The organism is Kyrpidia sp., assembly GCF_023512215.1.
GTDB classification, from domain to species: domain Bacteria; phylum Bacillota; class Bacilli; order Kyrpidiales; family Kyrpidiaceae; genus Kyrpidia; species Kyrpidia spormannii.
Genome location: NZ_JAILZZ010000016.1, coordinates 1 through 56,440 on the forward strand (window position 1 = coordinate 1; position 56,440 = coordinate 56,440).

53 protein-coding genes and 2 riboswitches are annotated in these 56,440 nt (G+C 59.6%); of the genes, 38 read left to right on the forward strand and 15 right to left on the reverse strand.

Translation table 11 applies throughout. The annotated features are described in order from the left end of the window. Positions 1–244: 244 nt before the first annotated feature. Complete coding sequence (gene ftsW / locus K6T64_RS07860) at positions 245–1,399, reverse strand: putative lipid II flippase FtsW (RefSeq protein ID WP_288009420.1); 1,155 nt, start codon at positions 1,397–1,399, stop codon at positions 245–247. Positions 1,400–1,523: 124 nt separating this feature from the next. On the opposite strand from ftsW, the gene K6T64_RS07865 reads away from it, so the two are divergent. The 9 genes from K6T64_RS07865 (at position 1,524) to K6T64_RS07905 (ending at position 11,193) form a co-directional block, all read left to right on the forward strand. Further along, positions 1,524–2,168 (forward strand): DUF1802 family protein, encoded by a 645-nt coding sequence (locus tag K6T64_RS07865; protein ID WP_288009422.1) that lies wholly within the window; start codon positions 1,524–1,526, stop codon positions 2,166–2,168. A gap of 150 nt (positions 2,169–2,318) precedes the next feature. Further along, positions 2,319–3,743: a type I glutamate--ammonia ligase gene (gene glnA / locus K6T64_RS07870; protein ID WP_170085055.1), complete on the forward strand. Its 1,425-nt coding sequence runs from the start codon at positions 2,319–2,321 to the stop codon at positions 3,741–3,743. A 175-nt stretch (positions 3,744–3,918) separates the two neighbouring features. After that, a complete protein-coding gene (locus K6T64_RS07875; protein ID WP_288009425.1) occupies positions 3,919–4,485 on the forward strand; it encodes a YdcF family protein in 567 nt (188 codons plus the stop codon). Positions 4,486–4,563: 78 nt separating this feature from the next. Continuing rightward, positions 4,564–5,028: a YwhD family protein gene (locus K6T64_RS07880; protein WP_100667024.1), complete on the forward strand. Its 465-nt coding sequence runs from the start codon at positions 4,564–4,566 to the stop codon at positions 5,026–5,028. Positions 5,029–5,045: 17 nt separating this feature from the next. After that, positions 5,046–6,524, forward strand: coding sequence for an aminotransferase class I/II-fold pyridoxal phosphate-dependent enzyme (locus tag K6T64_RS07885; protein ID WP_288009489.1), 1,479 nt, complete (start codon positions 5,046–5,048; stop codon positions 6,522–6,524). Positions 6,525–6,621: 97 nt separating this feature from the next. Then, the gene (locus tag K6T64_RS07890) at positions 6,622–8,568 is read left to right on the forward strand and encodes a spore germination protein (protein ID WP_288009426.1); all 1,947 of its coding nucleotides are present in this window, start codon (positions 6,622–6,624) and stop codon (positions 8,566–8,568) included. Next, the gene (locus K6T64_RS07895) at positions 8,565–9,656 is read left to right on the forward strand and encodes a GerAB/ArcD/ProY family transporter (protein ID WP_100667026.1); all 1,092 of its coding nucleotides are present in this window, start codon (positions 8,565–8,567) and stop codon (positions 9,654–9,656) included. Before K6T64_RS07890 ends, K6T64_RS07895 begins: the two co-directional genes overlap by 4 nt. Before the next feature lie 2 nt (positions 9,657–9,658). After that, on the forward strand, positions 9,659–10,990 hold the full coding sequence (locus tag K6T64_RS07900; RefSeq protein WP_288009427.1) for a Ger(x)C family spore germination protein: 1,332 nt from the start codon (positions 9,659–9,661) through the stop codon (positions 10,988–10,990). Positions 10,991–11,016: 26 nt separating this feature from the next. Then, a complete protein-coding gene (locus K6T64_RS07905; protein WP_157935366.1) occupies positions 11,017–11,193 on the forward strand; it encodes a hypothetical protein in 177 nt (58 codons plus the stop codon). A 4-nt stretch (positions 11,194–11,197) separates the two neighbouring features. On the opposite strand, the gene K6T64_RS07910 is transcribed toward K6T64_RS07905, so the two are convergent. Next, entirely contained in the window at positions 11,198–11,923 is a 726-nt protein-coding gene (locus K6T64_RS07910) for a manganese efflux pump (protein ID WP_288009429.1), read from the reverse strand. Positions 11,924–12,112: 189 nt separating this feature from the next. Between K6T64_RS07910 and K6T64_RS07915 the strand changes: the two genes are divergently transcribed. Further along, entirely contained in the window at positions 12,113–13,384 is a 1,272-nt protein-coding gene (locus K6T64_RS07915; protein ID WP_288009431.1) for an HD domain-containing protein, read from the forward strand. A 219-nt stretch (positions 13,385–13,603) separates the two neighbouring features. Then, positions 13,604–14,833, forward strand: coding sequence for a glycosyltransferase family 2 protein (locus tag K6T64_RS07920; protein WP_100669158.1), 1,230 nt, complete (start codon positions 13,604–13,606; stop codon positions 14,831–14,833). A gap of 85 nt (positions 14,834–14,918) precedes the next feature. On the opposite strand, the gene K6T64_RS07925 is transcribed toward K6T64_RS07920, so the two are convergent. After that, positions 14,919–15,251, reverse strand: coding sequence for a YunC family protein (locus tag K6T64_RS07925; RefSeq protein ID WP_100667029.1), 333 nt, complete (start codon positions 15,249–15,251; stop codon positions 14,919–14,921). A 180-nt stretch (positions 15,252–15,431) separates the two neighbouring features. Between K6T64_RS07925 and K6T64_RS07930 the strand changes: the two genes are divergently transcribed. Further along, positions 15,432–16,505 carry a M42 family metallopeptidase gene (locus K6T64_RS07930; RefSeq protein WP_288009433.1) on the forward strand — a complete coding sequence of 358 codons (1,074 nt, stop codon included), beginning with the start codon at positions 15,432–15,434 and terminating at the stop codon, positions 16,503–16,505. Positions 16,506–16,576: 71 nt separating this feature from the next. Here the strand turns inward: K6T64_RS07930 and K6T64_RS07935 are convergent, their stop codons facing one another. Next, entirely contained in the window at positions 16,577–16,834 is a 258-nt protein-coding gene (locus K6T64_RS07935; protein WP_170085063.1) for a hypothetical protein, read from the reverse strand. 101 nt (positions 16,835–16,935) lie between these two features. Between K6T64_RS07935 and K6T64_RS07940 the strand changes: the two genes are divergently transcribed. Beyond that, complete coding sequence (locus K6T64_RS07940) at positions 16,936–18,105, forward strand: alanine racemase (protein ID WP_288009436.1); 1,170 nt, start codon at positions 16,936–16,938, stop codon at positions 18,103–18,105. Between the two features lie 530 nt (positions 18,106–18,635). Here the strand turns inward: K6T64_RS07940 and K6T64_RS07945 are convergent. The 3 genes from K6T64_RS07945 to K6T64_RS07955 form a co-directional block, all read right to left on the reverse strand. Beyond that, positions 18,636–19,499 carry a 2-oxoacid:ferredoxin oxidoreductase subunit beta gene (locus K6T64_RS07945; protein ID WP_288009438.1) on the reverse strand — a complete coding sequence of 288 codons (864 nt, stop codon included), beginning with the start codon at positions 19,497–19,499 and terminating at the stop codon, positions 18,636–18,638. Positions 19,500–19,501: 2 nt separating this feature from the next. Beyond that, positions 19,502–21,232: a 2-oxoacid:acceptor oxidoreductase subunit alpha gene (locus tag K6T64_RS07950; RefSeq protein ID WP_288009440.1), complete on the reverse strand. Its 1,731-nt coding sequence runs from the start codon at positions 21,230–21,232 to the stop codon at positions 19,502–19,504. 105 nt (positions 21,233–21,337) lie between these two features. Next, positions 21,338–22,300 carry a GntR family transcriptional regulator gene (locus K6T64_RS07955; protein WP_100667035.1) on the reverse strand — a complete coding sequence of 321 codons (963 nt, stop codon included), beginning with the start codon at positions 22,298–22,300 and terminating at the stop codon, positions 21,338–21,340. Between the two features lie 254 nt (positions 22,301–22,554). Between K6T64_RS07955 and serS the strand changes: the two genes are divergently transcribed. Then, positions 22,555–23,841 (forward strand): serine--tRNA ligase, encoded by a 1,287-nt coding sequence (gene serS / locus K6T64_RS07960; protein WP_100667036.1) that lies wholly within the window; start codon positions 22,555–22,557, stop codon positions 23,839–23,841. 92 nt (positions 23,842–23,933) lie between these two features. Here the strand turns inward: serS and thiO are convergent, their stop codons facing one another. Both thiO and thiE read right to left on the reverse strand, forming a co-directional pair. Further along, positions 23,934–25,052: a glycine oxidase ThiO gene (gene thiO / locus K6T64_RS07965; protein WP_288009442.1), complete on the reverse strand. Its 1,119-nt coding sequence runs from the start codon at positions 25,050–25,052 to the stop codon at positions 23,934–23,936. 108 nt (positions 25,053–25,160) lie between these two features. After that, positions 25,161–25,817, reverse strand: a complete 657-nt coding sequence (gene thiE, locus K6T64_RS07970; RefSeq protein WP_288009443.1) for a thiamine phosphate synthase — start codon at positions 25,815–25,817, stop codon at positions 25,161–25,163. Between the two features lie 173 nt (positions 25,818–25,990). Then, a riboswitch (TPP riboswitch) is annotated at positions 25,991–26,112 on the reverse strand. 150 nt (positions 26,113–26,262) lie between these two features. On the opposite strand from thiE, the gene hepT reads away from it, so the two are divergent. The 4 genes from hepT to K6T64_RS07990 all read left to right on the forward strand — a co-directional run bounded on the left by hepT (position 26,263) and on the right by K6T64_RS07990 (position 29,793). Then, positions 26,263–26,682 (forward strand): type VII toxin-antitoxin system HepT family RNase toxin, encoded by a 420-nt coding sequence (hepT, locus tag K6T64_RS07975; RefSeq protein WP_157935367.1) that lies wholly within the window; start codon positions 26,263–26,265, stop codon positions 26,680–26,682. Positions 26,683–26,864: 182 nt separating this feature from the next. After that, positions 26,865–28,169, forward strand: coding sequence for a polysaccharide deacetylase family protein (locus tag K6T64_RS07980; RefSeq protein ID WP_288009444.1), 1,305 nt, complete (start codon positions 26,865–26,867; stop codon positions 28,167–28,169). A 50-nt stretch (positions 28,170–28,219) separates the two neighbouring features. After that, on the forward strand, positions 28,220–29,335 hold the full coding sequence (locus K6T64_RS07985; protein WP_288009445.1) for an MGDG synthase family glycosyltransferase: 1,116 nt from the start codon (positions 28,220–28,222) through the stop codon (positions 29,333–29,335). After that, complete coding sequence (locus K6T64_RS07990; RefSeq protein ID WP_197945553.1) at positions 29,332–29,793, forward strand: divergent PAP2 family protein; 462 nt, start codon at positions 29,332–29,334, stop codon at positions 29,791–29,793. Before K6T64_RS07985 ends, K6T64_RS07990 begins: the two co-directional genes overlap by 4 nt. 186 nt (positions 29,794–29,979) lie before the next feature. On the opposite strand, the gene K6T64_RS07995 is transcribed toward K6T64_RS07990, so the two are convergent. Next, positions 29,980–30,876 (reverse strand): MBL fold metallo-hydrolase, encoded by an 897-nt coding sequence (locus K6T64_RS07995; protein WP_288009447.1) that lies wholly within the window; start codon positions 30,874–30,876, stop codon positions 29,980–29,982. Positions 30,877–30,956: 80 nt separating this feature from the next. Here K6T64_RS07995 and K6T64_RS08000 point away from each other — a divergent pair, with 80 nt between their 5' ends. After that, on the forward strand, positions 30,957–31,520 hold the full coding sequence (locus K6T64_RS08000; RefSeq protein WP_288009448.1) for a cob(I)yrinic acid a,c-diamide adenosyltransferase: 564 nt from the start codon (positions 30,957–30,959) through the stop codon (positions 31,518–31,520). A gap of 17 nt (positions 31,521–31,537) precedes the next feature. Further along, positions 31,538–32,329 carry an HAD-IIA family hydrolase gene (locus K6T64_RS08005; RefSeq protein WP_288009449.1) on the forward strand — a complete coding sequence of 264 codons (792 nt, stop codon included), beginning with the start codon at positions 31,538–31,540 and terminating at the stop codon, positions 32,327–32,329. Here the strand turns inward: K6T64_RS08005 and K6T64_RS08010 are convergent. After that, positions 32,314–32,859 carry a MarR family winged helix-turn-helix transcriptional regulator gene (locus K6T64_RS08010; RefSeq protein WP_100667045.1) on the reverse strand — a complete coding sequence of 182 codons (546 nt, stop codon included), beginning with the start codon at positions 32,857–32,859 and terminating at the stop codon, positions 32,314–32,316. The two genes, K6T64_RS08005 and K6T64_RS08010, sit on opposite strands and share 16 nt — an antisense overlap. A gap of 140 nt (positions 32,860–32,999) precedes the next feature. Between K6T64_RS08010 and K6T64_RS08015 the strand changes: the two genes are divergently transcribed. The 4 genes from K6T64_RS08015 (at position 33,000) to pruA (ending at position 37,870) form a co-directional block, all read left to right on the forward strand. Beyond that, the gene (locus K6T64_RS08015) at positions 33,000–33,539 is read left to right on the forward strand and encodes a D-glycero-alpha-D-manno-heptose-1,7-bisphosphate 7-phosphatase (RefSeq protein ID WP_288009454.1); all 540 of its coding nucleotides are present in this window, start codon (positions 33,000–33,002) and stop codon (positions 33,537–33,539) included. 47 nt (positions 33,540–33,586) lie between these two features. Beyond that, the gene (locus K6T64_RS08020) at positions 33,587–34,972 is read left to right on the forward strand and encodes a class II fumarate hydratase (RefSeq protein ID WP_288009456.1); all 1,386 of its coding nucleotides are present in this window, start codon (positions 33,587–33,589) and stop codon (positions 34,970–34,972) included. 154 nt (positions 34,973–35,126) lie between these two features. Then, on the forward strand, positions 35,127–36,158 hold the full coding sequence (locus K6T64_RS08025; protein ID WP_288009458.1) for a hypothetical protein: 1,032 nt from the start codon (positions 35,127–35,129) through the stop codon (positions 36,156–36,158). Between the two features lie 164 nt (positions 36,159–36,322). Then, positions 36,323–37,870, forward strand: coding sequence for an L-glutamate gamma-semialdehyde dehydrogenase (gene pruA / locus K6T64_RS08030; protein ID WP_288009493.1), 1,548 nt, complete (start codon positions 36,323–36,325; stop codon positions 37,868–37,870). 51 nt (positions 37,871–37,921) lie between these two features. Here the strand turns inward: pruA and K6T64_RS08035 are convergent, their stop codons facing one another. Together K6T64_RS08035 and mqnE are read right to left on the reverse strand one after the other, a co-directional pair. Then, on the reverse strand, positions 37,922–38,224 hold the full coding sequence (locus K6T64_RS08035) for a hypothetical protein (protein ID WP_170085078.1): 303 nt from the start codon (positions 38,222–38,224) through the stop codon (positions 37,922–37,924). A 135-nt stretch (positions 38,225–38,359) separates the two neighbouring features. After that, positions 38,360–39,466, reverse strand: a complete 1,107-nt coding sequence (gene mqnE, locus K6T64_RS08040; RefSeq protein WP_288009460.1) for an aminofutalosine synthase MqnE — start codon at positions 39,464–39,466, stop codon at positions 38,360–38,362. Positions 39,467–39,585: 119 nt separating this feature from the next. Here mqnE and K6T64_RS08045 point away from each other — a divergent pair, with 119 nt between their 5' ends. The 3 genes from K6T64_RS08045 to K6T64_RS08055 all read left to right on the forward strand — a co-directional run bounded on the left by K6T64_RS08045 (position 39,586) and on the right by K6T64_RS08055 (position 42,550). Then, positions 39,586–41,457 carry an ABC transporter ATP-binding protein gene (locus K6T64_RS08045; protein WP_288009461.1) on the forward strand — a complete coding sequence of 624 codons (1,872 nt, stop codon included), beginning with the start codon at positions 39,586–39,588 and terminating at the stop codon, positions 41,455–41,457. 66 nt (positions 41,458–41,523) lie between these two features. Then, on the forward strand, positions 41,524–42,165 hold the full coding sequence (locus tag K6T64_RS08050) for a sulfite oxidase-like oxidoreductase (protein ID WP_288009463.1): 642 nt from the start codon (positions 41,524–41,526) through the stop codon (positions 42,163–42,165). Between the two features lie 10 nt (positions 42,166–42,175). Further along, positions 42,176–42,550, forward strand: coding sequence for a gamma-glutamylcyclotransferase family protein (locus K6T64_RS08055; protein WP_288009464.1), 375 nt, complete (start codon positions 42,176–42,178; stop codon positions 42,548–42,550). A 520-nt stretch (positions 42,551–43,070) separates the two neighbouring features. Here K6T64_RS08055 and K6T64_RS08060 read toward each other — a convergent pair. Next, positions 43,071–43,634, reverse strand: a complete 564-nt coding sequence (locus tag K6T64_RS08060; protein ID WP_288009465.1) for a zinc ribbon domain-containing protein — start codon at positions 43,632–43,634, stop codon at positions 43,071–43,073. Positions 43,635–43,899: 265 nt separating this feature from the next. Here K6T64_RS08060 and K6T64_RS08065 point away from each other — a divergent pair, with 265 nt between their 5' ends. From K6T64_RS08065 to K6T64_RS08080, 4 genes are read left to right on the forward strand one after another with little or no spacing between them, the layout of a single operon-like run. Beyond that, positions 43,900–45,198, forward strand: a complete 1,299-nt coding sequence (locus K6T64_RS08065) for a right-handed parallel beta-helix repeat-containing protein (RefSeq protein ID WP_288009496.1) — start codon at positions 43,900–43,902, stop codon at positions 45,196–45,198. A 4-nt stretch (positions 45,199–45,202) separates the two neighbouring features. Further along, positions 45,203–45,763, forward strand: a complete 561-nt coding sequence (locus tag K6T64_RS08070; RefSeq protein ID WP_100667055.1) for a nitrous oxide reductase accessory protein NosL — start codon at positions 45,203–45,205, stop codon at positions 45,761–45,763. A gap of 5 nt (positions 45,764–45,768) precedes the next feature. Further along, the gene (locus K6T64_RS08075) at positions 45,769–46,596 is read left to right on the forward strand and encodes an ABC transporter permease (protein ID WP_288009467.1); all 828 of its coding nucleotides are present in this window, start codon (positions 45,769–45,771) and stop codon (positions 46,594–46,596) included. A 1-nt stretch (position 46,597) separates the two neighbouring features. Then, entirely contained in the window at positions 46,598–47,362 is a 765-nt protein-coding gene (locus K6T64_RS08080; protein WP_353737799.1) for an ABC transporter ATP-binding protein, read from the forward strand. A gap of 81 nt (positions 47,363–47,443) precedes the next feature. On the opposite strand, the gene K6T64_RS08085 is transcribed toward K6T64_RS08080, so the two are convergent. Then, positions 47,444–49,942 carry a bifunctional YncE family protein/alkaline phosphatase family protein gene (locus K6T64_RS08085; RefSeq protein ID WP_288009471.1) on the reverse strand — a complete coding sequence of 833 codons (2,499 nt, stop codon included), beginning with the start codon at positions 49,940–49,942 and terminating at the stop codon, positions 47,444–47,446. A gap of 276 nt (positions 49,943–50,218) precedes the next feature. Further along, positions 50,219–50,418: riboswitch (cobalamin riboswitch) on the forward strand. Positions 50,419–50,648: 230 nt separating this feature from the next. Here K6T64_RS08085 and K6T64_RS08090 point away from each other — a divergent pair. From K6T64_RS08090 to K6T64_RS08120, 7 genes are all read left to right on the forward strand, one after another. Continuing rightward, complete coding sequence (locus K6T64_RS08090; protein ID WP_170085093.1) at positions 50,649–51,392, forward strand: energy-coupling factor ABC transporter permease; 744 nt, start codon at positions 50,649–50,651, stop codon at positions 51,390–51,392. Further along, positions 51,382–51,690, forward strand: a complete 309-nt coding sequence (locus K6T64_RS08095) for an energy-coupling factor ABC transporter substrate-binding protein (protein WP_170085095.1) — start codon at positions 51,382–51,384, stop codon at positions 51,688–51,690. Before K6T64_RS08090 ends, K6T64_RS08095 begins: the two co-directional genes overlap by 11 nt. After that, positions 51,677–52,462 carry a cobalt ECF transporter T component CbiQ gene (gene cbiQ, locus K6T64_RS08100; protein WP_288009474.1) on the forward strand — a complete coding sequence of 262 codons (786 nt, stop codon included), beginning with the start codon at positions 51,677–51,679 and terminating at the stop codon, positions 52,460–52,462. Before K6T64_RS08095 ends, cbiQ begins: the two co-directional genes overlap by 14 nt. Further along, the gene (locus tag K6T64_RS08105; RefSeq protein WP_288009477.1) at positions 52,455–53,312 is read left to right on the forward strand and encodes an energy-coupling factor ABC transporter ATP-binding protein; all 858 of its coding nucleotides are present in this window, start codon (positions 52,455–52,457) and stop codon (positions 53,310–53,312) included. Before cbiQ ends, K6T64_RS08105 begins: the two co-directional genes overlap by 8 nt. 29 nt (positions 53,313–53,341) lie before the next feature. Beyond that, on the forward strand, positions 53,342–53,980 hold the full coding sequence (bluB, locus tag K6T64_RS08110; protein ID WP_100667063.1) for a 5,6-dimethylbenzimidazole synthase: 639 nt from the start codon (positions 53,342–53,344) through the stop codon (positions 53,978–53,980). A 318-nt stretch (positions 53,981–54,298) separates the two neighbouring features. Next, positions 54,299–55,486 (forward strand): thiolase family protein, encoded by a 1,188-nt coding sequence (locus tag K6T64_RS08115; RefSeq protein WP_100667064.1) that lies wholly within the window; start codon positions 54,299–54,301, stop codon positions 55,484–55,486. 316 nt (positions 55,487–55,802) lie between these two features. Further along, the coding region (locus K6T64_RS08120; RefSeq protein WP_288009480.1) for an AMP-binding protein at positions 55,803–56,440 on the forward strand (638 nt) is incomplete at its 3' end.

The following is a 56,440-nucleotide window of genomic DNA, read 5'->3' on the forward strand; positions in this document are numbered from 1 at the left end:
GTTTCAATGATGGCGTTTTTTTCTCCGGGAAGAATGTACGAACCCGTGCGGCCGGACAAGCCGCGTTCCATCAGATCCACCATCCAAATCCCGTCTCCGAGATCGAATAATGAGCGGTTCAACAGGCAAGACTCCCTTCCGTGGTAAAATCAGCGCGCAGGTCAAAGCGCGGCGACCGGGCTGGGCGTGCGGGGTCGCCCGCCGACAGGTTACCCTCATTGTACCACGGCCACCCCCCCGTCTTTTAACCCGAAGCGGGCCGCCGGTTGGGGCCTGGAGAAGTATAGGCGGCCTCCGGCACCTCCCCGGTGCGGGTATACCTCGAAATGTTTAACAGCATCCCCGAAGCGGCCAGCTTGATCAACAAGGAACTACCCCCATAACTGATGAAGGGAAGCGGGACTCCGGTGACGGGGAGGATTCCCGTCACCGCCCCGAGGTTAATGAAAGTGCTCAGTCCGATCATGGCCGTGATGCCCCCGGCGGTCAAAGACAAAAAGCGATCCGGAACATGCAGGGAAATCCACAACCCCCGCCAAACGTACAGGGCAAAGATCGTCACCAGGGCAATGGCCCCGATAGCACCCAGCTCCTCGGCGATGACGGCGAAGATAAAATCTGTGTGGGATTCGGGGAGCCACAGATATTTTCCAATTCCATAACCGAGCCCCCGCCCGAACCACCCGCCGGAGGCAAAGGCGTAAAAAGCTTGGATCATCTGGTAGCCGTCCCCGTGGGCGTCTTTCCACGGGTTGAGAAACACTGTGAGCCGGGCCAGGCGATACGGTTCGAGCAGGATCAACAGGCCGATCCCCAGGCCGCCGGCCGCGACCAGGGCGGCGAGGTACCGAAGCGGTGTGCCCGCCAGAAATAATAAGGAAAACACGGTGCCCACGATGATCATCCCCGTTCCGAGATCCGGTTCGAGCATGATCAGCATGAAAACCACAAACGCAATGACCAGGGGCGGCATCATGGACCGCCGGAATTCCATGAGATGATGCTGGCTCTTATCGAGAAGATAGGCGCTGTACAAGATGACCGCCAGGCTGGCCAACTCCGAAGGCTGGAGGTTGATCGGACCCAGATCCAGCCACCGCCGGGCGCCGTTGACCGAGGTTCCCACGTGGGGGATGGCCACCATCACCAACAGTAAAAGGCTCACGACGAAAAGCGGCTTAGTCAATCGCCGAAGCCCTTGGGCACTTTGTTTCATGAACAGAAACAGGAGGATGAACCCCAGCCCCGCCCAAATGCATTGGCGCACAAAAAAATACGACGCCTGCCCGTACAGGGTGACCGCTGTCACGCTACTCGCGCTGTAGACCATGGTCAGGCCTCCACCGACTAGACACAGGATGAGAAAAAACAACAGAAAATCCGGGCGGTGTCTCTGCATCCTCTGCTTCCCTCCCCGTTCCCTGTCTCTACATTCGACGTCGGGACGAACAGTTCCTGTTGTTTGCCCGGGATTTCTGCGCTGCCGTATAATGGGGCCAGAACGGGGAGGAGGTGGTGTTTGCGTGTTAAAGGTAAAGGAATATACTCCGATCTCGTCCTCGGACGGCGTTATGCATCGTGACGCCGGGGTGGCGGACGGATTGGCGTTAAAAGAGTGGGCGGCGGCGATTCGGGCTCTGGACGCAGGGGATCAAATCCTCCTTTTACGAAAAGGAGGGATCATCGAGGAAACGAAAGATTTTCGCGTCCGGGGGACGAGCTTTTTTCTATACCCCACCTATGAGCATCAGAAGAAAGAGTTGGTGAAACCGGGGTGGCACAGGCAATTGGAAGAGACCCTCCGGGGTAGGGAAATGCCACCCACAGAAGTGGAAATTACCCACGCCGCCCGGGTGGTGGAAGATATTGAGCTACAAGATGAGGCGGCCCTGGCCAACCTCGGCGATTTGCACATCTGGACCGAAGACTACGCCAGCCAGCGCCTGCACTGGCGCCCCTATAAGCCTTTGCACGTGTTGGCCGTGCGGGTTTATCGTTTGGATGAGCCGCGAATCCTGCCGGTGCGGGAGAATTATCTCGGGTGCACGTCTTGGATCCGGCTTGAAGATCAGGTGTCTTCCCGGGGAGTCCCGGTTCTCGGTGACCAGGAGTTTCGGGAGCGGCTGGAGGCCGTACATCGGCGGGTGGGGTGGGCCGGTACGCCGTGACCGGCTCCGACGCTCCTTTTGTCGGTGCTTCTCGGCAGGGCGGCAAAAAAATTTCTTAGCATATGTGTCAGATTATCTAACACAAACAGTTGACCTTTCTTTCACTCCCATCGTATAATAGCCACAACGTTGGGAATGGGAGAGAGGAAGATGACTGTACAAGACGTGTTGGATTTGATCCGCGACAAAGGGATCAAAATGGTCGATTTTCGCATTGTGGACGTCCCCGGTCGTCAGCATCATGTGACGGTCCCGGCGACCCACGTGGATGAGGAGACTCTGCGGCGGGGCCTGCCTTTTGACGGGTCCAGCATCCAAGGGTTTCGGGGGATCGAAGAAAGTGACATGGTCATGCGGCCGGACCTGGATACCGCGTTCGTGGATCCCTTCACCAAGGTCCCCACTCTGAACCTGATGTGCGACGTATACGAACCGAGCGGTATTCGGTACGATCGGGATCCCCGGTTTATCGCCCAGAAAGCCGAGGCGTATCTCGAACGAACGGGAGTGGCGGACAGGGCGTATTTTGGTCCGGAATTAGAGTTTTTCGTTTTTGACGACGTGCGGTTCGACACCGGACAAAACGGCGCGTTCTATGCGGTGGATTCCGAGGAGGGAATTTGGAACAGCGGAAAAAGCGGGGAAGCGAATCTGGGTTACAAGATCCGCAACAAAAGCGGATATTTTCCCGTGGCGCCTTCGGACACCCAGCAGGATCTGCGCTCGGAGATCGTTCTCGCATTGGAGGAAGCCGGGCTTCCGGTGGAGCGGCATCACCACGAAGTCGCCACCGCCGGGCAGGCAGAGATTAACTTCCGGTTCGATACACTCACCAAAACGGCGGATCATGTCCTGTTATACAAGTATATCGTCCGGAATGTCGCCCGGAAATACGGAAAGGTCGCCACTTTCATGCCCAAGCCTCTCTTTGGCGACAATGGGTCCGGGATGCACGTCCACCAGAGCCTCTTCCGGGGTGAGGTGCCGCTGTTCTACCAGGAAGGAGCCTACGCCAGCCTCAGTGAGACGGCACTGCAGTACATCGCCGGGATTCTTTATCACGCTCCGGCTATTCTCGCTTTCTCGAATGCGAGTACCAATTCGTACAAGCGATTGGTCCCCGGGTTTGAGGCTCCAGTGAACCTGGTGTTTTCTCAGGGCAACCGCAGTGCCGCTATCCGGGTCCCCGTGGCGGGGGTTACCCCGAAAGCCGCCCGCATCGAATTCCGGACGCCAGATTCGACTTCGAACCCTTATCTGGCCTTTGCCGCTATGTTGATGGCCGGGTTGGACGGCATCCAGAAAAGGATGGATCCCAAAGCTCTGGGTTACGGTCCTTTGGACAAGAATATCTATGAATTGTCTCCGGCGGAGAAGGAAGGGATCCGCAGTGTGCCCGGATCTTACAGCGAAGCTTTGGCGGCGCTTGAGGCGGATCACGAGTTTCTCCTGGCGGGAGACGTGTTCAGCGAAGATTTCATTCACAACTGGATCGAGCTGAAAAAGACCAGCGAAGTCGATCAGGTGGCCATCCGGCCGCATCCGTACGAGTTTTACCTTTACTTCGATCTATAAAACCCAAGTGGAACCGGTGTACAAACCGGCATCGTCTTGCGCAACGGCACCTGGGGTGGGAGAGGCAGAAGCGGCCTTTCTCGCCTTTTTTGTTTTCGGCTTTCCCGGGTCCCATTTCCCTTTCGGGTTCCATATCATAATTGCGTGAGCGCCAAGGGACTGGGGAGGGAGCGCCGTGTGGGCGGCGTTGGCAGCGGCCGTTTTCATCGGTTTTCCGCTTGGCCTGAACATGCGCGGAGTGCTTTATCGGCCGCGCCCGGCGGACGTCTTGCTGATCCTCGGGGCCAAAATAAAGGGGACAGAGCCGGGCGCCGCGCTCAGGGCCAGGTTGGAAGCCGGGTTGGATCTGTACCGCCGCGGTTATGCGCCCCGGATTCTGGTCAGCGGCGGGCAGAGGCGCCCTGGAGTCCCCAGTGAGGCCGATGTGATGGCAGACTACCTGCGGGTTCGTGGGGTTCCACCCAGAGGGGTGATTCTTGAGGATCTTTCGTCAGATACGGTGGAGAACCTCCTGTTCTCCAGCCGCCTGATGAAAATTCACGGATGGCGCCGGGCTGTGGTGGTGACCAGCGCCTATCATCTCCCCCGGGCGCTCTGGCTGGCCAGGCTCGCGGGCTTGGACGCCTCGGGGTACGCCCCGGCCACCGCCGACGTCCTCGGCATCTGGATGTATGCCCTCCGGGAGATTCCCGCCTTCTGGCGTTCCTATCAAAAGTGGAAATGGTTGCAGGGCCGGGAATGAGCCCGGTATAATACACTATACCGTACTTGGAATGCTACAGGTGCCGGCCGGAGCGGCGCGACAAAGGGGGGAGCCCGGGTGGAAGAGTTGGAGTTGACCGGACAGCCACGACACAAAACGCCTGACGAGCTCAGCGGTTTGACGGCCGTGATTATCGATGGCGAGAACGTTTATGTGGACAAGGGGGCACTGCACGCCAAGAGCCGGGTGGAGCGGGGCATCTCATTCTCCGACGATCCGGCCCGGCGCGGGCAGGGCCGGCGGGTGGCGGTGGCATGGGTGTCCCTGGGGCGCAACGAGGAACATCAACCGTGCATCCACGGGCTGGGCGCCTGTGAGATGTGGGTGAACGAAGGAGATCAAACCGGCTATAAGCGGCTGGCGGAACACGTGAATCAGATGGATCAGGCGGTCAAAGGACGGGTGAACGTGGATGTTCTCGGTTCAGAGGAACGGCGGCGATTGGCAGACTTTTTTGCCGAGAATCACCGGGATGTGTGGGAGGCTTCGCCGGCGTCCCTGCGGGATGCCTTGCTGAGATGAAAATGGAGCGGGACTCGTTGGACCAGGGGTCGACGCCTTTGTTCACCGCCTTGATGGAGCATGCCCGGCGTCGGCCTCTCCAATTTCATATACCCGGACATAAGGCGGGGACCGGGGCGGACCCGGAATTTCGGGAGTTCCTCGGGGATGCCGCCTTTTCCATTGATTTGATCAACATTGCCCCCCTGGACGATTTGCACCACCCCGAAGGGGCGATTCGAGATGCCCAGCGGTTGGCAGCCGAGGCTTTTGGGGCGGATCATACATTTTTTTCCGTCCAGGGAACCAGCGGCGCCATCATGACGATGATCATGGCGGTGTGCGGGCCGGGGGACAAGATTTTGGTCCCGCGCAACGTGCACAAATCGGTCATGTCCGCCATCATTTTGTCCGGGGCCCATCCGATTTTTATGCCGCCGGAGATCGACGAACGGATCGGCATCGCCCACGGCGTCAGCGTGTCCACCGTTAGAACGATGTTGAATTGGCATCCCGACGCCCGGGCGGTGTTGGTGATCAATCCGACCTACTACGGAGTTGCCGCCGATCTTCGCGCCATCGTGGCCCTCGCCCACGACCGGAACATACCCGTCTTAGTCGACGAGGCGCATGGGGCCCATATCCATTTTCATGAAGATCTTCCGATATCGGCCATGGACGCCGGGGCGGATATGGCGGCTACCAGCGTCCACAAGTTGGGCGGATCGCTGACGCAAAGTTCGGTGCTCAACATCCGGGAAGGGCGGGTGGATCCTCGACACGTACAGGCCGTCCTCAGCATGCTGACCACCACGTCGACGTCGTACCTGTTGCTGGCCTCCCTGGACACGGCCAGGCGACAGTTGGCGGTGCGAGGGCGGGAATTGATCGCCCGGGCGCTGGATCTGGCCAGGGAGGCCCGGGAGCGGATCAATCGGATCGAGGGCCTGTATTGTTTCGGGGAAGACGCCCTGAAAGGTTCGGCGGCCGTGGCCTACGACCCGCTAAAACTCACCGTGTGCGTCAAGGATTTGGGGATCACCGGATACGACGCGGAGCAGATCCTCCGGGAGCGGTTCGGCATCGAGGTGGAACTGAGCGACCTGTACAACATTCTCTGTATTGTCTCCCCGGGGGACGGGGAGGAGGAAATGAGAGCGCTTGTCGAAGCCCTGAAGGCCTTGGCGGCGGAGTTTCGCCCCCAGATCGGCCAATATCCCGTGGAAGTGAAAACCCCGGTGATGCCTTTGCTCGCCATGACGCCGAGGGAGGCGTTTTATGCCGAGACCGACACCGTCTCCCTCCAGGAGTCGGTGGGACGGATCTTCGCGGAGATGTTGATGGTTTATCCCCCGGGGATTCCAATCCTGGTACCCGGGGAGATCGTTACCGAGGCCAGTCTGGAGTACATTCGCGAGCATATGAATGCCGGTCTGCCGGTGCAGGGCACCGATGATCCCGAGGTGCGCCGGGTGAAAGTTGTCCGCCGCCCGGTGGAAGAACTCCTTCGCATATAAGAACACGGGTATCAAAAAAACTCTCCAGTCCATGGCTGGGGAGTTTTTTTGTCCCTTGGGGAATACTACCGGTGCTGTTGGAGGAGGTGTTCGGGCGTTGGATTTCCGGCGGTGGGTGAAGCGGCTGTTCACCGTGGATGATTCGATTCTGGATGCCACCTTTTCCCTGGGCGAACGCGAAGACGTCATGAAGGGACCGGGTGGGAATTCCGGGGGCGACGAGGACAAAAGCGAAGGCAAACCGGACAAACCCATGAAGGTTCGGGGAGATGACCGGGACAACGAACAGAAGCCGGTGAGTCCGCAAAAACCGATCCCCCTGTCGGAATGGGCCAAAAAGGAAGGAAAAGGGGAATCCTCCCGAGGGGGATCCGAGCCGGACGCCGGGGACGACCCGATCCCCGCGTCCCTCGACTCACTAGAAGAAATGCTGAACAAGACCTTTACCCTCCCGCAGAACAAGGATATCATCGTCCGCCATCTTATCATCGGTCTTCCCGAGCCTCGGCGGGCCCTGCTTGTCTTTGTCGACGGCTTGGTGGATAAAGTCGTCATCAACAATTTTATCCTCGAACCTCTTATGCTTCTGGCCTCGGTCCGGCCGGATACCGATCCCGGGACGGGGGATATGGAGCGAGTTTTGCGCACCTTGGTGCCCGGCAACCAAGTGGAGCGGGTCACCAAATTCCGCAATGCTGTCAAGCAGTTGCTCATGGGCAACAGCGTCCTGTTTATCGAAGGCCTCGGCGAAGGACTGGCGGTGGAAACCAAAGGCTGGGACACCCGCAGTGTCTCCGACCCGAAGTCCGAGCAGGTGATTCGGGGTCCCCATGAAGCGTTCACCGAGAATTTTCGCACGAACACCGGCCTGATCCGAGCGCGGCTGCGCTCCCCCCGACTGGTGACCGAAATCATCCAGGTCGGGCAAACCACCAAGAACGACGTGGCCGTGATGTATTTGAAGGGCGTGGCCAACCCCAAGCTGGTGGAAGAGGTCAAGCGCCGGGTCAACGGGCTGAGTTTGGATGCGTTGATCGACAGTGGGCTTTTAGAGCAGTACTTGGAAGACCCGCCTAGCACCCTGTTCCCGAAAATCCTCTCCACCGAACGGCCGGACCGGGTGGTGGCGTTTCTCGTGGAGGGGCACGTGGCACTCCTGGTGTCCGGGAGTCCCTATGCTCTCGTCGTGCCTCTCAGTTTTTGGTCTTTGCTCCATACGCCAGAGGACGCTTATCTTCGCTGGCCTTTCGGGTCTTTCATCCGGGTGATTCGGTTTGCGTCCCTGCTCATCGCCGTCCTCCTCCCAGGGTTATACATCGGCGTGGTGAATTACCATCCGGAAATGATCCCTACGGACTTGATGATGGCCATCGCCGCCTCAAGAGAAACGGTCCCCTTTCCGGTCATCGGCGAGGTACTCCTCATGGAGTTGGCCATTGAGCTGATTCGGGAGGCGGGCATTCGGATTCCTTCGGTGATCGGCCCGACCATCGGCATCGTCGGGGCATTGATTCTGGGGCAAGCGGCCGTCCAGGCGGGCATCATCAGCCCCCTGCTGGTCATCGTCGTGGCCGTCACGGCCTTGGCCTCTTTTACTACGCCTAACTACAACCTTTCCTTCGCCGTGCGGGTGATGCGGTTTTTCTTCATCGCCCTGGCGGCGGGCTTCGGTTTTTACGGGGTCACCCTGGGGCTGGCCGCAGTTCTGGGGAACTTGGTCAGCGCCAAATCCTTCGGCGTGCCACTCATGTCGCCGGTGGCGCCTTATCGCCATTCCAATCCCGACATTGTCCTGCGCGGTCAAGCCTATGAACAGGAGCTGCGCCCCGAGTATCTGCGCACGGGCGATTCGCGAATGCAGGAACCCGTCAACCGCCGGTGGGATGCGTGGAGCCGGGCCATTCGACCGCAGCCTACCAAGGAGGGACCGCGGATGGAAGATACCGGGGCCAAGCGGCGAAAGGACGATTCCGGCGCAAGGGGGCAGGGCAAGGATGGCGGAAATGGCGAATCCGGTGGAGAAGGCGGGGGGAAAGACTCATGATGCACACCGGGTATGTCGGCTCCAAGGAAGCCAGGAGCTTTTTGGCTATTGTTTTTTGTGCGTCGATTGCCTTGACACTCCCTCAGGATCTGGCATTGTCGGCCGGCCGGGCCGGGTGGCTGTCCATGGTGATCGCCCTTCTCGTGGCCCTTTTGGCTTGTACGCTATTCTCCCGCATCGTCGAGTTCGCCCCGGGGGATTCGGTGATCACCATGGCCGGACAGTGGTGGGGGAGTGCAGGCCGGTGGATTGTGGGCGTGATTTTGTGGGGATATTTCGTCCTCATCACCGCTTTGGTGACCCGGGCTTTTGTCGAGGCGGTGATCGGCACGATTCTGCCCAGGACCCCGGCTCACGTGGTGATGTTTCTTTTCATGGCCGTCACCGTGTATATCGCTTACTACGGGATCGAGACTCTCAGCCGGCTGTCCCAGCTGGTGGCCGTCGTACTTTTGGTGGGATTTTTACTTCTGTTGGTCGCGGATCTGGGCTGGATGGATCATCGTTATTTGTATCCCGTGCTCGGTCCAGGTCTCGGCACGGTGGTGGCCGCGGGTGTGGCAAAGTCCTCGTATTTTTCCGAGCTTGTCCTTTTGGGGCTTATGTTCCCCAGCATTCGGGTCGTTCGGGATAGCGGCCGCATTGCCCGGGGCGCCGTATGGATTGCCGGAGTGTTGATGATCCTCATGGTTTTGGGGTACACCCTGTCCTTCCCTCCGCCGTCCGGGGCGGACAACCCGTTTCCTTTTTATCAATTGGCCCGCTTGGTGTACCTCGGCCGTTTTATTCAACGCATGGAAGCCATCTTTGATGTTCTCTGGGTACTGTCCGCCGTCATCTATATTGCCGCCGGGTTGTGGGCTGCGACGCAAAGTTTGGCGCAAGCGGGCGATTTGCCGGTGTACCGGCCTCTGGTGTTTGCGACGGCCGCCCTGGTGTACGGAGTGGCTTCTCTGCCCGCTGATTATGTGCAGACCGCCGACCTGACCAATCGTTATCTGCGTACCTGGGGATGGGTCATGTTGCTGGGCCTTCCGGCGGTGCTATGGGTCGGGGCGGTCATCAGCCGGCGCCGAAGGGAGGGGTAGAGGTGCGGCGGTGGTGGTGTTTGGCGATGATGGCCGTGGCTTGTCTATTTGTCAGTGGTTGCTGGGACCGCACGGAATTGGAGGAAGAGGGGTTCGTCCCGAGTTTTGCCATCGATACGGGGCCTGCTCCGGGGGTGTACGTTTACACGTTTCGCATTGCCGTTCCCCGGGAAATGAGCGGCCCTTCGAGTTCCCCGGGAGGAGGGGGTGGTGGGGGAGGAGGCGGGGAGACGGAAAAAGGCAGCAAATCGGTGAGCGTTGTGGCCAGAAGCCTCGGGGAGGCTATCAATTTGGCGAACAGTACGGTAGAGCGGCGGTTGGATTTTGTTCAGTGCCAATATGTCCTGTTCGGCGAGGGCCTCGCCAGGGAGGGAGTTTCTCCCCACGTGCTCGATCTCCTGCGGTTCCGGCAGTTCCGGCGGACCATGTTTGTGGCGGTCGTCCGGGGCAGAGCGGCGGATTCGTTTAAGGAAAACAAGCCCGTGTTGGAGAGCTCCGTCACTCGGTATATCGAGGGGTTGCAAAGGCTGAGAACCTTTACGGGGATGGTCCCCGTGGTGCAGCTTCATCGCTTTGCCCGGGCGATGGATACGGATTCCGAAGACGCCTTTACTTCCGTCCTGGCGATCAATCAGGCGGTGAAAGCCCAGGACCGCAGCAAGGCGTCCCAGAAGCCCGGGGCGAGTCAAGGCGGTGGAAAGGAATCTGAGAGCCCGGATGAAAAGGCTCGCAGCGAGCAACAACTGCAGAATCCCTCGGTGAATTTTGAGGCGGGTGGAATGCAGCGGGTGGGGGGCAACCCCGAGGAGTTTCCTGGTGCTGCGGTGTTTCGGGGGGACCGCTTAGTGGAGATTCTGGATGGTCAGGAAGGGAGGATGCTGTTGGCGCTGCGCGGGGAGTTGGCCCACGCCTTCCTGACGTTTCGCGTCCCCCAGGGTCGGTTCACGGTGGAAGTCCAGCAGCACGAAGGGGGACCGGCGATGAGTTACAACTTGGCGGGGGGGCGCCCCGTGTGGCGCATTGCCCCGGAGTTTGACGTCGACCTGGTCAGCGCCGTGGGGAATTTTGACACCCGAAGCCACCAAGGGCTGTCTCAGTTGCGCCAATGGGCGGAGCAGGAGTTTAATCGCCAGGCGGAACGACTGGTGGCCAAATTGCAGCGGGACGGGTCGGACGCTCTGGGCCTGGGGCTTTACGCCCGAAAAGATTTTCTCACCGATGCTGAGTGGCAGAACTATCGGTGGCCGGAACGCTATCCTCAATTCTCGATTCAAGTGCAGAGCCGGTTTGTGATCCGCCGGGTGGGCAATCTGTTGACATCCAAGAGAATCTGATGGAAGGCACAAGGGAGGGACAGAGGGTGCTCCTGAAATGGTTGATCGCCGGGGTGATCCCTTTTGGGGTGCTGGTGTATACGTTTAATCTCAGTCGGTGGCTGTGGAGGCGGGGGCTGCGCTCGGGGGCGGTGGGATCGCTGGTCGTCGGTGTTCTGGGATTCGTGCTGTCGGTGTTGGGGGCTTGGCGCCCCTGGGAGTAAAGAGTCAAGAGAGACACTCATAGACTCCCAGGAGCACGAGGAGGACTCCTGCGATGAAATGCGAGTATCGTCCGAACCAATGCTGCCCTGCATAATGGCCAATGCGCACGCCGAGGTCTGTGAGCACGTAGCTGAATACAGCGGTCAGGACCGCGGCTCCGACGGCAGAAAGATCGGTCAGGCCGGCTGCAAAGCCTCCCGCCAGGCAGTTGATTCCCAGGGCAATTCCCAATATGAGCGCTTCCTTCCAGGAGATCGACCCACTTCGGTCCGCGTCCGCGGAGACCGGTGTGCGAAAAACGGCGAACACCGCCGGAGGCTCGACGCTGGCCGAGGTCGTGGACGCTGCCGTTCGCCGGGCTTCCGGGCGAGGTGAGGTCCGAAAGGTGTGGGGATCCACGAGGTTCCGGCACTCTCCGGTCTCAAGAGGGGTTTCAGGCTCGTTCGGCGAGTCTTTGTCCGGCGGGGTCTGTCCTCCGGATCGAACCACCCAAACCCCGATGGCGATGATGATCACCCCACCGAGAACATTGGCCATCTGCCTGGGAAGGAACAGGGCCACGGTGCGGCCGCCATACGCGGCGAGGCCGGTGGCCAAAGCGGCCATTCCGGCGATCAGGGCGTTCGACGTCCAAGGCAGTCTCACCCGTTTGAGTCCCAAACCGATGCCGATCCCGAGGTTGTCGAGATTCGATGCCAGGGCCAGGACCAGGAGTGCGATCCATTGCACGGGAAAGCCCCCTTCCTGGGTGTCTGCCCACAAGATATGAAGGAGCCCATCGGGGGGTTCCGGCACTGGAAGATGCCTATGATTTCGGAAACGTTGCGCTTCTTTGGTGCCGCCGGGTCGACGGGAAGGCGCCGAGGTGGTAACCTGTAGAGGCGGGTTTTGTCTGATGGCGATGTGGGGGACGGGCGGATGGAGCAGGCAAAAGAAAAAGTGTTGAAAGATCCGGTCCACAATTACATCCGGGTGAGGGATCCATTCATCTGGCGGCTGATTAACACCCGGGTTTTTCAGCGACTTCGGCGGATTCGACAGTTGGGGACTTCCTTCTTGACGTTCCACGGCGCCGAACACAGCCGGTTCACCCATTCCCTTGGCGCGTACGAGACCATGCGCAAAGTTGTCGAGCATTTTATGCGGAATTACGGGTGGACCCCCGGGGAGCGAACTCGGCTGTTGGCTTTGGCCGCGGCTTTGCTTCACGACATTGGGCACGGGCCTTTTTCCCACGCCGTGGAACCGGTGACAGGCCAGCGGCATGAGGGGTGGACCGTTCGGCTGTTGCGGGAAGAAGCGGAATTGCGGGCAGTGCTCGACGATGTGGATGACCGGTTTGCCGAAGACGTGGCGGGGGTCATCACGGGGGAAACTGATTTTCCGCTCCTGCACCAGCTGATCACCGGTCAACTCGATGTGGATCGCATGGATTATTTGCTTCGGGATGCGCTTTATACCGGGGTGGCGTACGGGCAGTTTGAGTTGGAGCGATTGATACGCGTCATGATTCCAGGACGGGCTGAGGTCTTGGTTCGGCCGAGCGGACGCCTCACCGTGGAGCAATACATGTTGGCCCGGTATTTTATGTACGCCCAGGTGTATTTGCATCCAACGACGGTGGGGTCGGACCTTCTGGTGCGGAAGATTGTGGAAAGGGCGAAAATGCTTCGCCGGGAAGGGGTCTTAAAAGATGTACCCCCTTTGTGGGATTCGTGGATGAGCGGCCTGGAGGATCCCGGGGAATTGTCCATCGAGGCCTTTCTCGGCATGGATGACGCCGTGTTTTTGGCCGGCTTGCCCGGATGGGAGCGCTCCGGGGATCCGATACTCTCTGACCTCGCCGGGAGGTTACTTCATCGGCGATTGTTTGAATCGGTGCCTGTGGCCGAATGGACTCCAGAAGTGGAGCGCTTGGTCCGGGAGGCTTTTGTTCAGGCCGGGCTCGATCCGGACAGTTACGCGGGCTTTGTTCACGTGAGCATCGATGGCTCCGGGAACCGGGAACCCGTGTGGCTCTCGGACGGGGGCGGCAAGTGGGTGAATTTCTTTGAACAGTCTGTGCTCCTTCGGAATCTGCCGCCCATTGCGGTAAAACGTTTGTACTTCCCGGGCGACTTGGTGGAGTCCGGGGGGGATCGGGCGGCGTCCCTCCGCACACTCCTTGCTTCCTTGTCCCACGAAGGCTGAGGGTGAACGCGCGTCCCGGGTTCTCCATAGTCTCGGGTGCGGGCCTGGTCAAGGGGGGTTGTGTAAGATTTTCCGCCCGTGGTATAGTGGGTGAGAACTGAGCTGTCTGTGTCATACTATGCCCTGACGGCGCCGGCTGGCCGAAGGCAGCGGTGTCGCGGGGACGGCCCTGCGGGGACGGGAAAAGAGAGGGAGTCGTGGATGGATTTTGTACACACAATGACGAACGGCTTTTTCATCCTCCTCCAGGTGGTGGCGGCGGTGGTGGGCATGTACCAAGTCGTCCTGTCGCTGTTTGGACTGCGGCGCCGCCACAGGACGAAGGAGCATCCACCGACGAAATCGTTTGCTGTCCTCATCGCGGCACACAATGAGGAAAAGGTCATTGCTCCGCTCATTGAAAACTTGAAGCATCTGGACTATCCGAAGGAACTGTACGATGTCTTCGTGATTTGTGACAACTGTACGGACCGGACCGCCGATATTGCCCGGGAAGCCGGGGCGATCGCCTACGAGAGGTTCGAGCCGGAAAAACGTGGCAAGGGTTATGCCATTGAGTGGATGTTGGGGCAGTTGTGGAAACGGCCCCGAGAGTATGATGCCGTGGTCATGTTTGACGCGGACAACTTGGTCTCGCCGAATTTCCTGCAGGTCATGAATAACAAGTTGTGCGAAGGGGCCAAGGTGGTTCAAGGGTATTTGGATGTGAAAAACCCTTTTGATTCCTGGGTGAGTATTTCTTACGGATGTTCCTACTGGTACACGAACCGCATGTGGCAGTTGGCGCGGTACAACCTTCGTTTACCCAACGCTTTGGGCGGAACCGGGGTCTGTGTAGAGACCGCGCTATTGAAGGAGATCGGCTGGGGGGCGACGAGCCTGACCGAAGATCTCGAATTCGGAGTGCGCTGCGTGATGCGCGGGGTTTACCCGACCTGGGCCCACGATGCCCGGGTGTACGACGAAAAACCACTGACTCTCAAAGCATCGATGCGCCAGCGGCTACGTTGGATGCAGGGGCATTTTGATTGTTTCCATCGGTATTTCTGGTCATTGTTGCGGGAGAGCCTGCGAAAACGCAATTTGGCCATGTTCGATTCGGCGCTCTATCTGTTTCAACCCATGCGGATGTTGATCGTGCTCTTGACGACGGGGATGTTGTATTTTCAAGTGTTCTCCCCGGGTTTCTTTGAACTCACGAACATCAGCACGCTGTTCCCGAACTGGTTCTGGGTCAGCATGAACATTTTCTTGTTCGGGCAGCTGCCCCTTGCCATGCTGTTGGAGAGAGTGCCTTTGAAGGCGCTGTTGGGCTTGGTGATTCTACCCGTATTTACGTTGACCTGGTTTCCGGTGACGACAGCGGCTTTCTTTACTCGCAAGAATCGGGTGTGGGACCATACACTACATACCCGGGCGATTCGCTTGGACGAGATCCGGAGCCGATAGGATTTTTTGACGGCCCGCCACGGTGCGGGCCGTCGGTGTCGTCCCGGCAGGGGTAACGTCGCTTTGGCGAGGCGGACGGGATGTGCTACACGGTTTTTCCAGATGCTTTTTCCCGGGCCAAGAGGAGAGCGATGGCGGTTCGTCCGCTGATCCCGGGATGCCAACCGACGGCCGCTGCGGCGTCGGTTACTTGTTCTAAAGGAGCTGCCAGGAGCTCTTCCAGGGTTCTTACGCCAACCGCCCGTCCGGCGATGATCTCCCGGTTTCGCAGGCGGGTGTTGAGCAGGGATACGTCCAGTGCACCGCACATGATGTATCCCGTAGCGGTGGTGACGGCGAGAAGATTCGTCTTTGGGAGGGCGATCTGGACAGCGATGGCGGTTCCTTCATCGAAGGTCAAAGGCTCCACACGGATCACGGTTATGCCTCCCCCGTTGGGATATTTCCCACCGAACCATTCTATGGTCGGGCGACACCCTGAGGTGACGGCGGAAGGCTAAACTCCCGGTTTGAGATGAGATTTCCGGGCGGAGGAATGTGCACAGCTGGTTATGGATTGGTGGAAAGATCTAGGGAATGGAATGGAGGAGGGAGTGCTATGGATGCTTCACTGGAGTTGTTGAAAGAGTTAACGGAAGCCCCCGGTGCCCCAGGAGCTGAAGGGCCCGTACGGGAATTGATGAGAAAGCACCTTGAGGGGCTCACCGACGAAGTTTTGCAGGATGGCCTTGGCAGCATTGTCGGCAAGAAGGTTGGTGATCCCGCGGGCCCCAAGGTCATGGTCATGGGGCATATGGATGAAGTGGCTTTTTTGGTCACCCATATCACCCCGGAGGGTTTTTTGCGTTTTGAGACCCTGGGCGGTTGGTGGGAGCAGGTGATGTTGGCCCAGCGGGTGCGGGTCCTCGGGCGAAAAGGGGAGATCATCGGTGTGATCGGATCCAAACCTCCCCATGTTCTCCCGAAGGAAGAGCGGGACAAGGTGGTTCGGAAGAAGGACATGTTTATTGACATTGGCGCCGGGAGCCGGGAAGAGGCGATGGAGTTTGGCGTGCGACCTGGCGATCCGGTGGTGCCGATTTGTCCGTTCACCGTCATGTCGGGGGGCAAATTTATCATGGCGAAGGCGATCGACAATCGCTCGGGTTGCGCGGCGGTGATCGACCTCCTGCGCCAATTGAAAGATAAAGGCCATCCGAACGTCGTGTATGCCGGAGCCACGGTGCAGGAAGAAGTGGGTTTGCGGGGCGCGCAAACCGCGGCTCAATGGATTCAGCCCGATGTGTTTATCGCCGTCGATGTGGGAATCGCCGGAGACACCCCGGGCTTGTCGGAGCGCGAGGCGCTCGGCAAGTGCGGCAAAGGGCCGCTCGTCCTTCTCTACGACGCCACGTTGGTACCGAATGGTCCACTCCGGGATCTGGTCATCGATACGGCGGAAGAATTGGGGATCCCGTACCAGTTTGACGCCATGGCCGGGGGAGGAACCGATGCGGGCCGGGCTCACCTGGCAGGGCGGGGGATCCCCTCCATCGTGATCGGATTTCCGACCCGGTACATTCACAGTCATGCGGCTCTGCTACACCGGGATGATTATGACCAAGCGGTACGGTTGCTGACTGAGGTAGTGAGGCGGTTAGACCGGGAAACGGTGGACCGCCTGACGCAGTAGCTCCGAGAATGCAGGCGATTCGCCTGGGAAAGCGGAGAAGTGCCCCAGGGCGAGGGGAAAAGGGTGGGCAGTTACTCTTTCACCTGCTCCCGTTGGATCTTGTCAATGACTATCTGAAGGGCCAGGGCTGCATCGGGGACCACCGGGCTGCCGTATACGATGATTTTATCACCAGCCCGGGGCGTGCCCATGGCGTAATACTCACCTTCCATCGTCTCGAATAGCTCGATATCGTAATCTTGCTGTTCCATCTGAAGGGTGAATGTTTCCTTTCGCAGCAAGCGCGCATCGGATGGGAGTTCTACGGAAGTCCAACTACCAGGATTCACACCGTTCGCTCCTTTCTACCTAGCGGGTTCTATGACTATTGTACCGATTGTGACGCCCCGGCGCCAGGGAGGCCGGGGCGTCCGCCGAAGGGGGAGAGTCAATGGTGCAGCCGCTTGTTTTACCTTTTATACACGCAGAGTGGTTTGAGACACCGGCTGTGGTGGTCCACCGCCCTACCCTTGATCGCAACATTGCCCGAATGGCCGCCTTGGCTGCTGACGCCAAGGTGGCGCTGCGGCCGCACGTCAAAGCCCATAAAACGGTGGAAATTGCCCGCCGACAGCGGATGGCGGGGACCCAGGGCATCACCGTGGCGAAACTGGGCGAGGCAGAAGTGTTCGCCGAGGCTGGGTTTCGGGATATCACCGTGGCTTATCCGGTGATATCGGCGGTGAAACGGGATCGGTTGGCGGCTCTGGCCGCCCGGGCTCGGGTTACGACGGTTGTGGATGATCTGGAACAAGTGGACCTCCTGGCCCGAATGGCCGAGGAACGGGCGGTGACGGTGGGGTTGTGGCTGAAGGTGGACACTGGGCTGCACCGCTGTGGCATTCCGGCGGCCGAGGAGGACCGTGCTGCCGCTGTCGTCTCCAGGATCCTGTTGTGGGAAAAGCGCTGGCGGGAAGAGCCGGGGGGAGGGGTGTATTTTGCCGGTCTGTTGACCCACGCCGGCCACGCGTACGGCGCCGAGTCGAAGGAGGAGGTCGAGGCCATCGCCAAGAGCGAAGGCGAGCAGTTGGCGGCCTTAAAAAAAGCGCTGCAGATGAGGGGCCTGCCCACCCCGGCCCTGAGCGCGGGATCCACACCGACGGCCGCCCGTGTATCCAAAGTTCCCGGGATTAGCGAGATTCGACCGGGCAACTATGTGTTTAATGACCGAACCCAGGTCCGCTTGGGTGCAGCCAATCCGGAGGACTGTTCCCTTCGGGTGGTGGCCCGGGTGGTGAGCCGGCCGACCCCAGACCGATGTGTCATAGATGCGGGGGCCAAGACGCTCGCTCTGGATCAGGGAGCCCACGGTTCTTCTGGACTCGAGGGGTTCGGGGTTCTCTGCGGAAAGGAAGGGCTCAGGGTGACTCGGTTATCCGAGGAACACGGTGTAATCGAAAGGCCGAATTCTGGGGTTGAACTCCCCCGGGTCGGAGAGGTGGTGGAGCTCATCCCCAACCACGCTTGTCCGGTGGTGAACCTCACCCGGCGATTGGGGGTTGTGGGAGAAGCGGGGTGGGAAGGATGGTGGTCGGTGGACGCCCAGGGTCGGGTGGAGTGATCGAGATAAGGAACAAAATCCCTGCTCCCATCGTCTTATAGATTGGATGGACCCGGAAAACCCATAACCAGGGCCCTCCGGTGTCCGGGAAGAAGGGAGTGGGGAAGATGTCTTTGGCGGTTTTACCTCGCGGTCGCTCGCCCAAGCTCAAAACTCCATGCCCACATTGCCACAGTGAGCGGACCCGCTTGGTTCGAATGCTGGTTCAACAGCGTCACGAAAAGTGGATCTGCCTGCGGTGCCGGGAGCAGTTTGAAGTTCGGGGGCGGTAGCCGATATCTTTCGGCGAGGGACGATATCTGGGGACAAGATACATAACCCGGCGAGCCGTCCCAGAACAAAGGCTGAGTCGAGCAGGCAGCTTAATCATACAAAGGACACACGCGTTTTTATGAAGGTTGAAGGCCCGGGATATGCCCCGGGCCTTTTCCTTGTGCGCCCTGTATTCCTTGTACGTCCGCCCTGTGTTCGTGCCGGTTTTCCGCTCCCGGCGGGAAAGCGGCGACCTCGCGAAAACCAACCCTCGTCTCTCAGGCGAACTCTGCGACCAACTCGCCAAACACACCGGGATCCATCTGTAGATTGTGCCGCGCCACAGGCTCCGCCTGGAAACCGGGAATCAGCTCTTCGTAGGAAGGACGCTCCTGCCGGTAGATCAACCCGGTACACAGCCCACCGGTTTCCAACACTTTCTGCATCGCCCGGCTGCGATCGGTCGGATCGTAGGTCGGATCGTTTTCCAGGTTGACGATGTGCTGTTTGAACCAGTCGTAGGTGTTGGTCTTATTGAAGGTGACGCAAGGACTAAATACATTCACTAAAGAGAAGCCTTTGTGTTGAATCGCCAACTCCACGAGCCGGGTCAATTGGTTGATGTCGCTGGAGAATCCCTGAGCGGCGAATCCGATGCCGGCCCCCAAGGCGAGTTCGATGGGCTGCACGGCGTGCTCGATATTGCCGGACGGGGTGGTCTTGGTTTTGAACCCATGGCCGCTGGTCGGGGAAGTCTGGCCCTTGGTCAGGCCGTAAATCTGATTGTCCATGGTTACATAGGTGATATCCAGGTTTCGCCGGACGGCGTGGATAAAATGTCCCAAACCAATTCCGAACCCGTCGCCGTCGCCGCCTGCGGCGATCACGGTCAAATCCCGGTTGGCGAGTTTTAGCCCCTGGGCCAAAGGTAACGCCCGGCCATGGACCCCGTGAAATCCGTAGGTGTTAATATAACCGGAAATACGCCCGGAGCAACCGATCCCCGATACCACCGCCACCTGTTCGGGCTCCATACCGAGATTGGCGAGGGCCCGCTGAATGGCGGCTTGTACGGAAAAATCTCCGCACCCCGGGCACCAGTTCGGCCGCACGTTGTTTCGAAACTCTTTGACCGTTGCCATCGTTACATCCACTCCTTCAGCTGACGGTACAACTCACCGGGCAAGAACGGATTGCCATCGAACTTTTTCACAGACACCGTCGGGGTCGTGACGCCAAAAAACCGCATCAAATGGGCGAGTTCTCCTGTAGCGTTGTTCTCTACCACGATCACCTTTTTTGCCCGTTCGGTGTACGACGATAGGGCCTGGGTTGGGAAGGGGGCCAGAACCTTCACATGAACGTGGCCGATTCGGTGTCCGTCCGCGGTGAGGCGTTCCGCCGCCTCTTCAATCGCTCCCCGGGTGGACCCGATGCCGATCACCAGGGTGTCGTAGTGTTCATCCCCGGAGAAGGTCAGACTGCCGTCCAGTTCCACGTTCTCGAGCTTGCGCAAACGCTTTTCCATCATCTTGGCGCGGTTTGCACTCCCCTCGTCCGGTCGGCCGATCTCATTGTGTTCCACGCCGGTCACGTGATGGATCCCGCCTTTGACACCAGGGATCACCCTGGGGGAGATGCCGTCGGGTGTAAAGGCGTAGCGCTTGAACAACGATCCACTCTGCATAGAAGGATCGACTTCGGTGATCAGTTTGCCGCGATCGATCTCGATGGTCTCCGGATGCAGCGGCTCCACCGTCTGTTTCGCCAAAGACAGGGCCAGGTCGGTGATGAGAATGACCGGGCACTGATAACGCTCCGCCAGATTAAAGGCCCGGGCCGCTTCATAAAAGCACTCCTCGGCTGTGCTCGGAGCTAACACGATCTTGGGAATCTCGCCGTGGTTGCCAAACAGAACGGCGTACAGATCGCTCTGCTCGTGTTTGGTCGGAAGCCCTGTCGACGGGCCGCCCCGCTGGGTATCGACGATGACGACGGGGGTTTCTGTCATGCCTGCCAAACCGATGGCTTCCATCATGAGGGACAAACCGGGGCCGGAGGTGGCGGTCATCGCCCGGGCGCCACCGTAGGCAGCGCCGATGATCATATTGATTGCCGCGATCTCGTCCTCCGTCTGGACCACCACGCCTCCGACTTTAGGCATTTTCTTGATAAGATATTCCATGATGTCCGATGCCGGGGTGATGGGATAGGCGGCCATTACCCGACAACCGCCGGTCAGAGCTCCGAGGGCCACGGCGTCATTCCCCATCATAAACAGGTGGGAACCCTTGCCCGCCGGGGGTTTCAGCTTCATGTGGGTCCCATCTTTGAGTTGTTCCTTCATGAATTGATAGCCTTGGCGGATGGCTTCCATGTTTTGGTCAACGATTTTCTGGCCCTTGCGGGCAAAGGTGTCGTGAATCACCCCGGAGAAAATATCCACCGGGAGGTCGAGGAGGTACACGGAGGTGCCGAGGGCCACCATATTTTTCATGATGCTCGATCCGGCCGTCTCGGCGAGCTTCGTGAACGGGACGACGTAGAGCTCGGCCTTCACACCCTCCGGCAAGGTGGGATGAAACTTTTCGTCCGCGATGACCACCGCTCCTGAGCGGAGTTCTTTTGCGTTAAAATCGATCGACTCCTGATCGAAGGCGATGAGAATGTCCAGAAAATCGGCGCTGGCCAAGCGGCGCTTTGTGGAGACCCGAACTTTATAGTTCGTATGTCCACCCTTGATGCGCGAAGAAAAATGTCTGTACCCGTAGATGTAATACCCTTGCCGATTCAGAGCCGTGGCGAAGGTTTCGCCGGTACTGTCGATCCCTTCCCCCTGTTGTCCTCCGACCTTCCACGACAATTCCTCCAACATACTCTGAGTCACTCCTCTAGTCGTCTTGAAAACATCTGGGAACCGTTCCAGCCGCCCTCAGCCACAATATAACCGAAACCTGGTATCTTTACGCGATGCGCGGTCTCACCCCCGGCGCACGTCAATGAGTGCCGCGCGCAACAAGTTAATGGATGCCACATCGGGTTGATAGACGAATTCGATGACCTCCTGGCGCCGGCGACAGAGTCGTTCCACCTCCCGCCGCCGGCCTGGGGAGACGATGACACTATCCATCTCCCCGACGAACCATTCGAGTTCCTCGGGATCCGACGTGGTGGTCACCGACAGGTCCAGACCGTCCAGGCCGGCATTTTTCAACGCCAACTGCACTTTTCCCGCGAAGTTTTCCGAACGGCACACAAGGCCGATCCGCCGACCAACGGGAATGCGGGCGATCCGAACAATGGTGTCCATCTGCGGTTCTAAGGAGATGGCCAGCACATTGCGTTTCGGTCCCAACAACTCCTTGACCTCATCGTAATGAAAAAATGTAGTAATCACGAGGTCTGCGGAGGTCACCTTGGGGAGGTGCACTTCGACATTCTGTCGGAGTTCATCGAGGACGACGGGTGTGATGGACACCCCCGAACGGAACTGGATCCGACGGGCAAAATAATCCACTTGCTCACGGTTACACTCGATAAAGGTCACCTGGATGAGATTGAGCAACTCCCGCTTCTGCCTGGCCCGTACCGCCGTCAGTTCGGCGAACTCTTCAATGGAGAAACCGAGCTGCAGACCTTCCTCCATCGCCACGTCGATGATCTTCATCAAAAGGTCTTTGCGGTTCTCAATGCGGACGGCGTCGTCTCGATCACACACAAAGGTTCCCCGTCCCTGAATGGACGTGAGAACCCCTTCGGCTTCAAGCTCTTGATAGGCCTGGCTTACGGTGTTGCGGCTCACCTGGAGACGCTCGGAGAGTTCTCGTTCCGTCGGAAGTTTGTCACCCGTCTTCCAATGTCCGTTCCGGATCTGTGCGAGGACGGCCTCCTTGACCTGTATGTACAAGGGGATGCCGTTCTTGCGGACGATAGGAAAGGACATCTAGGGTTCACCTCCCGGCTGTGGTGAGGGCGACTGTGGCTCAATGGATTGATCCATTAACCTTTTTCAATGCAGCCCTATTATACTCCAACGGTCCAGAGAAAGGGAAGGACTCTTGAAGATTTCGTGAACAACCTGTAGACGATGGCTTTCATCCCTTCGTCGGCACCGGGAACTCTGTTCAGGCGCGGTTTGCAATGGGGGGGTATGTCCAGTAATATAAAATTTGAATGTCGTGAAGATGGAGGCTTCCCATGCTTGACATCCAGTACATCCGCCGCCACCCGGACCGGGTGCAAAAAGCGGCCCGGGACAAGGGGATTTCCATTGATGTCCAGGATTTATTAGAGGTTGACGAACGCCGCAGGCAATTGCTCGGACAGATCGAAGAGCTGCGGGCCCAGCGCAATCAGAAATCGAAGCGGACCCCAACCCTTCAGGGCGAGGAAAAACAGTTGAATATCGCAGAGGTGCGACAACTGAACGAGCGTATCAAGGGATTGGAAGACGAACTCGATACGGTCAAGAATCGGTATGAAGACTTGATGCTGCGGGTCCCGGCGGTGCCCTTCGACGATGTGCCGGTGGGGGAGAGCGACCACGACAACGTGGAACTGCGCCGGGAAGGAGAAGTACCGACATTTTCTTTCCCGATTCGCGACCACGTGACCCTCGGGGAGATGCACGATTTGATCGACATTCCCCGGGGCGTGAAGATCGCCGGCAGTCGGATGTATTTTTTGAAAAACGAGGCGGCTTTGTTGCACCGCGCGGTTATTCAACTGGCGGTGGACCATTTGGTGGCGAAAGGCTTTACCCCGATGATCGTCCCCGTGATGGTCCGGGATCGGGCGATGTTCGGGACAGGGTATTTTCCCTTGGGCAAAGAACAGACCTACGTGATTCCCGAGGATGAATTAAATTTAGTGGGGACGGCGGAGGTGCCCCTGGTTTCTTACTATGCAGATGAAGTCCTCTCCGAGGAGGAGCTTCCGAAAAGGATGCTCGGGATCTCCAACTGTTTCCGGCGAGAGGTGGGATCGGCAGGTAAAGATACCCGGGGCCTGTACCGGGTCCATCAGTTTACAAAGGTGGAACAGGTCGTGATCACCCGGGCCGATGGGGACGAGGCCATGCGGCTGCACTGGGAGCTTTTGCACAATGCCGAGCAGTTGTTGCGCCTCCTGGAGTTGCCTTATCGGGTGGTAGAGGTCTGCACCGGGGACATGGGCCAGGGCCAGGTGAAGAAGCACGATATTGAGACCTGGATGCCCAGCCGCAATGCCTACAGCGAAACCCATTCCTGCTCGAGCTTTTTGGATTTTCAGGCCCGGCGGTCCGGCCTTCGGTACCGGGACGGCGATGGGCAACTGCACTACTGTTATACCTTGAACAATACGGCCATCGCGTCTCCCCGGATTTTGATCCCATTGTTGGAGGTTCATCAGCAAGAGGATGGATCGATTCACATACCCGCCGCCCTTCGGCCGTATCTGGGGGGCCGGGAGTGGTTGCGGCCAAAGCGCGAGGTACAGGAGTGAGGGGCCGGACTGGGCGCGTGAACCCGCGGCCAGGCGGGCAGGGCCTCCGGCACATCCGGCGGCCCTGCCCGGGAGGACTGGGTGAAAGGGGTCTAACGCCGGGTGATTCGGAGAGGGTCGAAAGCCTCCAACAGGGGATCTCGCTCTCCGCTGACCAGCCACTTGGCCATCAATCGGCCGGTGATGGGCGTGAGCAGGATACCGTTGCGGCCGTGCCCCGCGGCGATCCACAGGTGCTCCGTATCGGGGATCGGCCCGAGATAGGGAAGATTGTCGTCCGACCACGGCCGCAGGCCCACCCGCACTTCAGACACCGCGAGGCCCTGTAGGTCGGTCACCCGGGACCCCGCCCGGGCGGTCAGTTGGGCGATCCCCGCAGCGAAGGGCTCCCTGGACCACGTTCCCCGCTCTTCGGTGGCCCCGAGGTACATTCGCCCGTCTTTTTTCGGAACGAGGTAGATGTCTTTGGCAAAAACGGTGTGGCGCAGGGGCACGAGCCCCGCTTCGAGGAAGACCGCTTCTCCTTTGACCGGGAATACCCGGCCGCGCCATTCCGGCCGCTGAAGGAGCAGGGAAGACCACGCCCCCGCCGCCACCACCACGGTGCCCGCGGTATACGTGTCCAGGGCCGTGGTGAGCTGGACCCCGCCGCTGGTCTCTTCCAATCGAAGAATCGGCTCACCTTCGCGGATCGTGGCTCCTGCTTGTACGGCACCCCGGGCTAAAGCTTTGGCCAGACGGGGCGCCTCCACCCGGTGGTCGTCCGGGAGGTACAGTGCGCCTTCACAAGGGGGCAGGGGGTAGCCCAGGGCATTGCTCACATCTTCGGGCGACCACCACTCCGCCCGCTGCCCGGCCCGGCGCTGCCATTCACCCCGGGCCCTGAGTTCTTCCGCTTCCTCCGGAGTCGATGCGAGCCGCACCATTCCCTCGGCGGCGTATTCCGGATCAATGCCCGTCTCCTCTTTTAATGACTCACACAACGCAGCAAATTCTTTACGGCTGGCGACCCCCAGTTCGAACAAAGGCCCGGGCTCGTGCATTTCCACCTGGGCACCGAGCATGCCGGCGCCGGCGTGGCTCGCTTGGCTGGAGAGAGTCTCGGCCTCGAACAACCACGGCCGCACGCCTTGTTTGGTTAAGTGATACGCGATGGACGTTCCGATCAAGCCTCCGCCGATGACGGCAATTTCGATCCGCTGCTCCCTCATGATTGAACCTCCTCCAATCCGTTCCAAGGGGTGAATGGCTGCCCTGGGCACCTTAACGACAGCCCGGATGTCGGGACCGGTGGCGCCGCCGGCCTCCGACTGTCCCGTCTAGCTGGCGGGCCAACGAAAGGGGTGTGCCGGGGCGGCGCCGGACGCCTCCAGGGCTCGGGCCAAAACGGACAGGGCGGCACCGGGGTTTGCGTGGCCCATGACCGCGCCGATGACGGCGACGCCGGCACAGCCTGTGCGGGCCGCCTCTGCGGCGTTGTCCGGAGTGATTCCCCCGATGGCCAGGACCGGGATGTCCACAGATTCCACGATCCGTCTGAGGTCATCGGGACCCCGGGGTGGTACGCCTGGTTTGGAACGGGTGGTGAAAACGTGGCCGAATGTGACGTAGTCGGCGCCGGAACGCTGGGCTTCCAGGGCTTCTTCCAGGCTGTGCACGGAGCGGCCCACCACCATCGGGGCGGGAAGGAGTGCCCTCACCCGATCGACCGGCAGGCTTTTGGCTGCCAGATGAACCCCGTGAGCTCCGACCGCCAAGGCGACGTCCACCCGGTCGTTGATGAGGAGCCTCGTGGATGTGCCGTCCAGCACCGGAAGGAGCTGTTCAGCCAGTCGGTAAAGCTCCAGGGCGGGAGCCGCCTTGTACCGCAACTGCACGGCGTCCGCCCCGGCCTGGGCCACTTTGCGGACGACCTCGGCCAATTCCTGAGCCGCCTTCTGTCCATCCGTCACCACGTGAATCTGAAATAAGCCCAATGAAAAACCTCCTTTCGCCCCCCACGTCCGCCCAGGACAAAAGAAAGGCCGCGCCATGACAAACCCGCCAGGACGCGGCCCTCCAGTCTGGAGCCGAACCAGTGAATCCCGGATGTACACTTTTGCCGCATGTCGATCAAGTTCATAAAAAATGCCGCCTTCCGGCAGCCTTTGTCGATCTTGTTCCACCGTCCCTTCGCTGGCATGACCCAGACAGGTTCCAAGGGTTAAGGCTGCCGGCCTCTCTCAGCCGTGCTCGCCTCCTCCCGGCGGCACGGCACCCCCCGCGGAACATCTTTGAAATTGAAGCCAGTGTACCACGCTTGGCGGTGGGCGTCAATGGTCCGCATGGCTCACCCCGGGCATGGGGGGTCGTTGCAGACGGACCTGTGGGCGTCTACAATGGGGTCTGAACATCAGAGCTTTGGGGAAGAGGTGGACCGACTTGTTTCTCGATCGTTCCTGGGTTCGCGCCCGTTTGGAATTGATGAGTTCCTATGCCGAGGGCGTTAAAGAGGTCAAGCGCCGCGGGCGGTCAGCGTTTGAAAGCGATCCTTTGATTCGAATGGCCGCCGAACGCGGTTTGCATATGTCCATTGAATGCCTGATCGATAGCTGCAACCACATCATCGACGGGTACGCCATGCGGGACCCCGCCAGCTATCAAGACATTTTGCAGATTATGATGGAAGAAGGTATTTTCGACCGGTCCTTCGGGGAATCGTTTCTTCCTGTGGCGGATCTCCGCCGGCTTTTGGCTAAAGATTACGATCGATTGACCCCGGAGCGGGTCTGGGACGCGGTGGAAAAATATGCGGATGCCTTTGATGAAGCGCGTCGATCTCTTGAGAAGTTTCTGGGTTGACACGGGACCGGGCGGGAAAATGATTCCGGACACTTTCGGCGGGCGGGTGGGAAAAATGGGCGAAATGTCCGTTATGTATCGTTGTTCTTCACAACGTTACGATTTTGTACAGCCATAGACGATGTGACACATTTCACGGTAAGATGATAGAGGGGGCTTCTCGCTGTAGGAGGCAGGACATCATGGCGTGGTTGACGGTAGCTCTTCTCGTGATGGTGGGGTATACCGTGGTGCCCACTTTTCTCGGAAGGACGATGGGGATTGGATGCATCAAGCGCTTACCACCCGGGATGAAGTTGGCGGCCCTTACCTTTGACGATGGACCGAGCCCGGATTACACCCCCAAGATCCTCGAAATTCTACGGGCGGAGGGCGTACGAGCCACTTTTTTCGTCTTGGCGGAAAAGGCGCTTCGTTACCCCGATCTCATCAAAATGATGGTGGGCGAAGGACACGATGTGGCGATCCACGGCCTGACCCACCGGCCCTTGTGGCTCCTGGGTCCCGGGAAGACAAGGCAGGAAGTGGTTGAGGCGGCAAGACGCTTGGAAGATACTTTTGGCGTGCAGATCCGCTGGTACAGGCCCCCGTGGGGGTTGTTGAACCTGCCGGCGTATATCTGGTCACTGCGTCAGCACATCCGGCCCGTCCTCTGGAGCCATATGAGTTGGGACTGGGCGGCCAAGGGGCCTCCGGCCGAACTCGCCCGCAGAATGATCCGGACAATGAAAGATGGGGCCATTGTTCTTCTCCACGATGCGGGTGATACTTTTGGGGCCCGCCGGGATGCCCCGGCGGTGGTGGTTGAGGCTCTGCCCCTGTTTGTGGAATGGGCCAAAGAAAACGGGTGGCGGTTGGTGAAACTGTCGGATGTGCCAAGGCGAACCTTCCGAGAACGTCTCTGGAACAGGGTGGATCGCTTAGGAGCTCGGTTGATGCATTCTCAGCCCCTGGCAGGGCCGGGGGAGTGTCTCTTCCGCCTCGGGCGAAGGCGCTATTGGGGTTGGCCGATCACCTTGAAGAACGGAACTCGGTTGCGGTTTGGGGATCCGGTGGCGGAGATTCATTTTGACAATACACTTCTAGAATCACTGATGAAAGATGCGAAGAATGAGTGGCAATTGTCCCTTCGTTATATGCAGATCGGGCGCCGGTCTCTCCCGATCCTAGCCCGGGCGGTGGAGGAAGATCCGCGATGGCGCGGGGTAAAAGTGCTGTACGGCCTGAGCGTACTGAGCCGGGGAACCGACCGGGCGGGGTTTATCGTCTCCCCCCTTCGGCCAAGGTGGTTGCGGCGTCTGGTTTCCCGTTACCTTCAGGGTGTGCTCCTCGGGCACCATCCGGAGGGCCGAAACAGGTTGTCCCAAGGCCTTCAGACCCTGCAAGCGGATTGGATCTACATTTCACCGGAGACGTTGATTCAGCTTTACGGTTCTCGGCGGGGAGAGAAGCCCCCTGGCGCGGGTTCCGCCGATGAGCGGGGATGACGATGCCCGCTGCACCTGCCGGGTGCGGGCTGCGGGAGGGAGTTGAGGGATTGGGACGGGGGATTCTGCTTACGGATGACTTTGGCAGCGGCCATACCCTGGCGGCTGTAGCCGTAGCGGAGGCGTGGAATCGACGACACCCGGACGCACGGGTGGAAGTCGTGCGCAGTCTGGAGCGGTCTCATCCAATGTTGACCCACATGGTGATCGGCACATACCTGATGTTGTTGCGGCGATGGCCCAGTGCTTACCGCTGGATGTACCAGGCCACCGAAGGGCAACCCAGACTGCACGTAGGTGCTTCGGGACTTCTGGGGGTGATCTACGCCCGTTCGTTCATGATGTGGATGACCCGGCAGAACGTGGATTGGGCGATGACGACCCACCCTTTCTCCTTGGCTCTGTTGGAGCGTTTTCGCCAAAGTGGGTGGCGGGGGAAGTTCGGGACGTTGGTCACCGACTTCCATGTGCATCGCTTCTGGTGGAGCCCGGAGGCGGACTGGTACTGTGTGCCGTTTCCTTGGATGAGGGATGAATTGATCGACTTGGGATATCCCCGGGAACGGGTGCATGTCACGGGTTTTCCGCTGCGGCCGGCTTTCAGCCAGGCGATCCCCAAAGCCCAGGCTCTGGCCCGGCTGGGTTGGGAGGATGTACCCCGGGTGTTGTGCATGGGCGGAGGGCTGGGCCTGGGGAATGTGAGACAATGGTTAGACTGGTTGGATGAGTCCCCGGCGGATTTTGAAATGGTGGTGGTGGCGGGCCGGAATCGCCGCCTGTACAAGGAGCTGGCCCAGCGGGCGGCCGGATGGAGGCACGCCTTGAGAATTCTGGGGTATCGTGACGACATCCAAGATGTCTTTGCCGCCAGCGACGTCTTGGTGACAAAACCCGGGACGGCCACGGTGGTGGAGGCGGCGGCGATGGGGTTGCCGATGGTCTGCGCTGTGCCACTGCCCGGCCATGAGGAGGACAATGCCCGGGCGTTGGCTAAACTCGGGGTTATCTCCGGGCCGACGAAAGGAGTCGAGATGCGCCAAGCGGTGGAACGCTTGTTGCTGGATGAAGAGGTGCGTCGTCGCGTGAAGGATCGGTTGCGAAAGCTGGTTCAACAGGGAGCTGCCGATTTGGTGGCCGATGTCCTGGGGAGTGAACAATGGAAATGAACACTTCGTGGAATTTGCCGTTATTGTCTGCACTGGCGTCCATGTTAGTGGCTCAAGGCATCAAGATTCCTTTTCAGCGATGGCGGGAAAAGGCGTGGAATTGGCGATTGGCGTTCTGCAGTGGAGGCATGCCCAGTTCTCATGCGGCGGTCGTGAGCGCGTTGGCGGTGGCGATGGGGTTATCTTATGGTTGGAATTCGCCCTGGTTCGCTGTGTCATCCGTCTTTGCCACCGTGGTGCTGTACGACGCCGTAGGCGTGCGCCGCCAGGCCGGGCAACAGGCCGTGGTTCTGTACGAATTGGTCAACCGGGCCCAAGAGGCGGGGATTGATCTGTCGGGCGTGGCGGCGGCCCAGGCCCGAAGGTGGGTGCACCGGGGCCATACGCCCCTGGAGGTAGCGGGTGGAGTGACCCTCGGCACCAGTATCGCCTGCTTGGTGTATCTCATGGCTCACTGAGGGAGACTGGCCTGAGCGGGTGATGGGTTCGGCCGTCCGGGTGCGCCCCGGTGATCCCGGGGTACGAAAGCCGGCCACCCCGCTCCTCCCGTGGCCCTGAGGAGTACGAGACCCGCGCAAAGCTTACGAAATTGAACGTTTCAGGGGCGCGACCGAGACGGGCCTGGGCTCCGTCTCGATGATGGCTCACGGGACGGCAGAGAAAACGGTTTGGTCCGTCCATTGCCGGAGTTCTTCGTCGGTCCAAGTTACCTGATGGAGGGGGACGGGTGTTCCAGTGTCCACGGCGCGGGTCACCCGTCCTTCTTCTTCCAGTTTAACGAGGTGTCCCAGGAGGGTGCGCTCCGCCACCCAGCGGGCAGCGGGCGGAATCTGCCCTTCATAGATGGCCGATAACAGGTCGGCGATCCGCCGGGGATGTTTGTCGATCAAGGACATGATCTGCTCCTCCCGTTCCTGACGGTGGGAAAGATAGTAGCGAATCTGGCCTGCCGGATCCTGCACAAGCGGTCCATGGGCGGGACCTGCGATCTCGGCTGGATAGGTCAACAGTTTTCGGAGGGTATTGAGATAGGTTCGAAGATGTCCATCCGGCGGGCCGATCCAGGTCGTCCCGGCGCCGAGGACCGCGTCTCCGGTGAACAAAACCTTTGCCGTTGGCTCCCAGAAACAGAGGTGTCCCGGCGTGTGACCCGGGGTTTCCAGGGCGACCAAGCGGACGTCGCCGACCTGCCGAGTGGTGCCCTCCGCGAGGTCCGGTCGGAGGCGGTGTTCTGGGACGTACTGTTGTACCGCCGCCGCATCGGCCGGGTGAACGTGCACGGGGCAATCCCACAGTTCGGCCAAATATCCCGCTCCTGCCGCGTGGTCCGGGTGGTGGTGAGTCAACAGTATGCCGGTGACGTGCAGGTGGCGTTCCCGGACGGCGTCCGTCAAGGGTCGCAGAGCTTCCGGGTCTGAGTAGCCGGCGTCGATGACGAGGCCTTCGCCCCCGTCGGATACCAGGAACAGGTTTGTGCCGGTGGCCGGCGGTAACGTGGGGGTCCTGGCGGCGAAGAGAGTCACCCATTGCGGCAGAGTCATGGATCTGCTCCTTTCCTCGGTGGTTGAGTTATTCTCATAGTAGAGCCAAAATGTTCGGTTGTCTACAAGGGGGGCTGGTTGTGCGCATTTATACCCGGTCGGGAGATGACGGGAAGACCAGTTTGGTGTTTGGCCGGCGCATCGGAAAGGATTCTTTGCGGGTGGACACGTATGGAACGATCGATGAAACGAATTCGGCCGTCGGTGCGGCTGTGGCCCTGCTCCGCGGGCGATCGGCAGGCAACTGGGGGGACGTGATCGCCGCCTTGGAGCGGGTGCAGCGGGAGTTATTCGACGTCGGCCGGGAGCTGGCCACGCCCGAGGAGAAGCGCGAAGGCAGTTTTGTCACCGATCAACACGTTTTGGGGTTAGAGAAAAATATCGACCGGTGGGAGGAACAATTGCCTCCCCTCACCCGGTTCATTTTGCCGGGCGGGGACCCGGCAGCGGCGATGTTGCACCTCGCGCGAACGATTTGCCGGCGGGCCGAGCGCCGGGTCGTGGCCCTTGCCCAGGAAGAGCCAGTGGCGGATTCGGTGTGTCGGTACCTCAACCGCCTGTCCGACTTTCTGTTTGTCGCGGCCAGGGTCGTCAACCACCGCTTAGGCGTTCAGGAGCCTGCCGTTGATTTTCAACAGGGATAAGGAGTGCGAGGTGTAGAATGAGCAAAAACCTTTACGAAAAACGCGGAGTGATTGTCGATCTCGATGGCACGCTGTACCGGGGGGACCGGGCCATTCCCAGTGCTGTGTCCTGGTATCAAAACATCAGCCGCTCTGCCGACGTGGTCTTCGTCACGAACAACTCCATGTATTCGCCGGAACGCGTGGCGTCTCGGCTCCGGAACATGGGGTTTCGCGCAGACAAACAGCGGGTCCTGACCTCGGCGGTCGCCGCGGCGGCCTACGCCGCCGAGGTCTGGAAGAACGAGCCGATTCTCGTTCTTGGAGAAGAAGGGCTGTGGCAAGCTGTGTCTTCGGCCGGCCTTCGCGCATTCCGGCCTGGGGACATCGCCCCAGCCGAGGCCGCGGCGGTGCTGCAGGGGATTCACACCCACTGCACCTACAACGATCTGGCTGAAGTATGCTTGGCCATCCGGGCCGGTGCCGCCTATGTGCTCACCAACCCGGACCGAGCTCTGCCGGACACGAGGGGACTCATTCCCGGCGCCGGATCGATCGGAGCGCTCATTGAAACGGCCACCGGCGTTGCGCCTCTTGTGATTGGGAAACCCCAAGGGCGCATGATGGAACAAGCCCTCGCTCTGCTCGGTCTTCCTAAAGAAGAGGTGGTCGTGGTGGGGGACAACTTGGACACCGACATTCTGGCCGGCCACAGGGCTGGACTTGACACCGTTCTCGTGTTGACCGGGTATTCCCGCCGAGAAGATCTTGCGTCTGCCGCCGCTGCCCCCACCTGGGTGCTGGACGATCTCACTCAATGGTTTGCGTAGACGGTGTCGGTCATCTTTTCGACGTCTTCGGGATTGTCGGTTTGCTTCCACTGCGCGGTGGAGCGGAGCAGCCATTGGGTAAAATCCCGCCCGGACAGGGCCTCGCACAGGAAAAGGCCGATCTGAACCGGGAGTTCCTGCTGGCCGCCCATGTGTTCTTGCAGTTTTTGAATCGCTTGAATCACCCGGGACTGTTCAATTTCTCCACTCACGGCGTCGAACAACCGGCGCCCTTCTTCCGTCAGGTGTACCTCGGTGATCCGCTCGTCTTCTTGATTCGACCGAGTGGTCACAAGCCCCAATTGTTCCAATTTCGCAACATTGTGGAAAGCGCTCGAAATGTGCCAAAGTCCGCGCTGGGCGATGGTGGAAATGGAAACCCCATCTTCCTGATACAACAGACTCAGCAAATGAAGCTGGGATCCCGTCAGGTGATAGGGTCGCGCAATGCGGCGCAGGTCGTCGTCCAACGCCTTGGATAAGCTTCTGATCAGGTTAAACGTCAGATGGACATCGGCCCATCGGTGCATGAAGAAGCACCTCCTCGTGAAATCTACACCTATGCGATCGTTTCTGAGGCAAAGGGTCTTTCCATATCAATCTATGCTCTCATAGCAATTCGAGATGTCTCCCGTGTTTAAGCCCGTACCTTGATGAAAGGATTGAGGCTGTGCGACCCGCTGTGTTCCTCGACCGCGATGGCGTGATCAACCCATATGTAGCCCATATTCATCGCCTCGGCGCATTTCCCCTGCTCCCGGGGGTCGGTGCGGCAGTCCGGCGCCTCAACGAAGCCGGCCTATGGGTGTTTGTGGTGACGAATCAGGGCGGCGTCGGATTGGGGTATATGGACGAAAAGGATGTGAGCAGGATGCACCAACGGATGCGCCAGCGCCTTAGCGCCGAAAAAGCGCAGATCGACGCCATACGGTTTTGCCCCCATGCGCCGCGGAGCGGTTGTTCTTGCCGAAAGCCGGCCCCCGCGATGCTGCTGGACCTGATGCAGGCCTACCCCGTGGACCGGGAGCTGAGCTTTATCGTCGGGGATCGAGAATCGGACGTGGAGGCGGGACATCGCGCTGGAATTCGAGCCGTTCGCATCGGTGACGGACCGACTCGGGCGGAATTTCGAGCCCCCGACCTCCCCGCGGCCGTTAACCTTATTTTAACGTATCATCGTGTAAAACGGGAAATGAAAATCAAGAGATGATTGATCGGTAAAATGTGGTATATCCAATCATCAAGGAGCGTGAAAATATGCGGAAAGCCAGAGATTCTCTCGGGGAAGTGATGATCGACGATGCAGCCTATTACGGTGCCCAAACCGCCCGGGCGATAAAAAATTTTCCGATCAGCGGGATGCGGCTGCCCCGGGAGTTTATCCGGGCCCAGGCGCTGGTTAAAGGAGCGGCTGCCCTGGCCAATCGAGATTTGGGGCGGCTTGAGCCCGAGGTGGCCGATGCCATCGTCAAAGCGGCCCAGGAAGTGGCCGAGGGCAGGTGGGACGATCATTTTGTCGTAGACGTTTATCAGGCGGGTGCGGGGACGTCCCAGAACATGAACGCCAACGAGGTGATCGCCAATCGGGCCTGTGAGTGGCTGGGGGCGGAAAAAGGCCGGACCGACCTCGTTCACCCGAACGACCACGTGAACATGGGGCAATCCACCAACGACACGATCCACACCGCGCTGCACCTGGCGGCCTGCGAATCGGTGCACACCCGGCTGATTCCCAGCGTGTCGGCGCTCATTGCAGCCTTTCGAAAAAAGCAGGAACAGTATAAGGATGTGGTGAAACTCGGGCGGACCCACCTCCAAGATGCTGTTCCCATTCGGGTCGGCCAGGAAATCGGGGGGTGGGCCGGGGCACTGGAGGCGCGTCTGAAGGACGTGCGCCACGCGGCGGACGGGCTTTTGGCGATTGGGATCGGCGGGACGGCGGTGGGTACCGGGCTGAACGCCGGCCCGCAGTTTCCGGGAAAGGTGCTGGAGAGGCTGCGGGAATGGACGGGTTACCCCTGGCGGGAGCCCGAAGACCGATTCACCTTCATGCAAAATACTGACGCCGTGGCCGCGCTGAGCGGCTCTTTGCGGGGGCTGGCCTTGTCCCTAGGGAAAATCGCGGATGATCTCCGGCTGCTCAGTTCCGGCCCCCGGGGCGGCTTGGCCGAGTTCCGGCTGCCGGCGGTGCAACCTGGCTCTTCCATCATGCCGGGCAAAGTGAATCCGGTGATGGCTGAGATGATGAATATGATCGTGTATCAAGTGATCGGCTGTGACGCCTGCGTGGCGGCCGCCACCGCCGGAGCCCAACTGGAACTAAACGTGATGATGCCGGTGATTGCCTGGAATGTCCTGCACGCTATCCGCATCCTGGGAACGGGGTGTGAAGCATTCCGAGTGCGTTGTATTGAAGGCTTGGAGGTGGATCAAGACCAGTGTCGCCACTGGGTGGAGCGGAGCACCGCTTTGGCGACGGCACTCAACCCGGTGATCGGTTATGACCGGGCGGCGGAGTTGGCAAAAAAAGCCTATCAGGAGGGCCGAACGGTGCGAGAGGTGGCGGCAGCCAGCGGCTGGGTGAGTACCGAGGATATAAATCGTCTGATGGATCTACACCGGATGACCGACCCCACGGCGTGAGAAACGAAAAATCAGCGAGCGGCGGAACGAACCGTCCCCCTTTATTGTTTTTGGCGCCGGGGACCGGTGAGCCCACTTCTGGAGTCCTCCGGACCCTGTCGGCGGTTCTCTCATAGACTGGTGTTGAACGTCACCAGCCCAGGAGGGAGAACCGATGGAGGACCAACAGAGCGCGAAGGAGAACGAGGATCAGAGGAATCAAAGTGCCGAGGAGTGGCTCGGGGGATCCCCCGCTCCCGTACCGATGCCCGCCGCCTGGACAGAGCCGGTGGAATCCGGGACGCCGATGTGGCGGCATGGATATGGGTTCGACGCGGATCAAGGAGCCAGTTATCCGTCTCCTGGACTGCCGGGTCAGGTGCCGGATGAGTTGTTTTACGGGGAATCGGCGCCGGGGGAGATGGGGTACGGCGCCTGTCGGCAGATGTACGGCCCGCCGGCGGGGACGCCGGGGGCACCTGGCGCCCCTTGGGCCCCGTATGGGACGGCGGGCATGTTGCCCGGCATTCTGCCGCCGTTAGTGGAGTCAGTGCTCCCGGGCCAAGTGTCTCCTGGGGGTCCCGGCGCTCCCATGCCCGGGCAGCCTGGTTATGTCCCGGGTGCCCCGGGTGTGCCGCCCGGGACGCCGGGAGGTCCAGGCGGATACCCCGGGTTGCCAGGGACCGGATACCCAGGGGCAGCGGGCTATCCCGGGGGAGGCGCGCCCATTGGCGGCCTGCCGATTCCTCCGGTCATACCGGGGTTGCCAAGCGGTGTGCCCGGAATGCCGGGGGCTCCCGGTGCCGGGGTGCCAAGCGCTGGAGTGCCTGGAGTAGGGGCACCGTGGATGCCCGGTGTTGGGGCGCCCGGGATTCCTGGGATGCCCGGGGGCGGGATGATGCCGGGTATGCCCGGGGGACCGGGAATGGGCATGCCGGGGGCGCCTGGTGTCGGTATGCCGCCCGGGGGGCCGGGAGCCGGGACGTCCGGAATGTCAGGAACCGGGGGCCCGTCTCCGGACGGTTGGGGATTTCCTCCCCTTGAAACGGGGTGGGTCCCTCGAGAACCTCTTGGTTACCTCGAACAATACCCCGTACCCGGCGCCCAGCCGGAGGACTTGCGGGCATATGACCCGCCGGCCTTGCCCGGATACACCTCGGGAGGCGCTGACACGACGGAGGGGGGAAGGGAAGAGGAATCCCCTTGACCCCGACACTCCGCCCTACTGCAATGCAAGGATCCACCCCTCTTCGTCTCTCCCCCGCGGCCGAGGCGCCCCGCTACGGGCGCCTCTCCCAGACTTTGCATGATCCGGCGACCTGACGATTAGAATAGGGATGATCTGCCGTTCAGGGGAAGGGGGAGATGTTCGTGCTGGTGGATTTTCGCAACGAACCACTGACCAATTTTCAAGATCCGACGTTCCACCGTGCGATGAAAGAAGCCCTGGAAGACGTGCGTCGGGGGTTCGGCCGGGAATACCCCATGCGCATCGACGGAAGGGACCGGCTCAGCGGGCACTGGATCCGTTCGGCGGATCCGTCCCGACCGAAGGAGGTGGTTGGCCAGGTCGCTGCGGCGACCCGCGAGGACGCCATGGATGCCGTGGAAGGGGCCTGGTCCGCCTTCGAAGGTTGGGCCCGGGAGCCGGCCGAAGCCAGGGCCCGGTGTCTGTTTAAGGCGGCGGCGATCATGCGACGGCGCAAATTTCACCTGGCCGCCCTCATGTGTTTCGAGGTGGGCAAAACCTGGTCAGAAGCGGATGCCGATGTCGCCGAGGCAATCGATTTTCTGGAGTTTTACGGCCGTGAGATGATCCGCCTGGCCCGCCCCCATCCCTTGACACGCATCCAGGGGGAAGACAACGAAGTCATTTATGAGCCCCTCGGGGTTGGGGTCGTCATTCCGCCTTGGAATTTTCCCCTCGCCATCCTCACGGGGATGACGGTGTCTTCGGTGGTGGCGGGCAACGCCGTGGTGTTAAAACCGGCCAGCGCAAGTCCGGTCATTGCCGTGGAGTTCACAAAGATCATGGAAGAGGCAGGAATTCCACCCGGAGTGATTCAGTTTCTTCCCGGTTCTGGCGGGGAGATCGGCGACGTGCTGGTGTCTCACCCCCAGGTGAGGTTTGTCACCTTCACCGGTTCCCGGGATGTCGGGGTTCACATCTATGAACTGGCGGCCAAAGTGCAGCCGGGGCAGAAATGGTTAAAGCGCGTGATTGCGGAAATGGGCGGCAAAGACGCCATCATTGTGGACAGTGACGCCGATCTGGATGATGCGGCCGCGGGGATCGTCACTTCAGCTTTCGGATTCGCCGGGCAAAAATGTTCCGCCTGTTCCCGGGTAATCGCCCTGGAGGGCGTGTACGAGCCCATTCTGGAACGGGTCAGGGCACTCACGGAGCGACTCAAGGTGGCACCGGCGGATTTGGAAGAGGCGTCCTACGGGCCTGTGGTGGACCGGGCGGCGTATGAGAAAGTGCTTCAATACATCGAGATTGGGCAAACCGAGGGGCAACTGGTAACCGGAGGAGGTCCCGCCGAGGGGGACGGGTATTTTATCAAGCCGACGATCTTTCGCGATGTTCCGCCCGAGGCCAGGATTGCCCAGGAGGAAATCTTCGGTCCGGTGCTGGCCTTTTTAAAAGCGAAGGATTTCGACGAGGCCCTCCGGATTGCCAACGGAACCCAGTACGGCCTGACTGGGGGGGTGTATTCCCGGAATCGCGCCCATCTTGAACAGGCCAGGCGGGCATTCGAAGTCGGCAATCTCTATTTTAATCGCAAAATCACCGGGGCCTTGGTGGGGGCGCATCCGTTCGGAGGTTTTCACATGTCCGGCACTGATTCAAAAGCCGGAGGCCAGGACTACCTGCTTCTCCTGACCCAGGCCAAAGTGGTGTCTGAACGGTTCTGACCACAAAAAACCGGGGGCGTGGGGTCGCTCCCGGTTTCGTTTAGTGACGGTTCAGGAAGCCTGGGACCGCTGATCCTTGTGCGCTTTTTCCTCTTCCAGGCGGTGGACCGCAGCTGGGGTGGAGTGATGTTTATAGTACCCGAAATTCAAATTGTTCGTCCGGTACCGGCCGTCCCGGCGAAAATCCACGCGATCCGCGGTCAGGCCGAAAATGATGTAAAGAACAAATGCGATGAGCACGGTCCACCCGATGGCCCCGTACATCTGTTGAGACAGAAAATATGCGCTCAGGCAAAAGGCGACAAATGCCACGCCTAAGGTAGCGCCGAAAAGTCCGTACAGTTTGTTCTTCATGGTATATCCCCCCTTTGCGCAATCTCGGCGCAATCAAGCCGTCGCCATCCTCCGGCCGCCGGGGACCTTCCGGCCGGTCGGGTGGGAATCGTTCCGGCACCGCACGTCGCTTTTGACAGTGCGGACCGTGACAAGTCAGTAGATCTTAAGCTTATTATACAGCGTATCCCGTTGAACGGGAATCCGCCCGGCCTCCCGGATCAGGCGAATAAATTGTTCTTTCGGAGCCATTTGGGCCGTCTCGGCGCCGGCGGCGTGGACAATCTGTTCCTCCATGACGGTGCCGTCCAGGTCATCCACCCCGAAGGCCAGGGACACTTGAGCCATTTTTTCGCCGATCATCATCCAGAAGGCCCGGATGTGGTCAAAGTTGTCGAGCAATAGCCGGGCGGTGGCCAAGATGCGCAAATCATAATACCCCGAGGTGGTGTCTTGAATCCCATATTCCTCCGCCAGGGCGGTGTTGGCCGGGTGGAAGGCGAAGGGAAAAAAGCAAGAAAACCCCCCGGTCTCATCCTGAAGTTCCCGAAGCCGCAACAAGTGGTCCACCACGTGCTCCGGCCGCTCGATGTGACCGTACAGGATGGAGGCGTTGGTGCGGATGCCCATCTGGTGGGCGGCGCGGTGGACGGCGAACCACCGGTCGGCGCTGGTTTTGTGACCGGCGATGATCCGGCGCACTTCCGGGTCGAACACTTCAGCCCCGCCCCCGAGGATCGAGTCGAGCCCCGCCTCCCGGAGCCGCTCAAGAACGGTTTCCACCGGGAGCTTGGCGATACGGGCCATGTAGTCGATCTCCACCGCCGTAAAGGCTTGCACGTGAACCCCGGGCAATATGCGTTTCGCCAGGTGCATCATCTCTTCGTAGTACGAGAGGGGCAAAGAGGCGTTCACGCCCCCGACGATGTGCAATTCGGTGAAACCCCGCCCGGCGATCTCTTTCATCTTCGCTTCCAATTGTTGGAGGCTGAGGGCATAGGCCCCGGGTTGATCCGGTTTTATCCCAAAGGCGCACAGTTTACAACTGAGATGACAGATGTTGGTGTAATTGAGGTGGGTGTTGATGATAAAATACGCGTCATCGCCATTTTTCTGTCGCCGAACTTCATCGGCCATCGCCCCGACCCGAAGAAGGTCCGGGGACTGAAGCAACGCCAAGCCATCCTCAAAATCGAGGCGCTCGCCGGCGGCGAATTTTCGTTCCACGGCGGCCAAGGCCGGATGGGTGGACGTGGAGAACAAGGCCGTTTCTCCTTTCCATATCGGGATCGGATCTATTCTACCATACTCGGTTGGCTCACTGGCGCGGTTTTCGCGATTTCCCCGCTCCCAGCCGTTCTGTTAAAATGGAAGGAACGGGGGTGTTGTCGTTGCGTTATTACACGGCACCGGACTGGGGGGAGGGAAAAGGGGGGCGGGGATTTCGAGACGTGCCCTGGGGGCGGATTGCCGGGTATTTTCGGCCGTATGCCCTCCTGCTCGCCGGGGTGATCGGCTCCATCGTCCTGGGCAGCCTGCTCGGACTGGTCCAGCCTTTATTGATTCGGGGAATCATCGACCGGGCGATTCCCCAGCGGGATATGGTCCTCCTCAGTGAGTTGGCCGGGCTGATCGTGGCCACCGCCCTGGCGTCGGCGGCGGTGGGCGTGCTTCAGGGTTATTTGAACGCGCGCATTGGCCAAGGCGTGATGTTCGACCTGCGCAACGAAATGTATCGGCACCTGGTCCGCATGCCTCTGCAATTTTTCACCAATACAAAAACCGGGGAGATTATGTCCCGGGTCAACAACGATGTAAACAGTCTCCAAATGGTGGTCAGCGACACGGTGGCCAACTCTCTGCGCAATGTCATCAGCGTGGTCATCACCGTGGCGACGATGTTTGCCCTCAACTGGCAGTTGGCCTTGTTGTCGCTGGTGATCTTGCCCCTTTTTATCGTTCCGACCCGCCGAGTGGGGCGGATGAATTACAACCTGCGAAAGCGAAGTCAGGAGAAGTTGGCCGATCTCAGCGCGTTGATGCAGGAGACGCTGGGGGTCAGCGGGATACTTCTGGTGAAGACGTTTAATAAAGAGCCCAGTGAAGTGGAACGGTTTGAGGCGAAAAACCGGGAGCTCATGGAGGCGCAGATGCGCCAGAGCCTGGTGGGCCGCTGGTTTTTCATGATGCTCACCACCATCTCCACGGCGGGGCCGGCGATCATCTACTGGTATGGGGGGCGCCTGGTCATGGGGGACGCCATGACCCTGGGCACGGTGGTGGCCTTCACCGCTTATCTGGGGCAACTGTACGGACCCGTGTCCGCCTTGGCGAATATTCACGTCAATGTGATGGGGTCGGCGGCGCTGTTCAGCCGACTGTTTGAGTATCTGGATAAGCCGGTGGAGATCGAGGACCGTCCCGGGGCGGTGGATGTGGGGCGGGTTCGGGGCCAGATCCAGTTTGAAAATGTATATTTTCGCTACCGGCCTGGAGGGGAATGGGTGCTGCGGGGGATCGACCTGACCATCGAACCCGGGCAGTTGGTGGCCTTGGTGGGGCCGAGCGGGGCGGGGAAGACGACCTTGAGTTATTTGATTCCCCGGTTGTACGACCCCGAGGTGGGCCGGGTGACTTTGGATGGGCACGACCTTCGGGACGTGACATTATCGTCGCTGCACGGGCAGATTGGCGTGGTCACCCAGGAGACATTTTTATTCCACGCCTCGCTCCGGGACAATCTTCTCTATGCCAAGCCAGACGCCACCGAGGAGGAAATGGAGGCGGCGGCGAAAGCGGCTTACATCCACGACATGATCCAGAGGCTGCCGGACGGGTACGATACCTTAGTAGGGGAGCGGGGGTATAAGCTTTCCGGGGGCGAAAAGCAGCGCATCGCCCTGGCCCGGGTGATTCTCAAAAATCCCCGGATCTTGATCTTGGATGAGGCGACCTCGGCCCTGGATTCCCACTCCGAGCGCTATATCCAAGCTGCCCTTCAGCCCCTTTTCCAGGGGAGAACGTCCATTGTCATCGCCCATCGGCTGTCGACGATCCTGCGAGCGGACCAAATTGTGGTGATCGACGGCGGCCGGGTGGTGGAGAAGGGCACGCATCGGGAGCTGTTGGCCCGGGGTGGGTTGTACGCCCGGCTGTACGCCGAACAGTTCGCCGATCAGGAGGCGGGGCAACCGGTGGATGGGGAAAGCGCGCTTGAGCGGGATCTGAACGTCGCCGGGGGCGGGCAAGGCTGAACGGCAGGCCGGATTCTTCTGCATGGAATCGGCGTTGGACATTGAATTGTCGGAGGAGGTGCGGCAGTGGCTGAAGAGGGACGTATTCCCCCGGGTCAATTTGTAACGGAGCGATGGCCGATTCTGCACGCCGGCCGGGTGCCGGAGATTGACCTGGAGAGCTGGAGGCTTGAACTGTTTGGCCGGGTGGAGCAGCCGGTTCAATTCACCTATTCGGAATTCATGGCCCTGCCCCAGACTTCGTACCGGTGCGACATTCATTGTGTGACCACGTGGTCCAAATACGACAACCTGTTTGAGGGCGTGGCTTTTCGGGAGGTCCTTCGGCGGGTGAACCTCCTGCCCGATGCCCGGTACGTGCTGGTGCACGCCTACGGGGGGTGGACCACGAATTTGCCCCTGGAGGAGTTGCTCAAAGAGGGGGTCCTTTTGGCCCATTCCCATAATGGAAAATCCCTGACTCCAAAACACGGCTGGCCCCTGCGCCTGGTGGTGCCCCATTTATATTTCTGGAAATCGGCCAAATGGGTGCGGGGACTCGAGTTTTTGGCGGAGGATGTGCCGGGATATTGGGAGGAGCGCGGATACCACATGCTCGGGGATCCCTGGCGCTCCCAGCGGTACAGGGATGATCCGGAGTGGGTGAATGGCGATCTGCAAAGGGCGCAACGAGGGGTATTCAGGTGGTATGTCGACGGGGAAAGGTGAGAAGGGACCGATGGTTCGCGTGTTTGTGTATGGAACGCTTTTGGTGGGGCAGGCAAATCACGGGGTGGTCGCTCCCCACCTGCTCAGCGTTCGCCCGGGCCGGGTGCGGGGGCGGTTGTACGACGTGGGGGCGTACCCGGCGATGGTGTTGGACGAGGCGGCAGGGGAAGTGGAAGGCGAGTGGTTCGAGGTGACGCCGGAAGGGCTTCGGGCCATGGATGACCTGGAAGAATACCGGGGCCCGGGTCAAGCAAACGATTATGAGCGGGTGTGGGTCCGGGACGCCCGGGAGGAGCGGTCCGGGTGGGTATACGTTTGGTTGGATTCCCGGGGGTATCCGGAGATTCCAGTGGGGTCCTGGCGGGAATGGCTCGCCCAAAGGTGAAGAAAATGCCCGTGCTCAAAAATATAATTTCAACCAAACAGCGTATGAGAAGATTTATCACCGGCTCTCCGGAGATGATCCGCCGGACAGAAGAAATCTACCGGGCCGTCTTGGGGTTTTACCTGGACGTGATACATGACAATCTCGACAAACTGCCCGGGTGGGACAGGAATTCCGGCACAAGGGCGCTGGAAAAACTGACGGTCCGGACAGAGCCACGCATGAACAGGAAAACCCGGAAACCATTCGGCGGCAATCCCAAGTTCCGATGGGCTGACGTTTTTCTGGCCCACTTCGGAGTACTGCCACCCTTTTGTGACACTCTGCCGGAGATGAATCCCCACGGCTTCTTTGGGCACCCGTGTCTAGTCGCCGCTCGCAGTACTTGCGGCGTGGCCGCTACCGCATTGAGGGCGTAGTGGACGACGGATACACCGGGTGGTGCCGGGCCCGGCCTGATCCCCGTTTTGGATTGACTGCTCATGGGAAACCAGACCACCTTCACCTTTCGGCAAAGGCTTTAAGCTGCATATCTTGCAAGAAACTTTTTCGCGATATTCCTCACGCCGTTCAGGTCGGCGTTCCCCTTGCTCCCGCAAACCGGACGGGCGAACAGCGGAGCGCCCGGCCGGTATCCTTCCGGCGGATCGTTTTCGCCATATCGGGCTACCCATGAATTGCAACCTGCGCATTTCCTGCTCGTGTCCTTTGGGTTAACCCGGCTGGTGATCATGCCGTACTCCCAGGCTTTGTATTTCGTGTTGTGGAAGATCTTGCCGCGAAGCCAGTACGCCCGTTTCACGTTGGCCCGCTTGCTATAATTGCCTTTCACGGGTCTGAACCTGCCCAAGTGCTCAAAAACGATGATGCTTGCACCGTGTTCCTGGGCGAATTCGACGATCCTCCGGGAGATCCGGTGGGCTTCGTAGAGGTCCATGTTCCGGATCTTGTTCCAAAGCGACCGGTTGTCTTGCTCATCCGGATTCAAAACACCGGTGAGACTGCGCTTTGTCGCGATCATCCCCAAAAGACGCTTCCTGCGGCCGTTTAGATGGTTGCCGCCACGGATAAACCGTGTGGCCACCTGCGTGCCGTCGCTCTTGAATATGCCGCATACCGCCAGCCTGTCCCCGGCTTTTTACTCGGGCTAAAGCCCGGTAACTTGCGGTGGGTTCAAAACTCTGTCACATAAATAGCCTGAAAGGGCTACGGGCAAATGTTGCGTGATGCGTTACGGTGAAGGCGGGGTGAAGTCCGGGTCGGGCACGGCGGGTTTGCCGCATAGAAGGAAGGAGGTGTAGCTGATTGGTCGGAAAAGAGTTGCCATCCCATGGCGGGCTTGGCTGGTGATGTTCGGCCTGTTGGTGGGGAGCGTGCCGGTGCACGCCGAAGCAGCATCCGGCGGTCTTCAGGCCGTGATCGACCGGGCACCGCCCGGATCCACGGTGAAGATCGCCCCGGGAACGTATACCGGTCCCATCACCCTGGTAAAGCCCATGACCCTCCTTGGAGGTCCGGGGGTGCGAATCGCAAACGGGGGTGGGGGTTCGGAAGACCGGCCGCTGCTCTTGGTGCAAACCAGCGGAGCGAACGTCCAGGGGGTGCAGCTAGAAGACAAACTCAGTCGTCCGAAGCACGCCACGCTGGAGGTTCGCGGCGACAACAACGTATTGTCCGACCTGACGATATCCACCGGAAGCATAGGAATCCGGCTCCAGGGTGCCGATGGCAACAAGATCCGGGGGGTGCATATCCAGGGAACGGGGGTCGGGCGATCCGGCGGGACGGTGTTCACCGTCGGGAACGGCATTGAACTGTGGAATTCCAACGACAACTGGGTGGAGAACTGTCGAATCGCCAAGGTCCAGGACGGGGTGTATCTCGATACCAGCCGCCGAAACCAGGTGCTCAATAATGTCGTTCAGGATTCTCACTACGCGGTGCACCTCATGTTCACCGGTGAGAGTGAAATCTCGGGCAATCGCTTCGCGCGAAATATCACCGGGGTCATGGTCATGGGGGACGACGGCAGCCGGGTCATCGGCAATCACATCGAGAAACAAGCCGCCAATGTACAGGCCCAAGGGATTCTGGTGTATGATTCTCACCACTGCCTGATTGCCGAGAACCACGTCATCGGCAACCGCATCGGGTTTTATGTGGATCAGGCCAGCCAGAATCGTTTTGTCGACAATACGATTGCGCAAAATTTCTTGGGACTCTATATGACAGCGTCCCGTGACAACGATTTTAATGGCAATTTGTGGATCGGAAATGTCGTTCAGGCCCAGGCGATCTCCAGTCGGGACAATCGCATGGTGGGCAATTACTGGGATGACCTGCAGGGAGTCGATGCGGACGGAGATGGGCGGTCTGACCTTCCTTACCAGGCTTCTCCTTTCCTGTTAGCGCTCACCCGGGCCGTTCCAGCTTACCAGATCTTTTTCCAGGCACCGGGGACCTTCGTGTTGGAGCAGTTGTTTGCCGGTGATACCAGGCGCTGGCTCACGGACACGGCTCCCTTGATGAAGCCACCGGACACCGCAACCGCGTCGGCACCGCCGATGGACAAAACCGTTCCGCTTGTGTCGTTTTTCCTTCTCGGACTGGGACTTTATCCATTCTTACACCATCGACCAGGGGTGTGAAAGCATGAAAATCAAACGGATGATCGGGATGCTGGCAGCGACCGCCGCCCTCAGTCTTGCCCTCGCGGGCTGCGGGAAACAAGCCGCCCAACCGGCGGCCATCGACCCCGCCGTGGACAAGTGTGCCGTCTGCCACATGACAGTCAAAGATGATCATTTTGCCACGGAGATCATTCTTACCGATGGACAGGCGCTAAAATTTGACGACCTCGGCTGCATGAACAAGTGGACCCAGCAAAATGGCACTTCTCAGGTTGCGCAGCGATTTGTCCGGGATTACAACAGCAGTCAATGGCTCAAATTCGAAGATGCCACTTATGTCTACGACCCGAATATCGTGACCCCCATGGCCTATAATGTCGTTTCCTTCCAGAATAAGGCCGATGCGGAAAACTTCCTGAAACAGTACCCGGGCGGGAACCTGTTTACGGCGGATCAGTTGGGGAGCCATAACTGGGCCCGCAACATGGAAATGATGAAAAAACTGAAAGAACAGATGCAGGGCAACATGAGCGGCGGCAGCATGAACGGAGGTAATATGAGCGGCGCGGGAATGGGGCACTAACCCAAGTGAGCGCTGTATGGATCATTGCCAAGCGGGAAATGAAGCTGGGGTACCGGAATCCCTGGGCATACTCATTTCTCGCTCTCTTCAGCGTGTTTAGCCTGGCTCTGGTTTTGATCCAGTCGAACCGGGCAGCCGGGCTGCCGGCGTATACCCATGCCACGGCGACGATGATGAACCTGATCCTCTATCTGCTGCCGATGATGACGCTGCTCTTAGGTGCTTTTTCCGTGACGGCCGAAAAGGAGGACGGCACCCGGGATCTGCTTTCGACTTATACTCTGTCTTCCAGGGCGTACATGGCGGGGAAATTTGTAGGCTTGGTCGCCGTTTTGGCGTCGATATTGGCTGCGGGGTTCGGGCTGTTCGGTCTGGTCGGGGCCTGGCTGGGGCAGGGGGTGACCCTGGCGGATCTGGCTCTGTTCCTGGGTTTTTCAGCGGCCATCCTGTTGTTGTACCTCGGGATTGCCCTCATGATCGGGGCCCTGGCGGCCAATCGCTGGCAGGCGCTGACCATGGGGGTCGGGGTGTGGTTTGTGACGGTGCTCGCCTGGCCAACCCTTCTCATTGCCTCGTTAAATCTCATGCCCCATAGCGCCGTAAAACCGATGTTGACCTTGCTCACGTTCTGTAATCCTGCCGAATTGGTCCGTCTGTTCACCGTCATCCAGCTCGGGGCCGGATCGATCCTCGGTCCGGCCTATGTCCAGTTGGTGGAAGGGGCGTCGGGGCCTTGGGGACCGGTGGTGATGGCGGGATTCGGATTGCTGTGGCTGGCGGTTTTTCAAACGCTCGCTGTGTGGGTCTGGGAGAGGGGGCGACGCCGTGGGTGAGATGGGCCTGGAGTGGGAAAAGATCTCAAAAACGATCCGCGGCAATATGGTGGTCCATCCTTTCAGCTTTCGGCTTCCGCCCGGACGGGTGTTGGCCCTTGCGGGCGGAAACGGTGCTGGCAAAAGTACGATCCTGCGCATGACGGTGGGCCTCCTGCGGCCGACGAGCGGGGTTATTCGAGTCAATGGGATTGAAACGGGTCGGCGGACCCGAGCTTATGTCGAACAGATCGGCTACATGCCGGATGATTTTTCCTTCTCCCCGGGTTTGACCGCCTGGGAGACCATTGCTTTTTTCGCGGGGCTCAAAGGGCTGGACCAGAAAAGAGCCCGGGATGTTTTGGAAATCGTCGGACTTGGGGCGGAGCGGGACAAGCGGGTTGGCCACTTTTCTAAGGGCATGCAGCAGCGACTGCTCTTCGCCCAAGCGATCCTGGCGGAGCCTCCCATCTTGGTGCTGGACGAGCCGACCAATGGCCTGGATCCGTATTGGGTGGACACCCTGGCAGAGCTCCTCGTCGGGGTCAAAAAGAGCGGGAGGTCGGTGGTGTTCTCGACGCACCAGCTCGATGTGGCCGAACAGGTGGCCGATGAGGTGATTTTTCTGAATCGGGGACGGGTGATCAGCTCGGGCGCGGTAGAATCTTTCCGCACCCGATACGGGGCCGGCGGTTTGGCGGCTGCTTTTGCCGAGTTGATTCGCAAAGAACCGGGCACTCGGGTGGCTTCGGAAGGGAGGGGACAACGGCGCGACGGTTCGGGGTGACGAACTGTTCGTAGAAATGATGAGAGAAGAAAGGGAGGGCCTCCGGTGGAAAGGACGGCCCTCAACCTTTATCCGGAGGGATTAATCGGCTGCTTCGGCAACACCGGCGCTGCCGTTGGCCGCATTGGGGCTACCGTCCGCCTCGCTTTTTTTCGGGTACGGTTGTCCCGGATGAGTCGCTGCCCATAGGACTTCATCCAATTTCTTGGGCGAGGCCACGTCTTCCTGGCTCCAGTCCATCTGTTCGGACACCATGGCCATGGGGGCATTGTGGCCGTTGCGGGCGTCGAGGGGATAGGTCGGGGGCACGGCGTCGTAGGGCGCAAAATCCGGATGGGTGGTGAAGGCGTTGATCATCGGCAGGGCCGCGGCGTCGTACTGGGTCATCGGCTTCATGCCGAGAATCAGTTCTATGGTCTTCAACATGGAGGCCGTATCGTAAAAAGTGCTATCCACGGCGCCGCCCCGTTGGGTATACGGGCTGATCACCAGCGCTTCGGTCCGGTGGGCGTCCACGTGGTCCAAGCCGTCCTGGGAATCGTCCTCGATCACGAAAATGGCCGTGTTTTTCCAATAGGGAGAATGGCTCACCGTATGGACGAGTTTTCCGAGGGCGTAGTCATTCTGGGCCACATAGGCCTGGGGTGTGAGGGCTCCAGGTTTGGTGCCCATGGTGTGGTCGTTCGGCAATCGAACGATCTCGAACTGAGGCAGATTTCCATTTTTCACGTATTGTTGAAATTCCTCATTCCACTTGTCAAAGCGGGTCAGGTCAGAGATGTTCAAATCCCAACCAGGATAATCGGGATCATAGTTTTGCCCGATGCTGGGGTCGGTGGGAACCCATTTGCCAGTCTTGGGGTCTTTCTCCACGAACTCCCCATAGTCCCGGAACGACACTCCGGACTTTGTCGCGTCATTCCAGATGAATCCATTTTGTGGGTAGGTCGCGGGGTTTGTGCCCTCGAAATCATATCCCCGGTTCCGGCCGCTGTAGTTGGCCAGCCAGTTTTTCTCTACGTAATCATTGGCTTCGGCGGCGGTGGACCAGTTGTGCCCGTCTGCGCTGACCTCGGCGTCGGTGTAGGTGTTGTCGAGGAGCACGAACTGGTTGGCCAACTTGTGAAGATTCGGGGTGATGTCCTTGCCGAATTCGGTCAGGGACGGGTCACTGTTGCCTTTGCCCATGTCGCCGAACACCTGGTCGTAGGTGCGATTTTCTTTGATGACATAGATCACGTGCTTAATCGGGGAATTCTGGCCGAGGAATCGGGGGATGGGAAACCGGTCCGTCCGGCCGTCACCAGGGCGCCCGTTGGACCCAGGCCCATAAGCGGGTTGATTGTTGCGCTTCACTTGCTCGGTGTAACGCAGGAGTTCGCCTGGGTTCGGGGCGTCAATGATGGAAAGAGTGCCGCTTATCATATTCCCGATATACTGCCCTTGAGTGTTGGGTCCGGCCCCGAGGCCCTTGGCGTTAATGACCAGGATCTGCTTTCCCCTGTCCGTTGTGTATACTCCAGTGGGGTACCAACCGGTGGGGATGAGGCCTTTGACATCAGCCCGGGCGGTGGGGGACCCTTTGCCGAGATCGACGACGGCGATGTCGTTGTTGCCGGCATTGGCCACGTAGAGGGTGCGGCCATCCGGGCTCACGGTGAGGGCATCCGGTTGGCTTCCGGGCAGGGCGCCTCGATAGGGAGCGAGGGAAATGGTCTGAACGACCTTTTGCCGGGAAGGGTCGATCACCGAGAGGGTATCACTGTCCGAGTTGGCCACATAGATCGCGCCGGTGCGGGGGTTCAGGGCCAGGGCATTCGGGTGAAGACCGACCTTGATGGTGGCCTGGGTCTGTAGGGTGTCCGGATCCAGAGCGGTCACCGTGTCTTCGCCCCAGTTGGTGACGTAAAGGGTTTTTCCGTCTTGGGAGAGAAGAGAGGTGTACGGGTATTGGCCGACGTTCCCCTGGGCCACCACCTTGCCCGTGGAGGTGTCGATTTTGACCACGGTATTATACAGGTTATTGACGACATACAAGAAGCCGCCGTCTGCCGAAACGGTCAGTCCCGCGGGATACGCATTTCCCTTTTGGTTATTGGCCTTGGGCCCCGGGGTTAGACCGATGAGCACAATGGGGGATTGCTCGGACAGTTGGCCGTCGCGAAGCTGGAACACGCGGATCTTGTTGTTACCGCCTGCCGAGGCGTACAGCGTCTTTCCGTCCGGGCTAAAAGCCACGCCGAGATAGAGGGCTTCCGGAGACTTGTAGGGTATGGTCTGAATGACCTTTTGCTGTTTGAGATCAATGACTTGAAGGGACTGGGTGCCTTGCCCGTCGTTCGAGACCACCAGGTATCGACCGTCTGGGCTGAGGGCGCCACCCATCGGGAAATCTCCCAGGGTGACCTGCTTCCCAGCGGGGGTCACGACCCAGTCGTAGGAGGTGACCGCGGTGCCATTTGATTGAGGCCCGGCCTCCCGGGCCCATGCGGATCCCGGTGCTAAGCCGGTCCCTAACATGAGCGCAGCCATGGCTGCACCCGCCACCCACCTTTTTCGTGCAATCCTCCGCTCCTTCATGCGCCTCTCCTCCTTGTTTTGTTGATTCTTCCAACGCCCGGCAATTACCGGACATGTCCTATGATAGACCCGGCGTGTAAAGATAGAAACGTTATAAATCTGAAGATTGTGTAATGTTTGTGGGTCATAGTACTGCGAAAAAAGGATCATGTGACGCATGCTTGACAGACCATACAATCGTCAGTAAACTGTTTTCAACGAAACCCGGCTTGGTGGGCGGGTGACGTATCTGTACAGTTGCAGTGTTGGAGCGTGAGAGATCGTTCTTTTCTTAACAATTTCATACCTGGAACGGGTGCCCGAGGCCATTGTTCGGAAAGAGCGCTGGCTCGGGAAAACGGGAAGTCGGGTGCAAGTCCCGCGCGGTCCCGCCACTGTAACGAGGAACTGCCTTACATGGCGCCACTGGGAAACTGGGAAGGCGTAGGGCAGTGATGAATCGAAGCCAGGATACCGGCCCGTTTCCAAAAGAACTCTACCCTACGAGGTATAGGGGGTGGTTCACTGTGAGGCGATCGCACCGTTCTTTGCCTGGTGTCCTCTGCTTGATGCGGGATTTCGCAGGACTGGCCGGAGCACAGAAAAGCAGGTCTTTGAGCGGTGATGAATGGTCCGGATGTTTGAAAACCCCTTAACATGTTCGTGGTTAAGGGGTTTTGCTATGTCCTGAAGAAAACAAGACGGTCGAAGATTTGGGGGAGTGAAGATGGTCAGGTGGGTTATTCTGGTTCTGTTTATGGCCTTTTGGCTCCCGCGCCAAGCTTATGCCATGCACATTATGGAAGGCTATCTTCCCTTGGGTTGGTGTCTTTTTTGGGCGGTGCTATGTCTGCCCGCTTTAATCCTCGGGACTCGTTCTTTACAAAAACAAGCCGGAGACAATCTGAAGATGAAGCTTGTATTGGCGCTTTCGGCGGCCTTTGCTTTTGTGCTGTCGGCTCTCAAACTCCCATCGGTCACAGGAAGCAGTTCACATCCGACCGGAGTGGGTCTGGGGGCTGTTTTGTTCGGTCCTATGGCGATGAGTGTCGTCGGTTGCATCATCCTATTGTTTCAGGCGTTGCTCCTGGCCCATGGCGGGATCACGACCCTTGGCGCCAACACGTTCTCCATGGCCGTTGTCGGGCCCACAGTGTCCTATCTTGTATTCCGTGTGGTCCATAAATATGGATTCGGGCGAGGAGTAGCTGTATTTCTTGCCGCCGCTTTGGGTGACTTATCGACATATGTCACGACGTCGTTCCAGTTGGCTTTAGCGTTTCCCGCCCCTATCGGGGGAGTAGCGGCATCATTTTGGAAATTCGCATCGATTTTTGCCGTCACCCAGGTTCCGCTCGCCGTCAGCGAAGGGCTGCTCACGGTTATCATGGTGAACTGGGTGATGAAATACAATCCCGAGGTTCTGAGCCGAGCGATGAACCTGGCTGAGGAGGCGCACCATGAGGCATAACCATCATCGGCGTTGGGGGAAAAATGGATTTCTCGGTTTATTGGCGGTCGCTTTAGCGGCATTGCCGTTATTGACTCTCAGAACAGCGGAGTTCCAAGGATCGGATGATCAAGGGAAGGAGATGGTACACCAACTGGATCCGAACTACCGGCCCTGGTTTTCCCCTTTATGGGAACCCCCGGGCAGTGAGATCGAGAGTTTGCTGTTTTCCCTCCAGGCAGCCTTGGGTGCCGGGGTTGTCGGCTATTCCATTGGCTATCTTCATGCCCGCAGAAGGGATCGCCATGAGTCCGGTTGATCGATGGGCCCATGCCAACCGGTGGCGCAGGCTCCATCCGCTGCAAAAAACAGTTTTTGCCGCGGCTTTGGGAGGAAGTGCGTTTGTCTTTCCAACGCCGGTAGCGGCGATTATACCTGTGATCGCGGGACTTTTCCTGAGATACGGGGCCGGGATCCCCATACGGGCGTTCCTTCGCTTCATGGCGCTGCCGTTGTCGTTTTTGTCGCTTGGTGCGATCCCGCTCTTGGTTCAAGTACAGCCTTCAGGACTTCCCCTTGTTTGCTCGATGGATGGAATCCCCGGCTGGTGGATTGGAGTGAACGGAGAAGGGGTTCGGACGGCGGTGACCGTGTGGGTCAGGGCGCTGGCCGTAACCTCTTCGATGTACGTCCTGGCGCTTACCACGCCGGTGCCGGATCTCGTGGACATGTTGCGCCGGGTGAACGTGCCCGAGATTCTCTTGGAAGTGATGCATCTCATGTATCGCTATTTGTTTATTCTCATGGAAATGGCTCAACAAACGTATGTGGCTCAGTCCTCTCGGCTGGGGTATCGGTCATGGAGCCGGAGCTTGTCTTCCCTTGGTCGTCTGGGGGCGGCGTTGGCCGTCAAGAGCCGACTGGAGGTGGAGGATCTGTACCGAGCACTGATCTCGCGGGGGTACCGCGGGCGACTGACCGTCCTGCCGCCTCCATGGGCGGTGTGTCTCAAAACCGCCGCCTGGATGGGCGCGGCCGTGGTGGGTCTGGCGGTTGCGGCTTGGCTTGTGGGGAGGCGGTTGCATGGATAAGCCGACCTTCGCATTAGAAGGCGTCGAGTATAACTATGAAGATGGAACCCAAGCTCTGCAGGGCGTATCCCTAGGTATTGAACGCGGAAAAAAAGTCGCTTTTCTTGGTTCCAACGGTGCGGGAAAATCGACGTTATTCCTGCATTTGAACGGGATTTTGCGCCCGTTTCGCGGCCGAATCCTTTTTCGGGGGCAGGAGGTTCGGTACGCCCGCAAAGAGCTTGCTCGACTGCGAGCCAAGGTCGGGATCGTCTTTCAGAACCCGGATCGACAAGTTGTGATCGGTCATGTATGGGAGGATGTGTCTTTTGGGCCTATGAACTTGGGGTTGTCCCCGCCTGAAGTTGAGGCGAGGGTGGAGGAGGCACTCAACATCACCGGACTTTGGGATCTGCGGGACAAGGCCGTGCATCTCCTCAGTTACGGCCAAAAAAAGCGGGTTGCGTTGGCCGGAGTTTTGGCCATGAAACCGGAAGTGATGATTCTCGATGAGCCCACCGCTTCCCTCGACCCTGGACAGGTTCACGCGTTGCTCGAATTGTTAGAGCGTTTACACCGTCAAGGAATCCAAATCGTTCTGTCGACCCACGATGTGGACTTTGCCTATGCGTGGGCGGATTGGGTCGTGATCATGCATGCCGGGCGCGTTCTCGCCGAGGGCTTGCCGAAGGATGTGTTCAGTGACACGGACATTCTGAAAAGGGCATCTCTGACGAAACCGGTGTTGTGGAGGGTCTGGGAGGAATTGAACAAAGCGGGTCTGTATGATGGTGGGCCCCCCAGAACGGTGGAAGAACTGTCTGCGCCTATTGCCCGAGCGGCGGCCGATAGGCGCCCGACCTTCGGGTAATGCGGCAATCAGGGAAAGGTGGAAATACCGTGTTTACCGATACGGAAAGACAAGCACTTTACAAAGTCATCCGAACACGCCGTGATGTTCGATCGTTTCTTCCCGACCCCATTCCACAAGACAAGCTCGATCGCATATTGGAGGCGGCCCATCATGCACCCTCGGTGGGTTTTATGCAACCGTGGAATTTTATCTTAATTACAGACCAAGAAGTGAAAGAGCGCCTGTCTTGGGCTGCTGACAAGGAACGCCGTGCTCTCGCGATTCACTATGAAGACGACCGGAAGGATCTTTTTCTCAGTCTCAAGGTGGAGGCATTGCGGGAAGCCCCACTGACCATTTGTGTGACCTGCGATCCGACCCGGGGGGGCGATCACGTTCTCGGGAGGAACTCGATACCTGAAACGGATATCCTGTCTACGGCGTGTGCCATTCAAAATATGTGGCTGGCGGCTTGTGCCGAAGGGCTGGCGATGGGATGGGTCAGTTTTTATAAGAAAACAGATATTCGCAGCATCCTTTCGATTCCACCCCACATTGATCCAGTGGCCCTCCTGTCGGTTGGCTATACCGATCATTATCCGCCCATGCCTCTCTTGGAAATGGTGGGATGGGAGAAGCGACGGCCGCTTGATTCACTGATCTTTAGGAACAAGTGGGGACTGTAGCCCGTCACGTCAACAAGGGTTGTTGTCGTGTGCCACCAGTGGCATCGCTAGGTGCCCACGAAACGGCTGAGTTCGCCCAGTGGACGCGATTCGGCAAACTTGCCGGTGGAACGAAAATGGATCGGGGACCAGGCGTTGGGTGTAGGGCACAAAGACATTGGTCAGCGCAGAAAATGTTGTCGCATACGAACGACCGGTCGTCTCCTCGGCAAAAATGCGGTAAGATAGAGTTGGACGTGCCGGTTTTGGCAGGTGTACTGTCCGACTTCTCGAAATAAATATGAGGGTGTTTGAAAATGTCATGAGGAGGAATCCGTGATGCGCGAAGCGGTGATCGTTGATGCAATCCGCACCCCCATCGGCCGGAGGAAGGGGAGTCTGGCCCAGGTCCATCCGGTGGATCTGTTGGGCGGGGTGTTGAAACAGTTGGTGAGTCGCAACGGACTCGACGCCGCGGCGGTGGACGATGTGATCGTCGGCTGCGTGGATCAGGTGGGGGAACAATCGGTCAACATCGGGCGCAATGCCTGGTTGTCCGCGGGGTTGCCCGAGTCGGTGCCGGCGGTGACCATCGACCGTCAGTGCGGTTCGAGCTTGCAGGCGCTGCATTTTGCCGCCCAGGGCGTCATGGCGGGGGTGTATGACATCGCCATTGCCGCCGGGGTAGAGTCAATGACCCGGGTCCCGATGATGAGCACCATCGGGGTGCATGGGGTCCCCATGACCCGCGACCTTCAAGAGCGATACCGGATGGACCGGTGGAACCGGCAATTTTTCGACCAGGCTTTGGGGGCCGAGATGATCGCCAAACAGTGGGGATTCACCCGGGAGGATCTCGACCGCTTTGGACTGAGGAGTCATGAGCTCGCGACAAAAGCCCGGCAGAAGGGGTGTTTTGCCCGGGAGATCGTGCCGGTTCAAGTTCCGGTGCCCGACGCCCCGGGCGAATACAGGACTTTTGCGGAGGACGAGGGGATCCGTCCGGATACGAGCCTTGAGAAGATGCTGGCCCTGCCCCCAGCTTTTGAGGACTTGGAACTCATCACCGCGGGCAACGCCAGCCAGATCTCGGACGGGGCGAGCGCGGCCCTGGTCATGAGCCGGGAGATGGCGGAGCGCCTCGGGCTTCGGCCCAGGGCCCGGTTTGTCGCCTTTGCGGCGGTGGGGGTGGATCCGGTGACGATGCTGACCGGCCCGATTCCGGCGACGCAGAAGGTGCTCGATCGGGCCGGCCTGAAAGTGGAGGATATCGATCTGTTTGAGGTGAACGAGGCTTTCGCGTCGGTGGTGCTGGCCTGGCAGAAAGAGATCGGAGCGCCCTGGGATAAAGTCAATGTCCACGGCGGGGCTGTGGCCATCGGGCATCCCCTCGGAGCTACCGGTACCCGGATCACCGCCACGCTGCTCAATGGGCTGGAGGAGCGCAAAGGGCGCTACGGACTCATGGCGATTTGTGAAGGCGGCGGGATGGCCAACGCCACGATTATCGAGCGTATTCCGGAATGATCGGGGCTTCGGGGCGGTGAACGCCGGCTGTGGATTTGAGTGACTGGTTCGGGAGGCCCGGGATGGGACCGCCGGGCCCCCGTTGTCGCTCGGGGGCCAGGCGCGGGAGGTTTGGGACCTCCGGGGTGGCGGTCATCGGCCGCCGGCCCCGGGCTCTACCGGGTCGCTGCTCCGGGATGTGGCGAGGCTACCGCTCGTGGCTGCTCCGGGCTCCACTCCCGGGGTGCCGGCTCAGGTTTGTTCCGGGGGCGCCGGCCCGGGATTGCACCCCAGGCTTCGCGTTTCGCGATATGGTCGTCAAAATGGAGGGAAAGTCGTGATTCTCGCATCACCGGAACGAATTCGCGAATATACGGCGGAGGGGTACTGGGGCACGGAGACCCTCTGGGACCGATTCCGCCAGTACGCCCGGGCCCACCCGGACCGGGTGGCTTTGGTGGACCCGCCCAACAAAGAAGAATTGGTGGGTTTTTACCCGGAGAGGCTGACGTATCGGGAGTTGGAGCAAGCCGTGGGGGCCGTGGCCCAAGCTTTGGTGGACCGGGGCCTGCGGAAAGACGATGTGGTGATGGTTCAGCTTCCGAACGTGTGGGAGTTGGCGATGCTTTACTTGGCCGTCGCCCGGGCGGGGGGTGTGATCGCCCCGATTCCCGTTCAGTGGCGGGCCAAGGAGTTCAGCTATATCGCCGGCCTCACCGAAGCCGCCATGTTCATCACCACCCGCCAGTTTCGCGGTTTCAGCGGCTTGGACATGGCCCGGCAACTTCAAGGACAGTTGCCCGCCCTGCGGGAGATTCTGACTCTGGAAGACGTTCGAGAGATGGCCCGGGGCGCGTATGATGAAGAGCGGCTGGGCGCCATCCCGATGGACGCGAACGATATTTTCACCATCTGTTGGACCTCGGGCACCGAGGCGGAGCCAAAGGGCTGTCCCCTCAGCCACAACAACTGGCT

What these genes read in the sequence shown, in the direction of transcription:
- ftsW (WP_288009420.1), bottom strand. Translation starts at nt 1,399, where the DNA reads ATGCAGAGACACCGCCCGGATTTTCTGTTGTTTTTTCTCATCCTGTGT.
- glnA (WP_170085055.1), top strand. Translation starts at nt 2,319, where the DNA reads ATGACTGTACAAGACGTGTTGGATTTGATCCGCGACAAAGGGATCAAA.
- K6T64_RS07895 (WP_100667026.1), top strand. Translation starts at nt 8,565, where the DNA reads ATGATGCACACCGGGTATGTCGGCTCCAAGGAAGCCAGGAGCTTTTTG.
- K6T64_RS07915 (WP_288009431.1), top strand. Translation starts at nt 12,113, where the DNA reads ATGGAGCAGGCAAAAGAAAAAGTGTTGAAAGATCCGGTCCACAATTAC.
- K6T64_RS07920 (WP_100669158.1), top strand. Translation starts at nt 13,604, where the DNA reads ATGACGAACGGCTTTTTCATCCTCCTCCAGGTGGTGGCGGCGGTGGTG.
- K6T64_RS07930 (WP_288009433.1), top strand. Translation starts at nt 15,432, where the DNA reads ATGGATGCTTCACTGGAGTTGTTGAAAGAGTTAACGGAAGCCCCCGGT.
- K6T64_RS07940 (WP_288009436.1), top strand. Translation starts at nt 16,936, where the DNA reads ATGGTGCAGCCGCTTGTTTTACCTTTTATACACGCAGAGTGGTTTGAG.
- K6T64_RS07945 (WP_288009438.1), bottom strand. Translation starts at nt 19,499, where the DNA reads ATGGCAACGGTCAAAGAGTTTCGAAACAACGTGCGGCCGAACTGGTGC.
- K6T64_RS07950 (WP_288009440.1), bottom strand. Translation starts at nt 21,232, where the DNA reads ATGTTGGAGGAATTGTCGTGGAAGGTCGGAGGACAACAGGGGGAAGGG.
- K6T64_RS07955 (WP_100667035.1), bottom strand. Translation starts at nt 22,300, where the DNA reads ATGTCCTTTCCTATCGTCCGCAAGAACGGCATCCCCTTGTACATACAG.
- serS (WP_100667036.1), top strand. Translation starts at nt 22,555, where the DNA reads ATGCTTGACATCCAGTACATCCGCCGCCACCCGGACCGGGTGCAAAAA.
- thiO (WP_288009442.1), bottom strand. Translation starts at nt 25,052, where the DNA reads ATGAGGGAGCAGCGGATCGAAATTGCCGTCATCGGCGGAGGCTTGATC.
- K6T64_RS07980 (WP_288009444.1), top strand. Translation starts at nt 26,865, where the DNA reads ATGGCGTGGTTGACGGTAGCTCTTCTCGTGATGGTGGGGTATACCGTG.
- K6T64_RS07990 (WP_197945553.1), top strand. Translation starts at nt 29,332, where the DNA reads ATGAACACTTCGTGGAATTTGCCGTTATTGTCTGCACTGGCGTCCATG.
- K6T64_RS07995 (WP_288009447.1), bottom strand. Translation starts at nt 30,876, where the DNA reads ATGACTCTGCCGCAATGGGTGACTCTCTTCGCCGCCAGGACCCCCACG.
- K6T64_RS08005 (WP_288009449.1), top strand. Translation starts at nt 31,538, where the DNA reads ATGAGCAAAAACCTTTACGAAAAACGCGGAGTGATTGTCGATCTCGAT.
- K6T64_RS08010 (WP_100667045.1), bottom strand. Translation starts at nt 32,859, where the DNA reads ATGCACCGATGGGCCGATGTCCATCTGACGTTTAACCTGATCAGAAGC.
- K6T64_RS08020 (WP_288009456.1), top strand. Translation starts at nt 33,587, where the DNA reads ATGCGGAAAGCCAGAGATTCTCTCGGGGAAGTGATGATCGACGATGCA.
- K6T64_RS08025 (WP_288009458.1), top strand. Translation starts at nt 35,127, where the DNA reads ATGGAGGACCAACAGAGCGCGAAGGAGAACGAGGATCAGAGGAATCAA.
- K6T64_RS08035 (WP_170085078.1), bottom strand. Translation starts at nt 38,224, where the DNA reads ATGAAGAACAAACTGTACGGACTTTTCGGCGCTACCTTAGGCGTGGCA.
- K6T64_RS08055 (WP_288009464.1), top strand. Translation starts at nt 42,176, where the DNA reads ATGGTTCGCGTGTTTGTGTATGGAACGCTTTTGGTGGGGCAGGCAAAT.
- K6T64_RS08065 (WP_288009496.1), top strand. Translation starts at nt 43,900, where the DNA reads ATGTTCGGCCTGTTGGTGGGGAGCGTGCCGGTGCACGCCGAAGCAGCA.
- K6T64_RS08070 (WP_100667055.1), top strand. Translation starts at nt 45,203, where the DNA reads ATGAAAATCAAACGGATGATCGGGATGCTGGCAGCGACCGCCGCCCTC.
- K6T64_RS08080 (WP_353737799.1), top strand. Translation starts at nt 46,598, where the DNA reads ATGGGCCTGGAGTGGGAAAAGATCTCAAAAACGATCCGCGGCAATATG.
- K6T64_RS08085 (WP_288009471.1), bottom strand. Translation starts at nt 49,942, where the DNA reads ATGAAGGAGCGGAGGATTGCACGAAAAAGGTGGGTGGCGGGTGCAGCC.
- K6T64_RS08090 (WP_170085093.1), top strand. Translation starts at nt 50,649, where the DNA reads ATGGTCAGGTGGGTTATTCTGGTTCTGTTTATGGCCTTTTGGCTCCCG.
- K6T64_RS08095 (WP_170085095.1), top strand. Translation starts at nt 51,382, where the DNA reads ATGAGGCATAACCATCATCGGCGTTGGGGGAAAAATGGATTTCTCGGT.
- cbiQ (WP_288009474.1), top strand. Translation starts at nt 51,677, where the DNA reads ATGAGTCCGGTTGATCGATGGGCCCATGCCAACCGGTGGCGCAGGCTC.
- K6T64_RS08105 (WP_288009477.1), top strand. Translation starts at nt 52,455, where the DNA reads ATGGATAAGCCGACCTTCGCATTAGAAGGCGTCGAGTATAACTATGAA.
- K6T64_RS08115 (WP_100667064.1), top strand. Translation starts at nt 54,299, where the DNA reads ATGCGCGAAGCGGTGATCGTTGATGCAATCCGCACCCCCATCGGCCGG.